Below are 57523 nucleotides of genomic sequence, written 5' to 3' on the forward strand. Positions count from 1 at the left end.
GTAACTCAGACCACCCTATCCATCGACGACACCCAAGCCGTCGTCAATGCCCTGAAAAAGCGTTTTCCGAGCATCATCGGTCCCAAAAAAGACGACATCTGCTACGCCACCCAAAACCGTCAGGATGCGGTGAAAAAGTTAGCCGCCCATTGCGATGTCATTTTAGTGGTCGGCTCCCCCAACAGCTCCAATTCCAACAGGCTCAGAGAAATCGCCGAAAAACTCGGACGCTCGGCCTACCTGATCGATGATGCCGATCAGCTTCAACAGGAGTGGGTAAAGGACGCCACGAAAATCGGCGTTACTGCCGGCGCATCGGCTCCGGAAATCCTCGTAACCAAAGTGATCGCCAAACTTAAGGAATGGGGCGGACAGATGGTGACGGAAAACAAAGGTATCGAAGAAAAAGTGGTGTTTTCCCTGCCGAAAGATCTCCGGCGCACGGCCTGAGAATCGCTGCCCTACCGCCGATATAAGTGCATTAAATCGGCAACGATACGACATTTCCCGCTCGCCTTCTGATCTAGCTCTGTCGTAGATCAGAAGGCAGATCCTTACGCTACGTTCTCAATCACGCCCTCCTGCGCCATTCCAAGGATTGCATCGGCATCGATTCGGTAAAACTTGATACAGGTATCTCTCGCCGTGCTTCTACCGGGTTTACGTAACGCCCTTTGAACTCTCAAGCGATAGATTGAGGCAGGAGTAATGGGCTTGTAAACGAGCACGCCCAAGCGATGCCCTCACACAAATACTGCCTTGCCGTTTTGCGGGAGTCTTCATCATCCGGGCGATCGTCCGCGTATGCCGGCCCAATAAGACCGACATTCATACACCTGAAGCAGCCAACCTATTCCCCGCGAACAATTCTGAAGTGCCTAACGGGGCCAGTTTCGAATTAACCCTTTTGCGAACGAAATCTGCTCGTCATTAGCATGGGTCAACTTGAATTCACTGCAATTCAACATAAGAAGGCTAGACTTACTTCCAGTTAGAGTCCTTCAAACAACGCTAAAACGGGATTAAGCGCCAACCATGTTAATAACCCAGGGAAATCATTTTGAAGAACTGAAAACTACGGGGAAGCTGCCTTCCCCTTTCGGGGTCGCGCTCGAAATTATGCGCCTGACTCAAAAGAAAGACGCCACCGCTCAGGAGCTGGCCAAGCTTGTACAGATGGATCCGGCTTTGACCGGCAGAGTGATCCAGTTCGCAAATTCGGCTCATGTCGGTGCACGCCGGCCGGTTGCGGCCGTCATCGATGCGATCCGGCTCCTGGGCATGAATACCATACGTCAGTTCGCACTTAGCCTTTCGGTGATCCAAGGGAATCTGAGAGGAGCCTGCCGATCATTTAATTACCGGGGTTTCTGGTCCGGTTCCTTAGCGCGAGCCTTGTCTGCCCAGGCCATAGCGACGCGGGATCGCGTTGTCGCCCCGGAGGAAGCGTTCACCTGCGCTCTTTTGTCCGAAATCGGACAACTGGCATTGGCCAGCGTCTACCCGGATGAATACGCGCAGTGTCTGGCCGCTTTCAAGCCCGGAAATGACGACGAGTTGGTCAAGTCCGAGCAAGAACGGTTTTCCATCGACCACCGACAACTTGCGCTCGGTTTATTGAAAGAGTGGGGCTTTCCGGCTGTCATGCTGGAGGCGTTAACGCTTAGATATACAGAAGGGAGGCCGCCCGCATGCGAGAGCACCAGGGCCGAGCGCTTTGCCGCGCAATTGCGGCTGTCAACCTTGCTCGGTCGCTACTGCGACGTGGACATGGGCGCCAGAAACACACTGCTCCCGCAAATCATCTCCATGGCACAGACACTCGGCCTGGACGAGCCCGATCTGGAAGAGCTTTGGGAACAAGTCACTCAACAGTGGCAGACATCCAGCCAATTCTTGAGCATTCCCGTGGGCGACATGCCCCCGCTAAAATCATCTGAGACAGCAGAGGACCAAATCGGCGCCAATCCGAAACCTGCTCGCCTCAAAATTGTATTGTTACACACCGACTTCCAGCATGTGGCCGATCTTGAGAAGTTATTAAACTCCGATGGCCATGAAGTGCTCACGGCGAGTAATGCCGATAAAGGGGTAGAGCTCGCCGTTACGGAAAAGCCGCAGCTTATTATTGCAGCATCCGATAAATGCCCCACCGATAGCATACAGTTTTGCAAAGCGCTTCGCGCTTCCGAGCTCGGACGTCAAATTTACCTGATTGTCCTCACGTCCGCTGCGGAGAAAGAATTCCTCGTACAAGCCTTCGATGCCGGAGCCGACGATTTTATCGTTACACCGGTCCACGACAGGGTGTTAATCGCTCGGGTGCGCGGCGGACAACGCATCATACAACTGCAGGAAGAAATGGCCCGCGAGCGACAGGAAATCAGCCGATATGCCCACGAACTGGCTATTGCCAAGCGAAAAATGGAGGTCATGGCGATGACGGACTCGTTGACCAAGATTCCTAATCGCCGCTACGCATTCGCCCGGCTCAACGAAGAGTGGTCCGTCTGGCGCCGCACCGGCAGACCTCTGACCATAATGCTCCTGGACCTGGATCATTTTAAGCAGATCAACGATACCTTCGGACATCAGGTGGGCGACCAAGTCCTGGTGCACACGGCCAAAATCGCCCGTTCCATGCTGCGTTCCACCGACGTCGTATGTCGACTGGGCGGAGAGGAATTTATTGTCATCGCGCCGAATACCGACATGGCCGTTGCGAAGACGCTAGGGGAACGGCTGCGGAACGACGTTGAACAGCATCAGTTCCAGATGATAAAGCTAACCAAGCCGTTGACCATAAGTATCGGCATCGCGATTTCGACGGACCACACGGTAAACGAAAACGACTTGCTTCACCGTGCCGATCAAGCTCTCTACCGGGCAAAGCACGCCGGACGCAACATGGTTAAGTTCTTTTCGCCGCAACGAGCCGTTTAAGAGGCGCATAATCACAACGCAAGCATTACGTCCCACAAACTAAACGCATGGTCGGTTTATGAAATTTCTTCTTGAACACCCGCCTCACTTTCAACGAAAGGGAGTGAACGGTTGCATCTACACCACTCTCTACGATGATTTCGTGAATAGGTGGCGGCTGAAACAGGGAATATTCTGCGAGTGGGCTCTGCTGGAATAATCCAAAAGCGCTTTGAGCCCCTTATGGTCCACGGGTTTGAAGAGATGATGATCGAATCTTGCTTCGTGCATCCATCGAAGTTCGTTGGCATGCCCGCACTCGGTAACGGCAATGAGCTTGGGGCATTGGTGACCATATTCTTGGCGAAGACACCGGGCCAGCTCGTAGCCATCCATCTCGGGTGGGCGTATGGTTACGAGCACCGCTTCGGGCCGCCGTTCACGGACTGTCGGCAGCACCTGCCGGCCTTCGTGCACGGCACGCGCTTCATATCCCCACAGTTTCAACAGTTCGACGGTGCTTCGAGCCGATTCGATATCGGCATCTGCAACCAGTACGTGATAATTCGAGACCGTATCTTCGGACGCTTGCTGCGGTGGAACCTGTTCGGACGCATCTATATCAAGATCAAGCAGCGGCAGCCGCACCACGAATTCGCTGCCCGTGCCGGTTCCGGCGCTATGGGCTTCCACTTCTCCGCCATGCATCTCCACCAATCGCTTCACCAGGCTCAAACCGATGCCTAAGCCGCCTTGTGCCCGGTCAAGGGAACGCGGCTCCTGGGTGAACAAGTCGAAAATGTGCGGAAGATTCAAAGGCGAAATACCCGTTCCGTTATCCTGCACCCGTATCACTGCTCTGGCGCCGTCCGTTTCGACCGACAACCGGATAAGTCCGCCTTCTTCCGTATATTTCGCCGCATTGTCCAAAAGATTGGAAAATACCTGCGTCAATCGAGCGAAATCGGCTTCCACCCAAACGGGGTTGGACGATAGCCGAAGAAGCAATTCATGCCGGTTAGCCTCGATGAGCGGACGGCTCGCTTCGACAGCTTGGAAAACGGAAGTCGTGAGTTCCAGGGATTCGCGCTTGAGCGTTACCTTGCCACAGGTTAGGCGTGATATGTCGAGGAGATCGTCGACCAAGCGCGTGAGTTGGGTCAACTGGCGATCGATAATGCCCCGTGCCCAATCCACGTGAAACGGCGTCACATCCGCTTGTTTCAAGACTTCGACCGCATTGCGGATGGGGGCAAGCGGGTTGCGCAGTTCGTGGGACAGCATCGCGAGGAACTCATCCTTGCGGCGATCGGCTTCTTTTAAAGCTTCCTCGGTTCGTTTGCGCTCTATGGCGTAGCGGATGGACCGGATAAGCAGGTTGCCCTGGAACTGTCCCTTGATGACATAATCCTGAGCCCCTTCCTGAATCAGGCGGAATCCGACGGCTTCGTTGTCCAGGCCGGTACAAACGATAATAGGAACGGAACTCGCCAGATCGCGGATTTTCAGCAGCGTATCGATGCCCTCGGCATCGGGTAGATTGAGATCCAAAAGGATCACATCGAACCGCTGCCGCCCCAAAATTTCGGTGGCCTCGCTGAGCCGCGCGACCCGATCCAAATCGAAACGCACCACGCCGACCTGGGCCAAGGCTTCTTCGACCAGGAACGCATCGCTCGGGCTGTCCTCCACCAAGAGGACACGATAGTGCTGCTGCATAGGTTGAACTACTGGGAAGGAAGGCTCACCACCGTAAACCAAAAACTCTCGATAGCTTGAACCACTTTGACAAAACTCTCGAAATGAACCGGCTTGGTGATATAGCAATTGGCATGTAGCCCATACGCGCGAAGGATGTCCTCCTCCGCCCTGGAAACCGTCATCACCACCACCGGAATCATCTTCAGGTTCGCATCGCTCTTGATTTCGGCGAGAACCTCGCGACCGTCCTTCTTAGGCAGATTAAGATCCAAAAGAATCAAATCCGGACGTGGCGCATCGGCGTATTTGCCCTCCCGCCGGAGGAACGCGATCGCTTCGACGCCGTCTTCCACGATGAAAAGCTCCGTGAGCAGCTTCGCGGATTCGAGCGCTTCCTGAGTGAGAAGTACATCGGTAGGGCTATCTTCAACCAGCAGGATATTGACAGGTTTCATCGGATCATTCTGGATTCGGTTGGGTGAGTGGGAAAGGTGAAGAAAAAGGTAGTGCCGTAGCCGGGCTCGGATTCCACCCAGATACGTCCGCCGTGCCGCTCCACGACTCTTTTACAAATGGCGAGACCGATTCCGGTGCCGGGATAGTCGTGCCGTGCGTGCAATCGTTGAAAAATCCTGAATATCCGTTCGAAATAATGGGGTTCTATGCCGATACCGTTGTCGCGGACCGTAAAAACCCATTCGCTGTTTTGCTTTGTTACGCCGACATGGATCAACGGTACTTGATCACCGCGGAATTTGACAGCGTTACTGATCAGGTTCTGGAACAACTGGATGAGCTGACCCGGGTCCGCAACGATCGTAGGCAGATCGTCATAGGTTACTTCGGCCCCGCTCTCTCTGATGGCGACCTCGAGATTGGCCAAAACCGTAGTGATGATGCTTCGGCAGTCCGTCGGTTCGAAGGGCCGGTCCCGGGAGCCGATACGCGAATACGCCAAGAGATCGTTGATGAGGTTCTGCATGCGCGTGGCGCCTTCCACCGCATGGGTGATCACCTCGTCGGCGCGCGTATCCAGCTTTCCCTGGTACCGCCGCCGAATGATTTCCACGCAGCCGGCCACCGCCCGCAAAGGCTCCTGAAGATCGTGGGAAGCCACATAGGCGAATTCCTGCAGCTCCGCATTGGAGCGCGCCAACTCCTGCGCCTGCGCGGCGAGCCGTTCCTCCGCCGCCTTGTGTTCGGTCACGTCGAGCATGATGCCGATCATGCGGACGGGACGACCGTACCGGCCGTACAAGATCTGGCCGCGGTCGTTGACCCACCGAATGCTGCCGTCGGCATGCAACACGCGGTATTCCAGATTGAACATATCCTGCGTCCGCTGAGCCATGAACCGCTTGATCACCGAATCCACGGTCTCTTTTACGGCCGCACGGTCATCGGGATGTACCCTATTGAACCAATTCTCAGCGGTGGCTTCGCATTCGCCCGGCTTGAGCCCGAGCAGAAGATAGGACCCATCCGACCAGGTAACTTTATCCCGAGGGATGTCCCAATCCCAGGTCCCCGCCCTCGCCGAGCTCAAAGCCAGATTTAAACGCGCTTCGCTTTGCCGCAGAACCTCTTCGGCCTGTTTGCGCTGGGTAATATCCGCTATGGCGGCCAGTACACAAAGATCCCCGTCAATCCGTATTGGACTCAAGGCGATTTCGATGGGAATTTCTTCGCCATTCTTGCGCAAACCATAAAGGTCCCGCCCCATGCCCATGGGTTTTCTCTCGGGACGATTGTGAAAGCTTTGACGATACGCATCGTGTCCGACCCTGAACCGCTCGGGGATGAAGATGTCGATCGAACGCCCGAGTAGTTCTTCCTGGGAATAGCCGAACAATTGCTCTAGATAGGCATTGACCAGAACGATCTTGCCGGCATGGTCAACCAGCGCCAGCGCATAGGGCGTATTCTCCGTAATCGTACGGAAGATGGATTCGGTTTTGTTGCCTGCTTCATCCATAAGGAGAAACAAAAAGGTGCGAGTTCAAAAAAAATTAACGGTTTTGGAGACAAACCCTGTCTCGATGTCGATAAGGGCCGATTAGTTTTCAACAACAGGGGGCTGCTAGGGAAGCAAATTTTTGTCAAAAGGTCAACAGAATGTTACGAAGCGAAGAAATGGGTTGGAGGCGGAAGCCGCGTGGTGGTTGGGGTGTGTGAACGAGCGTATCGGCGCGCACCGAAGATTGGCTCTCCCGTGCTTTCCGTGCCGTCGGTAGCCCGAAGCTGACCGGACCGCCGGAACCCTGGGGTCGTTACAGAGCGTAAACGGTTTTATTGGAGGCGGCGATTGTGGAAAAGTCTTCCGTCCCCGGAGCAGCGGCGGGTCCCGACCATTTAAGGATCCCCGTGAAATTCGCGTCCCGCCTTAATTGCGGATACATAACCGGCGCGGATGACGAAATCGCCGAAAGGCTCTCCCGCCCACCGTTCGCGTGCATAGTGAGCCATGAGAGGACCAAGCGCGGCTACGATCTCGTCTTCCGAAATTCCTTCCCGGTACAGCGTGTTCAAGCGGCCGCCATCGAATCCCGCGCCCAGATAAAGGTTGTACTTCCCCGGAGACTTGCCCACCAAACCGATTTCGCCGAGATAAGGACGCGCACAGCCGTTGGGACAGCCGGTGACCCGAAGGTTAATGGCATCTTTTTCCAATCCCGCTTTTCTCAAAATCGGTTCCAGTCGCGTCAGGAGCGTCGGCAGCCAGCGTTCGCTCTCGGCCATGGCCAAGCCGCAGGTGGGCAAAGCCACGCACGACAGGGCGTGCCGCCTTAAACCGCTCCACTTGCCGGGATCGGGAATCCGATGCCGGTCGAGCAAGGCTTCGATTTTGGGCTTAGCGGCTTCGTTGATCTTGGCGATGATCAGATTCTGGTTGGCGGTCAACCGGAAGTCGCCCTCGTGGAGGGCGGCGATTTCGCGTAACGCCGTCAGCCACGCCACCTCGGGCGTGTCCCTCAAGCGGCCGCTGAGAATGCCGAGGGTCAGATGCCACTGGCCCCGGCCGTCCGACACCCAGCCGAAGCGGTCGCCGGTGCTTTCAAAGCGGAAAGGCCGTGCGGCTTCGAGACGCCAGCCGAGCCGGGCTTCCAACTCGGTCTTGAACCATTCCGTGCCGCGGTCGTCCAGGGTGTATTTCAGCCGCGCGTGTTTGCGATTCGTCCGGTCGCCGAAATCGCGCTGCACCTTGAGCACGTTTTCGGCGACTTCGAGGAGCCGATCGGGCCGGCAGAAACCGATGACTTCGCCCAGACGCGGATAGGTGGAAGGCTCGCTATGGCTCATACCCATGCCGCCGCCCACGGACACATTGAACCCGAGCAGCGCATCGCGGTCGGCGATAGCGATGAATCCCAGATCCTGGGCATAGACATCGATATCGTTGTGCGGGGGCAGCGCGATGCCAATCTTGAACTTCCGCGGCAGATAGTGCTTGCCGTACAGGGGTTCTTCCTCGGCCGGCGTCCCGGCGACGCGCTCCCCATCCAGCCAGATTTCGTGGTAGGCCCGCATCCTCGGAAGCAGGTGTGCGCCGAGGCGCTTGCTCCAGTCGTAAATTTCTTCGTGTAGCGGGGAAAGATACGGATTGTTGTGGCAGACCACGTTGCGGTTGACGTCCCCGCAGGCGGCGATGGTGTCCAGCAAGGCATGGTTGATGCCGGCGATGGTGGCTTTGAGATGCCGTTTCACGACGCCATGGAATTGGAAGGTCTGGCGAGTCGTGATGCGCAGCGAACCGTGGGCATACCGGCGGGCCAGCTCATCCAACTGCAGCCATTGCCGGGGCGTGCAGACGCCGCCCGGCATCCTGACGCGGATCATAAAGCCGTAGGCCGGCTCCAGCTTCTGTCTCTGGCGCTCGTTGCGGAGGTCCCGGTCATCCTGCTGATAAGTGCCGTGGAACTTGAGCAGCTTGTTGTCTTCCGGGGACACGGCGCCGGTCGCCGGATCGGCCAGGCTTTCCTCTATCGTGCCCCGCAGGTAACGGCTGCGCTCCTTGAGGGCTTCGTCTTCACTGGGTTGCATGCGCTCGACTCCCATAATGACTTCCTCAGTACACGTCCCGCTGGTAACGTTTCGAGGACTGTAGTTTCCGGACGTAGTCCTCGGCCCGTTCACGGCCGAAGCCCCCTTCTTTCGCCACGACGGAGACCAAAGCCTCGTGAACGTCCGATGCCATCCGCTGAGCATCGCCGCAGACATAGAAATAGGCCCCCTCCTCCAGCCAGGCGTAGAGTTCGCGGCTTTGTTCGAGCATCCGGTGCTGCACGTAGATCTTGTTGTCGTCGTCACGCGAAAATGCCACGTCGATCCGGCTCAAGAGACCGTTCTTCCGATGGTCGAGCCACTCCCGCTGATACAGAAAGTCGGTGTGAAAGTTCCGGTCGCCGAAGAACAGCCAGTTCTTGCCTCTAGCCCCCATAATCTCCCGATCCGCCAGAAAGGCACGGAAAGGCGCCACGCCCGTACCCGGTCCGACCATGACGATCGGCGTGTCCGGGTCCTCGGGTAGCCGAAAATTGGGATTGCTGTCGATGTATACCGGCACTCGTCCCTCCTCCGCCACCCGCTCGGCCAGAAAGGTGGAAGCGACTCCCTGGCGCTCGGATCCGTGACTCTCGTAGCGCACCACGCCCACGGTGAGGTGCACCTCGTCTGGATTGGCGTTATGGCTCGACGCGATGGAATAGAGCCGGGGCGGAAGTTTCCGCAGCAAGGCGACGAATTGGCCGGCCGTGATGCCCGGCACCGGATAACTCCGCACCACATCAATGATTTCGCGGCCATACAGGAAATTCCGAAGGAGCGACCGGTTCTCCTCTTTGAGAAACTCGCCCAATTCACGGGAACCGGACAGCTCTGCGTACTTTTCCAAAAAGGGGCGGGTGAGCGTGGTGATCTCGTAATGGTGCAGGAGCGCTTCTTCCAGAGTAGTTTCGACGCCGTCGGAACCGGGAACGGTTGCGCTCGGAGTGAGGCCGATGCTATCGATAAGATCGGCCGCCCGTTCCGGCCAATTTGTGGGAACCACGCCCAGAGAATCGCCCGGCTCGTAGCGCAAACCGGAATCCGCGATCGAGAGTTCGACATGCCGCACGTCCTTGGTGGAACCCCGTCCCGTCAAGCGGACGTTGTCCAGCACGGTCGCCGGGAATGGGCGTTTCTTGGAATAGGCGGATACCTGATCGACTGCAGCCGGTATCGATAGCTCTACCCGCGATTCCCGGGATTGGGCCAGGGCCGCCAAGACGCCTTCCATCCAGCTTTCCGCCGCTTCCTCGTAATCCACATCGCAGTCGGCACGGGGATAAAGGCGGGCAGCGCCCAACTCCTCCAGCCGGCTGTCGAAATCGCGCCCGGTCTTGCAGAAGTATTCGTAGCTCGTATCGCCGAGAGCCAGGACGGAAAACTGCAAACCTTCCAGCTTGGGCGCTTTCTTGCCGTGCAGGAATTCATAAAACGGTCGGGCATTGTCGGGAGGATCACCCTCGCCATGGGTGCTCACGATCACGAGAAGGCAACGGTCGCGTTTGAGTCGGGCGCTCCTGTAACTGCCCATGGCCTCCAGCCGCGCCGCGATGCCGCTTTGCCGTAACTGGGCATGGAGCGCTTTGGCGAGTTTTTCGGCGTTTCCGGTCTGCGAGCCAAAAAGCACCGTGACCCCTGGTTGCGGTTCCACGGATTGGAGCGATGGCGATTGAGTAAGTTTTTGCGCGGCGTCACCAAATCCCGCCAGATAACCGCTCGCCCAAAGTCTCTGCTCGGGCGCGAGCTCTTCCGCCAAGCGTTTCAAGATTTCCCATTGTTGTGGGGTCAAAGGGCCGCTGGGCTTGCTCACTGGATTGTCTCTTGAAGGAATTGCTGCCGGAAAAGCGGTTAGACCGGCCCGGATGCCTTTTGCATCGCGATCATGGCCTGAAAGACAAAGTATTCATCACCGCTTTGCCGTTGAAGTTGAATCACCTCTTGAAAGCCATGTTGCAAAGAACGCAAGGGTTCGCCATCACCTCAAACGGCTCAATAAATAAAAAGCCAGTAATCCTCTCGGACGCACTGGCTTCCCGCTGCTCTGTCAGCATGGCTTAAATACATCGGCAGCCACTATATCAAGAACACTATCTTTAAAATAAAGAACAAATTGTCATTTGGTTAAATCCGCCGGCGATATGGCATATCTCATAGGAACATGAGGTTTCCCGCCAGGAACTGCGCCTGCCCCAGACGCTGACTGAAGACGCGCCAGAAAGGCCAACCGAGTCTCTCACTCTCCACCTAACTGCTCCCTCGTCGCTCCGCAAAGGCGCCCTCGCTCGTGACGTGGTCCCCCGCGCCCGTTATTTTCCGATCATGGCCGGATACGGGCATCGGCCACTGAGGCGGCTCCCGCCGGAAACAAAGCCGAAACAATTGGGCCACAACCGAAACAAATCTCTGTCTTCGAGAAATCCTTCAGAAACGTTCCTCCTCTGAAATAGCGCCACGTTTGCGGAACGCAAGAGCCATTGGAGCACTCGGCTCGCAACGAACCGATCAATCCGCCGGATCCGTGACGCCGGCATCTACCGAGGAGGAACGCTATGAACAAGTTCGCACCGACCTTTGCCCTAAACTGCGTATTTTCCGCAGCGATGGTGGCACCCGAGACGCGCAAGCCCTTGTCGAGGCTCGCCCGCTTCGGGCAAATCCTGCTTGACGCATTCGAATGGCTAGCCCGTTCAGGTGTAGTGTTGCCCATCGGCGCCGCGAGTGCGGTTTCGGTGGTTGCCCTGGCCGCGAGCGAGCAGGTTTCGCTTCCGTTGGCCGCCGCCGCATTCCTGCTGGTTTACGCCAGCTATCTGATCGACCATCTCGCGGACGTTGGCCGTTTCGAGGACGGACAAGCTTCAGAACGCAGCCTAAGCTTGGCGCGCCGAAAGCAGCTCTTTTCCGCGCTCGGGGTCGCCGCCTTCGCCGGTGCGGGAGCGATGACCGCAATTAAGGCTGACCCGGTTGCGACATTGCTGCTCTTTTCATTCCCTCTGGCGGTGGTCCTCTACGGAACGCCATGGTTCGGCGTCCTCACCCGCGGCGCCTTCCGCTATCGGCGGCTCAAGGACATTCCGGGGATCAAGGCGTTCTACACCGCTTTTTTCTGGGGACTGCTGATGGTCTACGCGGACCGCTTCATCGATGGACATCAGCCGTCCCTCACCCTGTTCTTCTCTGGCTACATGTTTTTGTCGATGTTCGTGAACACCGTGTATTGCGACTTCAAGGACCTGGAACGGGACCGCTTGGAAAGCGTGGCCACGCTGCCGTTGATGTTCGGCGTCTCCAATACCTTGCGGCTGCTCAAGCTCGTCAACGTCACGGCTCTCGTTTGGCTGATCACATTTGCGGCGGCCGGTTGGATTCCGGTGTGGACGACCGGGCTAGCATCGGTGCACGGGTACGTATCGGGCGTTCTTCACCACGGCGCAAAACTGATGGGGACGGGTGGTCTTCCCGGCGACGCCGCCATCGACGCCGAGTTTGCGCTGTGGCTGCCCTGCGCTCTGCTCGGACTCGGGGTCATGTCGTCCTTCGGCTGAGCGGCAAGGAGCAAAATCATGAATCCGACGGAACAGCTCGTCTACAACGCCTCCTCTATCGCCTGTTTGGGTCTGTGGAGCGGCGCTTATCTGCTCATCATTCGCCGCGCATTCAAAGACCGCGCCTACGGCATGCCGTTGCTGCCTCTTTGCACCAATCTCTCCTACGAATTCATCTTCGCGTTTCTTCTGCCGGACGATCCGCCGCTGAACTATGCGAACGGTATCTGGTTTTTGATCGACCTCGTGATCGCTTACCAGTACTTGCGTTTCGGTCGAAAGGAGTTTCCGTCCGCGTTGCCGCAAAATTGGTTCCTGCCGGCATTCGGCCTGGCGCTGGTCACCATATTCGCGGGCATCCTGGCCATCACTTTCGAGTTTCAGGACTGGCACGGCAATTACACCGGGTGGGGGGATCAACTGCTGATCTCCGTCTCTTTTCCGTACCTTCTGGTGCGTCGGCAAAGCGTCCAAGGGCAGTCGGTCTATATCGCACTATCGCGAATGATCGGCAGTGTCGCGCTGATTCCCGCTCAGTACCTCCTGACACCGACTTCCACCTTTCTGGCCTATGCCTACATAGCTTTCATCGTTTTCGACACCCTCTACATCGCACTTTATCTGCGTCAATGCCGCTTGGACGGAATCGATCCGTGGCGGCGTCTTTGAGCTCAAGGGCGCTATTCGAGACGCGAAGCCTCAGCTAATCAAGTCCGCAGAAAATCGCCGATGTCCTTCTTGCAAGTACTTCGGCGGCGCCTTCCCGGTCGAAACAATTGAAACAATTCTCCGCGGTTCCGGAAATCCTTCAGAAACAAACCGGCCCCATAGTGTCTCGCAAGCCCGCGGCGCGCGGGCGAGTTATCCAAGTTATCAATCGACACGGGAGGCTAAACCATGAACAAAACAACCTTGATCGCCGCCGCAGTAGCCGCGGCCATTTCCGGACAGGCGCAGGCGCTCGATCTGCGGGACTGGGGCAAGAAATACAGCTCGGCGTCCCAGCGGTTCGTAATACTGTCCGAGTTCAACAATGCGGCGGTGCTGGACAAGGAAACCCAACTGGTCTGGTTCAAGACCTGGCCGAACGCGACGACCGAGTGGAGCTCCGCCCGCGACTCCTGCGCCAATAGCAGCGTCGGGGGACGCAAGGGCTGGCGGCTACCCTATCTGCACGAACTGATGAGCCTGATCGATCCTAACGTCGTTCCGGTGACGAACGGTGACACCAAGCTGCCGCAAGGGCATCCGTTCGTGAATTCGGCCCCGCAAAACGGATTGGGCTACGTAGCCTACTGGACCGCCACCTGGGACAAGATTTCCGTGATCAACGCCACCAGTGCGGCGGCAGCCGACATCTGGCGGCTCGATCTGGAAACCGGCAGCACGAGCAAAGGCTCACCGTACGCCGACTACCGCTTCGTCTGCGTGCGCAGCGGCGCGTCCTTGGCGGAGTATTAAACGCTCGCGGCGTAGGCGTTTCGAGTTTGCGCTCATTCACGGGACAGCGTTTCGGCATCCGCCTTAGAACATTTCGAAGAGGAGACAAACCATGACGCTATCGGCACGAAACCCGGCGGGCGCCTACCGCCCGCCGCGCCTGATCCTTCGGTCGTCCTGCCCGAGCCTGTGTCCCGCCTATGGCGCGGCGCTGGCTCCGGGTCTGGAGATTCGTCTAGCGGAAGGGCTCTTCACCGGATCGATCGATCGCCATCCCCTGCGGGAGGTACTGAGTCGATTGTCACCGCTCGTGCCGCTGCAGATAGAACTGCCCGTCGAAAGTTCGGACAGCCTCGTCTCGGCGGAATTCAGCGGGCTTCCGCTGGCGGAGCTCATCGCCCGACTGCTGGGCGACCGGCCCTACGCCTGGATCGTCGATCCCGAAGGCGAGCATTGCCTCATTCTCCCCGCCGCCCGCCGCAGCAATGGTCCAATGGAGAGAGCTCCCCATCACCCGCAAACCGCAACCTTGAGTCACCTATGAAACACCGGGCAAAAGTATTCTCATCTCACGTCGACAAGCGGCCGGAGACCCTCTTCTCTGCCGATATGTCCCGAGTCTTTCTCCGCGCCAGCGTCGCCTATTCGTCGGCTCAGGCGCGGGGAGGGAACGGTTCCGTCCTTCCTTTTTCGGTATGGGTGAAAAGGCAGGAGGGTCCGTGATGTGCCGGCCCATCCCCGACGATTCCAGGCCAGGCAGAGGGGCCGGCGCCGATCCGCATAGCATCGCCGCCGTCGCCCGGGAAGCGGGGGAAAAGGACCCGCAGCCCGATACCCCGGTTATCCTGATCGCCGACGATATGGCCGACATGACGGAAATGCTGGAAGAAACGCTGGGCAAGGAGTTTCGCATCAAAGTCGCCAACGACGGCCGCTCGGCGCTGGCTTTGGCTGCCGCTTCGCCAAAACCGGACCTGGCCCTTCTGGACGTCTCCATGCCGGGCATCGACGGGCTCGAAGTTTGCCGGCGGCTAAAGGCCGATGAGTCCACGCGGGACATTGCCGTCATTTTCCTCACCAGCATGTGCCGCAGCACCGACGAATTGCGGGGTTTTGAACTCGGCGCCGTCGACTACGTCGCCAAGCCGTTTCAGCCTCCCCTAGTTCTCTCCAGAATACGCAACCAAGTCCGCCTGAAGCGGAAGGTGGATTTCATGGAGACCCTCGCCTGCCGCGATCCCCTGACTAGCTTGGCCAACCGGCGGCGTCTGGAGGAAGCGATGGAAACGGAATGGGCGCGCGGTGCCAGGGACCGGAGACCGATTTCGATGCTGATGATCGATGTGGACGACTTCAAGGCCTACAACGATCACTACGGCCACGGCGCGGGCGACCGCTGCTTGCAGGAGCTGGCTACCGCCATGGCCGGCGTTCTGGTGCGGCCGGGCGACATGCTGGCGCGCTACGGCGGCGAGGAATTCGCCGCGTTATTGCCGGACACCGGCGAGCCGGGGGCTCTGGAAGTCGCCGAGCAGTTGCGCAGCCGGGTCGCTGCCTTGGCCTTGCCCCACGCGGCCTCCCGAACCACACCCATCGTCACCGTCAGCATCGGCTGCGCCACCTCCGTTCCGGGGCGTTTGTCCTGGACGGCGCGGGACCTGCTGGAACTGGCAGACCGGGGGCTATATGCCGCCAAGGGAAAAGGCCGCAATTGCATCGCAAAGGCCTGAACCGACATCGCTCAATCCACGGCGTCGCTGCCGTTTTCGACGAGGGCGACCCTTGGCCGACCGCCGGATCACATAACAAGCCTGTTTTCACCCGCCGATCACGATGCCCGTTCATCGGCTGCATCGGCCTTCGCGAAGACACCGGCGGCGCCCAGCCACCACGAGTCAATGCGCTGTTACAAATGAAACAAAAAGGGCATTTTTGGAAATCAGCCAGAAACACTCTTCCTTCGTAATAAGCCCCAGTCCGCCGATTCAGAGGCGGATGGCTATTCAAGCGTTCAAGAAACTTTTACGGAGGAGACATCCATGAAACTCACATTAAAGACTCTCGTTATTGCTTCCGCCTTGGCGGCCAACCTCGCGGCCTCGGGCAATGCGTTCGCTTTCAGCCCATCCGAGTTGGGAGACCGGCCATGGGAGCTCAATTTCGCCGTGGTCGACGTGCTCGCCGGAGCGCAGTCGGCACGCTTGAACCTGGTGAACGTCACGGACAGGCCGGTTCAGTACCATGTCGTCGCCGTTTTACAAGATCCCGAAACCGGCCTCCCGCGTCGCCTCTTCGAAACCGACGGAACCGGCTTCCTGGAGCCGGGCCAGAGCAAGAAACAGGATTTTCATTTTCGACCGGCCTCAACCTTGGATCGGCGCCAGATGCGTATCATGGTTTACACCGGCAATCCGGATGCTGTGAATGAAATTGGCGCCGCAACTCCGGCGATAGCCGCTTCGATGACCCTGATCGACAGCTCGACCGGCAAGACCAGCGGCATCTTCCTTCCGGCGGTACAACGCACAATAGCCGCTCCCTAACGAACAAACCGGAATGGCCGGCAGCACTCGCTGCCGGCCCCTATCGCTAGCGCATTTTCCGGTTTGGTTTAGCGGTCCAGGGGATAGTAGGTCGGGAAAGCGGCTTCGTCGGCAAGGGATTGCCGACCTACTACCTACCCGATCCACACCGCTAAAACCCCGGTTAAAAATGCTCTAACGAGACGCGGATTCCGGTATTCGTCGCATCCCCGGCAAAAGATTTCCATTGGAGCTCGTATCATGAACTACAGCAAATGTACCGAATCAGTCAGCTTATTCATCCACCGGTTATCAGCACCGGCTCTTCTAAGCGGCCTGGCTCTGATGTCGGCACCGGCGCAGGCATTAATCATCGATAACTTCGAGCAGGGCGGTTTCAGTCTCGTCGCCGACCAAGTCAATGATCCTATAAGCATCGAAACTGGCTTGCCCACGTCCGATGTCCTCGGCGGTGCGCGTTGGGCACAAGTGGTACAGAACGGTGGGATCGGCACGGTCGGCATCACCCTCAATACCGGGAGTCCCGGCGATGACGGCGTGTATATCGACACGGTGGCGACACCCGACGCAAATCCCAGCGTGAGCGGCTATCTGCAGTTGACCTATGGCGGCGGGTTGGCCCTGCATGCCGACCTGACCGCCGACGGCGGAAGCTCGTTCCTGGTCACTGTGGGTGCCGCGACTCAATCCACGACCCTGGGCATCGCCTTGTATTCGCAGATCGGCTCTTCGATGTTCGGCCAGTACATCAGCCGAACGATAGCGGCCCCCGGCACGTACGCTTTCGCCTTTTCCGATTTCAGCGCCGTTCCGAATGCCCTCAAAGACGTCGTGCGCCTGGATTTGTTTATCGGCAATACGACCGTGATGGACGAAGCCTTATATTCCCTCCTCGACTTCAGAACCGATGGCGAAGAAATCGAAACGACGGTTCCCGAGCCCGGAGTTATACCTCTCGTCGGACTCGGCGCCGTGGGGATGGCGCTGAGCCGGCGTCGTCGGCCGCGGGCTTTCCGTCTCTGCTAACGGCAAAAAGCCGCTACACCCGTGGAATGGTTTTATTCCAAATCGCTTTCAATATTAATTTTCGTAGGGTGGGTTAGGCCGGAAGGCCGTAACCCACCGATTCGAGGTCGCTCGGTGGGTTACGCTTTGCTAACCCACCCTACAATAAATGTTCACTTGAATGCCGAATGGAATCAAATCTGCGGCGGCTTCCATCGGCCAGCGAAAATCGAAGCCGTCGCTAGGGATTGATTCATTCGTAGTACAGGCTGATCGATCCGATGACTTCGTTCTCCTGCGCAGCGCCGAAGCGGTTGTATCCGCCCAAAATGCCGGTCACACCCAGCGACACCGGCAGCTTGGGAATCAGATAACTCACCTGCAGAATGACATGGCCGAAGGTATTGCTGACGGGCAATTTGCCGGAATAACACCCGGTGACGCTCATGGCGCTGCCTGGAGGGCAATCGGTCTCCAAGTAGGTATCCCGCGTCCCGTAAAACTTTCCTTCGCGGCGAAAGCTGAACCAGCCGAGGGTGGCGTTAAAGTTCAGATTCCAGGGCAGAACCCGGCGATAGTTGAGGGTCCAATAGGTGTCACCCGCGTTTCCCAGAAGGGAATCGTTCATCAGCGTTTGCGAGAACAGGCTGAAGTCGCCGTAGCCGATGCCGACTCTGCTTTCCAGGGTCTCGGCGTGGCGGCTGTTGGTGTAAAGATACCCGGTCAAGCCCCCTATGACCGTGAAATCCCCCAGCGGCAGTTCATAGCCGCCATAAATATCGTGCTCTATCGATTTCTCGTCGTCGAATACGCTGATGCTCCGGTTCGAGTAGGCCTGGCCCAGGCGCAGATAGGAGTAGTTGATCATGGAACCGAAGTAGCCCAGATACCAGCCGCTGGATAGTTTCAAATCGGCGCCCCATTGCAAAACCGGATCTTCGGATTCCGGCGCATCGGCGAACTCGTTGCCCAAAGGCTCTCCATTGAAGTAAGTCGTGGTAAAGCCGCGAACGACGTAACTGGACACTAGATCGACATGGGCACTCAGGTTGTAGAGCGGGGGCGTGCCGGAGGGAAGTTCGCTTGCGACCGCCGACAGCGCCAGCAGCAGTACCAGAAGCCCGAAACCGGCCCGACGCTTTTCCGGGCACAGGAAAATTGAATGAAAAACCAAGTGTCTTTTGTGTCTGTGGATATCGCACGCCGAAGCGGCCATCGATTCGTCCGAGGAAAAAGGCCGCTCACATCAGTGTGCTCCGGGCGGAGCATGGACACCCGCGTCACGGACCGGGGGAACGACGGGTTCTCATTGAACAGCGTTCCCAGTGTCCTCCAATTGGGCGACTTTCTGCCGTACTTCGGTCGGAACAAACGGTTTTTCGATTACCGGGCACCGGGTAGTTTCCAAGAACATCTGCACGTTCGAGCTCAAGGTATCACCGGTGACGAAGATGACTCTGCGCGCCAATTCCGGCCAGCGGCGTTCGATTTCCCGATACAGCGCCGGACCGTCCATCCCGGGCATGCGCAGATCGCTCAGGATCGCATCGTAGCAGCCTTTTTCGGCCATCAGGCGCAGCGCCTCCTAACCAGTCTCCGCCACATCGATGCGGTGCCGGTCGTTCGCCAGGATGTCCGCCAATAAGGCGCTCACTTCCGGCTCGTCGTCGACGATTAGAATCTGTCTTCGGCCGGCGCACGGCTCTTCCGGTCCAGGGATTTCGCCGTGGACTTCGAGGCTCGTGGCGCGGTGCCCCGGCAGCCGAACGACGAACACCGCCCCGCCCTCGGGTGGGCAAGACACGCTCAAGCTGCCGCCATGGGCTTCGACAATACCGAGACTCACCGCCAAGCCCACCCCGGTGCCGCTGCCGACCGGCTTGGTGGTGAAGTAGGGATCAAAGATCCGCGAGCGGATGGCTTCCGGAACGCCGGGACCGTTGTCCGCCACCTCCACCCAAATGGCTTTCGTGTACGGGTCGTGGCAGGAACTGATACGGATGCGGCGGGGTTCGGGCTGGTCGGACAAGGCCTGCTGCGCGTTGACAATGAGATTGATGAAGACCTGGTGCAACTGGTCGGCATCGGCGGCGATCTCCGGCAGGTCCGACGCCAGAGCCGTGACCACCTCGATGCCGCCGGTGCGGAGGCTATAGCTCAGGATTTCCAGGGAATCCTCGATGATGCGGTTGAGCCGCACCGCAGTGTGCTGCGGCGTGTGCTGACGCGCCATCGCGAGAAACGTCTTGACGATTCGGGCGCAGCGTTCGGCGGCGGCGCGGATTTTCTGGGCGGCCGAGAGGGTGGTTTCGTTTTGGGCGTCTTCCTCCAGCATGATGGCTCGCCCCACCACGATGGACAAAGGATTGTTGAGTTCGTGCGCCACCCCGGCCAGCAAGGAACCCATGGCCGCGAGCTTTTCCCGCTGGTACAAGCTGTCCCGCTGGCGGGCGATTTCGGCTTCCGCCTTGATGGCTTCGGTGATGTCGCGGGCGTTGACGACGATGCCTTCCACCGAGGGGTTTTGCAGCTGGTTGGTGGCCGGTGGCCTCGAACACCCGCCATTCGCCACGGCCATGCCGGAGCCGGTACTCAAGGCGTTCGATGGGCGCGTCCGGGTGCTCGAGCGCGGTCCGATAGGCGTGCGCGACTACTGCCACATCTTCGGGATGCACGATGGCAAAGATGGTCTGGCCGATGTAATGGGCCGGCGGAAAGCCCAGAACCGGCTCCACCGAAGGGCTCACGTAGCGGATCACGCCCTCGGCATCGACCACGCTGATGATGTCCGCGGCATGCTCGATCAGAGCACGGAAACGCTCCTTTTCAACGCGCAGGGCAATGTCCCGCTCCGACACCTTCGCGACCATGTCGTTGAACGCATCGGCCAGTTGACCGATTTCATTGCGCGGATTTTCCAGCCGGTTCACGTCCACGACAGGCGCCTCGCCGGAGCCGACGCTCCGGATGGCGCCCAGCAGCCGGCCCAGGGGATAAGCGATTTGGCGTCGCAGGATAATGGTCAAAATCACGAGCAGGAACGCCAGCGACGCGATTCCGCTCCAGAACACCCACTGTGCCGAGCGGAACGCCTGGGCACGGACTAGCGTACCCGGTAGGGTCGAAGCGAAATACCATCCCGTGCTGGGCAACCGGCTGATCGCATAATACTCGTCGATTGCAGACGCCAACCCGGAACGTGGCAGCGCGCTCGCTTCGGTAGCTAGCTTCAGCAATGCATCCAGCCGCCGGTCGTGTGCGTCACGGATGTTAAACCCCTCAAAGCCTTCCGAGATCTGTGCCATGTACGACGGGTCAATGATCAGCCGGCCATCGCCACGGAACACGGTATGACTGGCGCCGGGAATGTCCGACTGGCGGATGCTGGCTTCCAGGTCGTCGAGAATGTCATCGGTGCCGATATTGGCGATATGCTCATCGCCCAGGTACACGGGCGTCACGCCGGAGACCAGAATCTTGCGATAGGCCGGCTCATAATAGGTGCCTCCCCAAACTGTCTTGCGCTGGCGATTGTGCTGGGCATCAGCCAGAAAAAAATACTCGCGTTGATCCAACGCATAGTCCGCTGGCGTCTGGTACACCCAGCGCACGTGTCCGGAGCGTTCGGGATCGTCGTAGCCCATGTTCGCCGGCTCGCTGGGATGCGTGAAGTAGAAGTTGGCGAATTGACTGGTAAAGATTCCCTTATATTTTTCGGACAGATCGAAAAACAGCATCCAGCGCCGCTTGAACTCCGTATCGGGCTGCACCCGGCGGTGAATCCAGCCGCTGGAATAGCGCTCCACATCGGAGAATTTCTCGCTATTGCGCAGTGCGCCGTCCGGATAGCGGCTCATCAGCTCATCGAAACGGCGTTCGGTATCAGGAGAAGGGGGCGCCGTGTAGCGCTCCAGAAAGTCCTTGCGCACGACCTCATGCAAGCCCTTGAGGAAGGCGAAATGGGATTCGTGGTAGCGGGCTCGTTGCACGGCATAGTCCGTCAGCCGCGCCAGGGCTCCTTGCTCGATCTCCCGGTACATCAGGTAATACGGGACGGCACTCGAAAGGGCGACGATGGCCGTCACCCCGGCGGCAATGCGATAAAGCGTGGATCGTGTGAGCGATGTGGAGATGTGCATGGTCGCGATGGCTACTGTTTCGAGGCAATCGGGTTTGGTGGATTTCGTTAATCCCTCGCCTCACTCGCCGTCGGGCACGAAGCGGTACCCTGCGCCGCGAACGGTTTTGATAAAGCGAGGCCGTTCCGGATCCGGTTCGATTTTCTTGCGCACCCGCGTTACGCAAATATCGACGCTGCGGTCGAAAGGGTCCCATTCACGATTCCGGGTCAGATCCAGAATCTGATCTCGCGACAGCACCCGACTGGGATGAGTGGCGAAAACTTTCAGCAAGTCGAATTCCCCGTTCGTGATGGGCAGTTCCCGGCCGTTCTCGTCCAGCAGACGATGACTGTCGAGATCCAACCGACAGCAGCCGAGCCGTACGACTCGCGCCGGTACGGCTGCCGAAGGCGGGTCCGGCTCTTTGACCGAGGATTTGGTACGGCGCAGCACGCTTTTGATCCGCGCCACGAGCTCACGGGGGTCGCACGGTTTGGCGAGGTAGTCGTCGGCCCCCATTTCCAAGCCGACGACTCGATCCACCAAGGAGTCGGCTGCGGTAAGCATAATGACGGCCAGGGTATGGTTTTCTCGAATATGGCGGGCGAGGCTCAGCCCATCTTCGCCCGGCATGGTGATATCCAACACCGCAAGATCGATGGGTTCCCTCCCGATAAGTTCACGCGCCTTTACGGCCGATTCGGCCTGCCAAACCTGAAATCCGTGCTTGCCGAGATATTCGGCCAACATCTCGCGGATGCACGATTCGTCGTCCACCACCAAAATACTGCCATTCATATTCTCAACTCCGCTTAACCCAAAATCCGACGGAGATCGGCAATCGGCTAAATTGCACCGGAACTGCAATCGCAACACAGGCTAACATCCAGCCTATCTATGCTATCCCACAAAATGTCGCCCATGCGCATGGCCGATCGCCCTAAGAAGCTGTTTTCAAACGCCATGAGCACCTATTCCGGATAGGACAGGGTAACGAGTGTAGGAATGCTTTCTGTAAAAACTTATGCTTCTCTGACTTCCTTTTGTCGCATCGGACAACCCGAGGTTTTCTGGGCCAACCGCCGCCCATTTCATCAATCCCTCACCCAGTCCTCGATCAGCCGGCTCGGGATGTGCGGCGATTCGCTGAGCGGCGGATGGGGCTTCCTGGCCAGAATAAGCCCGCAGACTCGCAGCGTATCCGCGGCCAAGATCCAGGAGACGGCCAGGAACAGCGCGGTCAAACCGGCGTCGAGATAATCGTTGAAAATGAGCTGCGGTGCCTTGGCGGCTTGATCCGCGGGCAAAAGGCCCGCCGCCAGCTTGTCGCTTAAATCCCGGGCGTGAGCCAGAAAGCCGATCCGAAGCTCCGGGCTGAACAGTTTCTCCCATGCGGCCGAGGTGGTGACGATCAGGAGCCACGCCAGCGGCATACCGGTCACCCAAGCGAAACGAAGCTTCCCCGTTTTGACCAGGATGGTCGTGGCCACGCAGAGGGCGATCCCCGCCAGCATCTGGTTGGCGATGCCGAACAAGGGCCACAAGCTGTTGATGCCGCCCAAGGGGTCGATGACGCCGATGTAGAGCAGATAACCCCAACCGGCCACCACTAGCCCGGACGTCAGAATTACGCCCGGATACCAGGAGGTCCGCCCGAGCGAAGGCACCCAATTGCCCAGCACGTCCTGCAACATGAAGCGGGCGACGCGGGTGCCAGCGTCCAAGGTCGTGAGAATGAACAGTGCCTCGAACATGATGGCGAAGTGGTACCACAAGGACAAAAGCCCTTGCCCGAAAGCGCTGGCGAAAAGGCTGGCCATGCCGACCGCCAAGGATGGTGCGCCGCCGGTGCGGGCGAACAGGGTGGATTCTCCCATTTGCTGTGCCAGTGCGTACATTTGTCCAACGGTTACGGGAAAGCCCCAGGCGGTAATCTTCGCGGCCGCCTCCGCCGCCTCCTTCCCTACCACGCCCGCCGGGCTGTTGATAGCGAAATAGACGCCGGGATCGAGCACCGTCGCCGCCACCATGGCCATGATGGCCACGAAGGATTCCATCATCATCGCCCCATAGCCGATGAAACGGGCGTCGGCCTCATTGGCCAGGAGCTTGGGCGTGGTGCCCGACGAGATCAGCGAGTGAAAGCCGGAAATGGCGCCGCAAGCGATGGTGATGAAAACGAACGGGAACAGCTTGCCGCCGAAAATGGGGCCGGTGCCGTCGACGAACCGGGTCAGGGCCGGCATTTTCACTTCGGGATGAAGGATGACAATGGCCACCGCCAAAGCCCCGATCGTTCCCAGTTTCATAAATGTGGACAGGTAGTCGCGCGGAGCCAGAAGCAGCCATACGGGCAACACGGCCGCGGCGAAGCCGTAGGCGATAACCATCAGCGCCAGTTGCGGGCCGTCGTAGTCGAACCAGTCACGGAAGCCCGCCATGCCGTCGACGACACCGCCGCCCCAAACCGAAAACAGCAGCAATCCGACCCCGAGCACCGTCGCCTCGATTACCCGTCCAGGCCGTAGCTTGCTCATGTAGACGCCGATGAGCATGGCGATGGGAATGGTCGCGCCCACCGTGGACGTGGCCCAGGGACTATGCTTCATGGCGTTTACCACCACCAGGCCCAGCACCGCGATAAGGATGATCATGATGCACATGACGCCCAGCAGCGCCGCGTTGCCGCCGATGGGACCGAGCTCGTCGCGCGCCATCTGGCCGAGCGAGCGCCCGTCGCGCCGGATCGAACAGAAAAGAATCACGAAATCCTGCACGCAGCCGCCGATGACGGCCCCGATCAAAATCCACAGAGTGCCGGGCAGATAACCGAACTGCGCCGCGAGGGTCGGGCCGATTAAAGGCCCGGGGCCGGCGATGGCGGCGAAGTGATGTCCGAATACAACCCAACGATTGGTGGGCACGAAATCGCGCCCGTCGTTTAAGCGCTCCGCCGGTGTCGCCCGCGTGCCGTCCAGGCCCAAAACCTTGGCCGCGACGAAAGCGCTGTAGAAGCGATATCCCAAGGCATAGACGCAAACCGCGGCCGTCACGAACCACAGGCTGTTGACGCTTTCCCCCCGGTTCAAGGCGATGCCGCCCAGCGCCGCCGCCCCGATCAGCGCCACCAAGAGCCAAGTTATCGAGCTCTGAATACTCGACCTTCGTTCTGTTATTTTTCTCATTGCTCTCCTATCCGAAATAGCCGAGCCAAATGGCTTAAAAATGTGCCATAGGATAAGGCCAAAGCCGTTAAAGCGTGAATTTCGGGTGTGCCTGTTTGTGAAAGAACCCCGGTATTTCCCGTCCGACTCCGGCACTTTCCGTTAAGAGCGATACAACGCTTCTGCATCTAATGGCCGGATCTTACGGCTATCTGATGAAAGCGGATTAGCTCGAACCCTGCGCGCGCCTTGCGGTCAGCGTGGCCAGGCTGCCGCCATGCCCGGCATTTCCCAAAATTGTCACAATTTCGTGACATATTTCATCGACCCTTCCACTGGCGTCCAGCAGCACTGTTTTACCTAAACGTCTCGTTCATGACTTTCAAGCAAAAAATTTTTCTCTCTGCCATCGTCAGTTTTTTGTGTGTCGCTCTAATTACCGGGCTCGCCTGTTGGGGGCTGCTGGTACAGTCCGACAGCGTCGCTAAGTTGCACTTAAAGATACAGGCACTGAAAAGCAGTGCCGAGGCGGATCGACTGCATCACGGGTTGTTCGGCGTGGTGAGCCGTGCCTTATTGCTGGATCCGAACGCGACATCGGAAGAGCGCGAAGCTATTCCGAAAGCGCTGCGGGAAAATACCGAGCAACTGCGGCAGTACGTCTCGTCGCTGAGCACCTACAATCTTCCCGAAGCGGCCGTACGCGAACTGGATGCGGTCAAGCCTCTGCTCGATCTCTACGAGTTTGACGCCAATCTGCTGGTTTCGAAGGCATTATCCGATGCGGAGACGCACCGTAATCTTCCTCCCGATTTTCTGGGCACGTTCCGGGAAATCGAGACCAAACTCACGGCCTTGTCCGGCATGATCGAAAACGCGGCGAACGAGGCCAGCGCCGAAGCCGACCGGTCGAAGGAAAAAACGCTGACGATGCTGATGGCCTTTGGACTCGCGACTTTGGTCTTGTCGATACTTTCTTGTATCTACCTGTACCGAGGCGTTTATCTGCCCTTGCGGAAGGTCGCCGACCATTTCGCGGCCATTAGCCGAGGCACCAGTGACTTAACCATTCGCCTGAATGATCAAGGCCGAAACGAAGTCGCCTCGATTGCCGCCAGCTTTAACCGCTTTGCGGCCAAGCTCCAGGACACCTTGCACCAACTGCTGGAATGCAGCGAGAAAATCACCGAAGAATCCAAACACTTGCTGGAAGTCAGCGATTCTGCGAGACAAGGTGTCCAGCAACAGCAGGGTGGAATACACCATTTGGTTGCGGCCGTAGAACAGATCACGGTCGCGATTCAGGAGGTCGCGCGCACGGCGCATATCACGGCTGAGGCCGTTCAGGAGACGAACCAAGAAACGCGGGATGCCAAGCAGACCGTAGACCGGGCGACGGCAGCGATCGACGCTTTGGCTAGCAATATGGGTAAAGCTACCGAAGTCGTCGGCACCTTGGAGCAACAGACCGAACGCATCGGCGCCGTTTTGGACGTGATACGCCATATCGCCGATCAAACCAACTTGCTGGCCCTTAACGCCGCCATCGAAGCCGCGCGAGCCGGCGAATCGGGACGCGGCTTTGCCGTCGTCGCCGAAGAAGTCCGAAGCCTGGCAAGCAAAACCCAGCAATCGACCGCCGAGATTCAAGCCACCATCGAACAGCTTCAAGCGGAAGCGAAATCCGCGGTCCAGGCGATGGAGGACGGCCGTAATCAAATGGCAGTAACCGTAATCGAGGCCGGCAAGGCGGGTGAAGCCCTGGCGCGAATCACCGAGATGATCGGCCAGCTCACCGATATGAATACTCAGGTCGCCAGCGCCGCCGAGCAACAAACGGCAGTCGTCGGCGACATCAATCGAAACATCGTCGCCATCGGACGCATCTGCAACTCCACCGCGGAGGGCGCGACCCGGTCCGCTCAAGCGGCCCGCGACTTGTCGCTGACCGCCGGTTCCATGAACCGTGTAACCGGGTTGTTCAAGGTCTGACGCTATCGTTGGGCGGGCAGCCTCGACACTTAGAAACCATCCCGAGCGGCCAACCCTTCCACAGGTTCAGGTCGAACGGCCTACCGGGATAGATTCTTAGACGGATTTGCCGCCCCGCGTCGGATCAACCTGAAATCCGAGGCTATTTTGCGTTTATATCTCAGCGAGACAATCCCATGAGTCCGATGAATCCCTTTCCGGTAGTACACGAATATCTGGGACAGAGATTTCCGGATATGGACGTCTCGGACGTTATTCAGCAAGGGACGGTGGCCTGTCTTCTAAAGTACGTGCCGCCATTGCCTCAGGATGCCGGCTGCTTGGACGTGCTGAGTATGTTCATCAAGGATCAGGGGCTTTATTCGGTCGCCATAGTCAACGAGCACTTCGTTCCCGTGGGAGTCATCGACCGGCAGTCCTTGGTCGAAATCTTTATCCACCCTTTTGCGCGTGATTTGAATCACAAGAAAACGATTCGTGAATTCATGGACCCCAACCCCATCGTCATCGACGTCCACACCGGCATTGACGATCTGGCCGGAATCATCATCGATGCCGGAATGCGCCACATGGTGAACGGGTACATCATCACCCAAAACGGCTTATACGCCGGGATGGGCACGGGCCACGATCTCCTTGACGAGATCACCCGACGAAAGCAGGCTCATCTCTATTATCTCGCTCATTTCGACCAGCTCACGGGACTTCCGAACCGTTTGCTGTTCGAAGACCGCTTGCAGAGGGCGTGTTTGAATGCACAGAGAGGCGGGCGTGTCCTCGCGTTGCTTTTTATTGACCTCGACCGCTTCAAATTCATCAACGATACCTTTGGACACCCGAGCGGCGACTTGCTCCTCCGAGGGGTAGCCGAACAGCTCGTGTCCTGCATTCGCAAGTGCGATACCGTGGCTCGTTTAAGCGGGGACGAGTTCACGATTATTCTCGAAAATATCAAGGGGATATCGGATTCCATCTTGGTCGCCGAAAACTTGGCATCCGCATTGAGCAGACCGTTCTCGATTCTCGGGAACGACCTGCACATCACATCGAGCATCGGCATATCGCTCTATCCCGACCACGACGCGTCGCCGGAGGGATTGATTCGCAAGGCGGATGCGGCCATGTACAAGGCCAAAGAAAGCTATCGTGGCCGCTGTCTCGTATACGATGAAACGATGGACAGTGGCGTGCTCGAGCGATTGACGATTGAAGCAGGGCTGCGTTTAGCGCTTGAGCGCAATGAATTCGCGCTCCACTACCAGCCTCAATGCAACGCAGTCACAGGCGAAATCGTAGGAGTGGAAGTCCTGATCCGTTGGCACCACCCGCAATTGGGACTTGTTTCTCCCGCCAAATTCATCCCGATCGCTGAGGAAACCGGACTCATCGTGCCCATTGGTGAATGGGTGCTTCGGGAAGCCTGTCGGCAACATATCGACTGGAAAAATCAGGGACTTCCCCCAATACGGGTCGCCGTCAATATTTCGGCCGTTCAGTTCCGCCAGAAGGACTTCCACCAGTTGGTACAAAAAATTGTCGAGGAAACCGGGATAAAACCCGAATGCCTCGAACTGGAGCTCACCGAGGGTGTCGTCATGGGCGACGCTCCTTCGACGATCGATTCTCTGGCCCAGCTTAGGCACTTGGGAGTAAGGCTTGCCATCGACGATTTCGGCACGGGATATTCGAGTCTCAGTTACTTAAGAGAATTTTCCTTGGACCGGCTCAAGATCGACCAGTCGTTCATCCGCAATATCGACAAGGTTCCGGCGAACCTTGCCATTGTGCGCGCGATCGTGGCGCTCGGAAAAAACCTGGGGCTGGATATCATTGCGGAGGGCATCGAAAGCAATTCGGAGCTGGCCCTGGTTGCGGCGAACGATTGCGCTGAGGTACAGGGTTACCACATCTCGAGACCCGTACCGGCCGACCATTTCGTCGAATGGTTCCTGAGCCGGAACGATCGTCAAACGAACCTCTAAACCGGCACCGGTTAACTTACAGCCGTCTTCACACGCCGACAATCGCCCGCACTCCCCATACAAGCCGTCTCATTCCCTCTGCGGCCGTCTCGGGTTCCAGGGCTCCGTAGGCAACCCGCAGATAACAGCCCTTTTCCAGTCCGAATGCCGTGCCGGGAATGACGGCCACTTTGTGTTCCCGGATCAGCCGTTCCGCGAGCGTCATCGAATCAAGATCGGTATCGATCTTCAGCAGAATGTAGAAAGCGCCCTGGGCTTCCGGAACGCGGCAGATATCGGCCAGGCTCTGTAATTCGTCCAAAACGATATCGCGAACCCGGCCGATGGTCGCCAGCCTCTCGCGGCAATAGGCGGAACCCGTTTCGAGCGCGCCGGCCGCGGCGTACTGCGAAATTAAGGGCGCGCAGATGAGGTTGGTGTCTTGGGCCTTCAGCACCGCTTCGTACAGATGCTCGGGAATCACCATGTAGCCGATGCGCCAGCTCGCGAAACCGTAGGCTTTGGAGAGCGAGAACAGCGATATGGTGTGCGGCTCCGAACCTTGCCCGGAGACCGGCGAAAAATGCTTCGCGCCGCCGTAGGTGAAATACTCGTAGGCTTCGTCGCTGATATGGTAAATCCCCTGTTCGCGGCAAATGGCGTTGACTGCCCGCAAAGCGTCTTCCGAATAAACCGCCCCGCTGGGATTGTTCGGCGAGATCGTGACGATCGCCCGCGTCCTATCGGTAACGGCGGCTCGGATGAGATCGGGCCGCAGTTGATAGTTCTCGTCCGTGGACACGAACACCGGCGTGCAATTGAGCATCCGGATCGCCATTTCCTGGTTGAAATAATAAGGCAAAGGCAGGATGACTTCGTCGCCCGGATCGGCGATGGCGAACAGGGCATTGAGAAAGCCCATGTTGCCGCCGGCCGTTACCACGATGCGTCGTCCCGTGCCGGAGGCAATCCCGTTCTCCGCCGCCAACTTACGTTCGATCAACTCGAGCAGCCGAGGAATGCCCTGAGCCGGACCGTACTTCTGATTTTCCGGTTTCACGAAGAAATCCCGGATCGCTTCGCTCGCCGTGGGCGGCGGACCGTAAAACACCACACCCTGCCCGAGCGAAATCGTCCCCGGATGGCGGCGGATTAGCTCGGCAACGACGGGAATGATGGGCTGTTGCACCGCGCTCATGCGCCGGCTGACCCTCGGTTGATGCATCGTCATGTCGCACTTTCAAAAACACGAATTGTAAGACGCTTTGCCGCATCGGTTAAAATGCCCCTTCGTTCGGCGCCAGCAATTCTCATTTTGCCCTGAAACCTGAATTTCGTAGGGTGGGTTAGGCGCGCACCGGGACAGGTTTGGTGTTGGTCACTGGGCTCAGAGCGCGCCGTAACCCACCAGGATAGCGTGGACCACCCTTTTCGGTGGGTTGCGCGCCGAGCACCAAGCTCCGTCCGAGTTCTCGGAGGCGCACCTAACCCACCCTACCTAGGACACGCGGGTTTCGGAACAAAATGAGAATTGCCGCGTTTGGCGCAAAATGCACAAACCCGACGCATCGTGATAAAGTTTAGTGAAACGCTAGGTTATCGAATGTTTATCGACACTCTGCTGAAGGCGCGCTGGATCATTCCGGTGGAGCCCGATCGTACCGTACTCGAACACCATGCTCTCGCCATCGATGGCGGAAGGATCGTCGACATCCTGCCGGCCTCTGAAGCCGAGGCCAAATATCAAGCCGCGTCGGTGGAATCGTTCGATCATCATGCCTTGATTCCGGGTTTCGTCAACGCCCACACCCATGCCGCCATGTCCCTATTGCGTGGCGTGGCCGACGATCGGCCGCTGATGGAATGGCTGCTCGACCATATCTGGCCACTGGAGCAAAAATGGGTCGGCGAAACCTTCGTGCGCGACGGCACCGATCTGGCGATGGCCGAGATGATCCGCGGGGGCGTCACCTGCTTCAACGACATGTATTTCTTCCCCGAGGTCACCGCCCGCCAGGCGGCGCGCTGCGGTATGCGCGCCGTAGTCGGCATGATCCTGGTCGATTTCCCGAGCGCTTGGGCGAGCGGTCCCGACGATTATCTGTCCAAGGGGCTGGCGCTGCACGACGAACTTCGTCACAACCCTTTGGTAACCACGGCTTTCGCGCCCCATGCGCCCTACTCCGTTTCGGACGAGCCCTTGCTGAAAGTTCGAACCTTGGCGGCGGAGCTGGACCGTCCGATCCACATGCACCTGCACGAGACCCAGGACGAAATCGAGCAGAGCCGGCAGCGTTACGGCATGCGCCCCATGAAGCGGCTTCAGCAGCTGGACCTCCTGGTTCCATCGTTTGTCGCCGTGCACATGACCCAACTCACGGATGAGGAAATCGACCAGTTCGCCGAATCCGGCGGCAGCGTCGTACATTGCCCCGAATCGAATCTGAAACTGGCGAGCGGCTTTTGTCCCGTCGCCAAGCTTATCAAGGCGGGCGTCAATGTCGCCATCGGCACGGACGGCGCGGCCAGCAACAACGATCTGGACGTGATGGGCGAAATGCGCGCCGCGGCATTGCTAGCCAAAGCGGTCTCGGGCGACGCCAGCGCGGTTCCGGCCCATACCGCGTTGCGCATGGCGACCCTCAACGGCGCAAAAGCCTTGGGACTCGAAACGGAAATCGGCTCGCTGGAAGTCGGAAAGTCCGCCGATATCGCGGCCATCCGCCTCGACGACCTCGAAACCCAACCGCTGTACGACCCGATCTCGAACGTCGTCTACGCGGCCGGACGCCATCAGATCAGCGATGTTTGGGTGGCGGGACGCCAGCTTCTGAAAAACCGCGAGCTGACCACTCTGAGCACCGAAGAGATTTTCCAGAAAGCCGCCGCCTGGCGGGAAAAATTAACCAGCGTACAGGAACGGCCATGACGAGCACCGAAAACGTCCACGAACATGAAATCCGGAAATTCGGCGCTCTGGCCGATCGCTGGTGGGACCCCGACGGCGAATTCAAGACCTTGCACGCGGTCAATCCCCTGCGCATCCAGTTCATCCGGTCGTTCGGAGAGGTCGAAGGCAAGCGCGTCGTCGACGTCGGCTGCGGCGGCGGGATACTCAGCGAGGGACTGGCTCGGGCCGGTGCTGAGGTGATCGGCATCGACCTAGCCGAAGAACTTTTGGACGTCGCGAAATCCCATGCGGACGAATCGGGGATCAGCCTGGATTACCGGCGGATCAGCGCCGAGGCGCTCGCCGAAGCCGAGCCGGGCAGCTTCGATATCGTGACCTGCATGGAAATGCTGGAACACGTGCCGGAACCCGCATCGGTGGTCAGGGCCTGCGCCAGACTGGTCAAGCCGGGCGGGAGGGTATTCTTCTCCACGCTGAATCGAAAACTCAAGGCTTATCTCCTGGCGATCGTCGGCGCGGAATACCTGTTGAACATGATCCCCAAGGGAACCCATGACTATGCGACATTTATCAAGCCCTCCGAACTCGGCCGCTGGGCGCGGGAGTCGGGGCTCGAGCTTTTGGGCATGGAAGGCATCGCGTACCACCCGATCACCGGGCAATTCAACCTGAGCCGCGACTTGGACGTCAATTATCTGGCCGCTTTCTTGAGACCCGAGGAATAAGCGCATGGCCGTAAACCCGACGGTTTCCGCCGTGCTGTTCGATTTGGATGGAACGCTGCTGGACACCGCGCCCGATCTGGTCTTCGCCGCGAATGCCGCGCTCGCCGAGGCCGATATTCCGCCGCGCTCCATGGCCGAACTCAAGCCCTGCATCTCGGGCGGCGCCGCCGTCATGCTGCGCTGTGCCCTCAATGGCGATTACGAGCAGGTACTTTTCGATCGAGTGCTGCAACGGATGCTGGAGCTCTACCAATCCCATGTCGCCGATCGCACCCAATTCTTCGACGGCATAGAATCCGTGCTGGACGCACTGGAACAGCGCGACGTTCCGTGGGGCATCGTCACCAACAAGATGAGCCGGTTCACCGATCCGTTATTGGAAAAGCTGAATCTGGCCGGTCGTGCCGGATGCGTCATCAGCGGCGACACTACGGCCGAAAAAAAGCCTCATCCCCTGCCCCTTCTGGAAGCCAGCCGGCGTTTGGACCTGACTCCGGAAGGTTGCGTCTACATCGGCGATGCTCCCGGAGACGTCGAAGCCGGCCGCCGAGCCGGCATGACGACTCTGACGGCGCTGTACGGCTATATCGCCGCAGGCGATGCGCCGCACGATTGGGGCGCCGACGGGCTGCTTGCATCGCCTCGGGATTTCCTTCCTTGGCTGGATGGGGCGCTGTCATGAGCAAATCGATGCTTAAAGATCATGTCATTCTCGTCACCGGCGCCGGGGGCGGGCTCGGCTCGGCCGTCTCGAAAACCTGCGCCGCCGCAGGCGCAACGGTCATTCTGCTCGGGAAGACCATACCCAAGCTGGAAAAGGTCTACGACGCGATCATGGCCGCCAGCGGGCCGCAACCGGCTATTTACCCGCTCGATCTGGCGGGTGCTACCGAGAACGATTACCGCGATCTCGCCGCCACGGTCGAGCGGGAATTTGGCGCGCTGCACGGCTTGGTGCATTGCGCCGCCGAACTCGGCGCGCTCGGACCTGTGGCCGATATCAGCGGCGGGCTGTGGCAACGATTACTGCACGTCAATTTGACCGCGCCGTTCTTGCTGACTCGGGAACTCCTGGGGCTGATATCGAAATCCGGCGATTCGGGCATCGTTCTCGTCACCGATTCGGTTGCCCGCACCGGGAAAGCGTATTGGGGCGCCTACGGGGTGGCCAAAATCGGCTTGGAAGGCTTCGGGCGGATACTCGCGGACGAGTTGGAAAGCCGCAAAGTTCGCGTTCATCTGTACTCGCCGGGCCCCATGCAGTCCCCGCTGCGCCGGCGCGCTTATCCGGCCGAGAACCCGACAGACTTGCCCCTGCCGGACGTCCATGCGGAGCAAATCGCCCGCCTTCTGAGTCCAAGCGAAACACCCTCACACGCTTATCTAGTTAACAACGCATAACGCCTATGTACGGTTACGGTCGCGAAAGCATAGTCCTTCAACGGGATGTCAACGTCGTGCAGATTCCCGACGGCACGCCCGGCTCACTGCCGAAAGGCCATGTCGTGGATCTATACCAGTCTTTGGGCGGCAACTTCACCGTGGTCACGGAAATGGGCAACATGGTGCGCATTGCGGGCACCGATGCCGATGCCTTAGGGAAAGAACCGCCAATCATGGGCAACCTGGTTAGCGGCACGGATTCCGAATCCGTGGAGAAAAACGTTTGGGAAGTGCTGAGAACCATTTTCGACCCGGAAATACCGGTCAACATCGTCGACTTGGGGCTGGTCTACCACTGCAAGGTGACACCCACCGAAGAGGGCAAAAACGACGTCGACATCATCATGACCCTGACCGCGCCGGGCTGCGGCATGGGCCCTGTCCTGCAGTACGACGCCGAGGCGGCGGTAAAGAATCTCCCCGGCGTGGACAAGGTGAACATTGAGGTGGTGTTCGATCCACCGTGGTCGCGGGACATGATGTCCGAAGTGGCGAAGCTTCAGCTGGGGATGATCTGATTGTCACGGCGAACTCCGTAGAGAGGTTGTAAAAAAACCGTCGCGAGCGGCCCAGATCTGCGTCGAGAAGCGCAGGCGCGGAGTCGGGCCGCGCAGTAGGTTTGTTTACAACCTCAGAGGTCTACCACATCAAATCGTCGGGCACCTTGTACTCCGCATATTCGTCATCGGCATCCCGCGATTGATCGGGCTCGTTGAGCAGGACGATTCGACTTTCGTCCCGCTGCTTAATTTTTTCGGCCACGGCCGGCGGGACGATTTCATACCGCGACTCCAGGCTGACTATCGCGAGCCTGCCGGCCGCCAGACTTTGATGTATCGCTTTGGATACATGGATGGTTTTGACCTTGTTGTCGTGCGCAAACCGGTAGGCAATCTCATCGTCTCCCGGCGCTACGCGGTTCATCTCGATTAACTGCTTGATTTGCGCTGCGAGCGCTTTTCTTTCCGCTTCTTTGGCTTTTTCAAGATTGAGTTGGCGGTCGCGCTCGACTTTTGCCGCCTTAGCCTCCTGAGCCGCGCGATTAGTTTCGTCTTTCGCAGCGGCCTTGCCATGGCGATTCTGCTTTTCCTGTTTTCGCGATTCCTTGCTGGCCTGCTTGACCTGCTTGTCGTTGACCAAACCCGTCTTTAGTAGTTGATCTCTAAGGGAGTTACTCATGCCAATGGCTCCTGTTTCATCTCATGTTCGTTTATTGATCGAAATAATGCCGTGTCTTTCAATGCATCTTCAACTGCGAATAGGTCAATTCTCTTCCCGCATCCCCACCGACGGCCAGGCGATAAGCAAAGCCAACAAGCTGGAGCCGGCCGCCGCCGTGTAAACCCAATGAGGTCCCCACGTCGTCCAGAAATATCCGCCGTAGAGACTGCCCAGCGCACCGCCCAGACCAAAGCTGAGGCCGCTGTAAAGAGCTTGCCCTTTGCCATGGTGAGGGCCTCGAAAATGGCGATGCACCAGATGGATGGCGGCCACGTGGGCGGAACCGAAACTCGCCGCATGAAGCAGTTGGCCCGATAGAATCAGCGCAAGACTGTCGATGCCCCAGGCGATCAAGAGCCAGCGCACCACGCTGAGGGCAAGGCTTGCCAGGAATATTCGCCTGAGACTGTAGCGCGCCAACAAGCGGTGCAAAAACGCGAACAGCACGATTTCCGCCAAAACCCCGAGCGCCCATAACTGACCGGTCTCGCCGCTGCTGAACCCGTGATCTTCGAGATAAACCGAGAAAAAGACGTAATAAGGGCCGTGCGCGACCTGTTGCAGTGTGCACGCCAGAAAGAACGCGATGACGTCGCCCCGCCTCAAGATATTCGACAGGGAACTCGGGACCATGCCGTGGGCTTCCTCCGGATAGCCCGGCACTATCAGACTCACCAGCCACAGCCCGACGAACAGCAAGACGATCAAGTGCGGCAGACAGCTAATGGCGAGCACGCCGTCCAAGGCCTCGCCGACCGCCGCGACCGCTACGATGAAGCCGATCGAGCCCCACACCCGCACCCAACTGTACCGGTGCGTGTCGTGATGCAAGTGATTGAGAGTAATCGTTTCGAAAAGCGGCAGTGTGGCATTCCAGAAGAAACTGAAGACCAGCATGATGAGGGCGAGCCAGCCGAACCCTTCCAGCCCGAAAATCAGGCTGAACGCGCACAGGGTCAGAAATCCGGCGAGTCGGATTAGCGGCAGAGTCCGACCGGTCCGGTCCGCCAGCCAACCCCAGATGTTCGGTGCCACGATCTTGGTCGCTGCGAGAATGGCCATCAACTGGCCGATCTCTGCCGCCGAGAATCCCGTGTCTTGGAGATAGAGCGCCCAGTACGGCAGAAAGGCGCCCAGGGCCGCAAAATAGAAAAAATAAAAGCCGGACAACCGGCCGTAAGGCACTTTACGCGCCGCGCGCATAGCAGACGGGATGAACGTTCGAGCTACGGAACCCTGGGCGGAATCGGCGCCAATTCCGTCCTCACGTCCAAATTCTGGGCCCGATGACGCAAGCAATGATCCATCAGCACCAAGGCCATCATCGCTTCTGCGATAGGCGTGGCTCGAATACCGACACAGGGATCGTGCCGGCCCGTGGTAATCACTTCCACCGGTTCGCCCCTGACGTTCACCGAATGGCCCGGCAAGCGCAGGCTGGAGGTCGGCTTCAGCGCGATGCTGGCGAAGATATCCTGCCCCGAGGAAATGCCGCCCAGCACGCCGCCGGCATGATTGCTCAAGAAACCTTGCGGACTCATCTCGTCGCGGAATTCGGTGCCTTTCGCCTCCACGCAGGTGAAACCATCTCCGATCTCGACCCCTTTGACGGCATTGATGCTCATCAAGGCATAGGCCAACTCGGCGTCCAGGCGGTCGAAAATCGGTTCGCCCCAACCCGGCGGCACGCCGGTCGCGACGACATTGATACGCGCGCCGATGGACTCCCCTTCTTTGCGGAGGGTGTCCATATAGGCTTCCAGTTCCGCGACCCTGTCGGGATCGGGGCAGAAGAACGGGTTGTTGTCCACTTCGTCCCAAATCAGCCGATCGATCTTGATCGGGCCGAGCTGGGCCAGATAAGCGCGGATCGTCACGCCGACCCGCTCTTGCAGATATTTCTTGGCGATGGCGCCGGCAGCCACCCGCATGGCCGTTTCGCGGGCGGAGGAGCGCCCGCCGCCGCGGTAATCGCGGAAGCCGTATTTCATGTGATAGGTGTAATCGGCATGCCCCGGCCGAAAACGGTCGGCGATCGTGGAGTAATCCTTGGAGCGCTGATCCACGTTCTCGATCAGCAACCCGATGGGGGTCCCCGTGGTGCGGCCTTCGAATACGCCGGACAGAATCTTTACCTCGTCCGGCTCGCGGCGCTGCGTGGTGTGCCGGGATTTGCCGGGGCGCCGGCGCTCCAGTTCACCCTGGATGTCGGCCTCGGACAGCTCCAGGCCTGGCGGGCAGCCGTCGACGATGCAGCCGATCGCAGGACCGTGGCTCTCGCCGAACGAGGTGACGGTGAATAATTTTCCGATGGTGTTTCCGGACATGTCAGTGCTTCTTGTGATCTCGGACTAACTTTCCGCGCGAAGAGCCGCGCCGAATTGGTTCACCTGCTCCGCCGTCAGCAGAAACACGCCCTCGCCGCCCCGCTCGAAATCCAGCCAGCAAAAAGGAACTTCCGGGTACGCCGCTTCCAAAGCTTCGGCGCTACTACCCACTTCCACGACGAGGATGCCCTCCGGCTTTAGGTGATGATGGGCGTCCCGGAGAATACGCCGCACGCAATCCAGCCCGTCCTCGCCGGCTTCCAATCCCAACCTCGGCTCGGCGTGATATTCCGGCGCCAACCCGCGCCACTCGTCCAGGTTTACATAGGGCGGATTGCTGACGATCAGATCGTAGCGCCGATCCCCAAGCTCGGAATAAACGTCCGACCTAATGGCGCTCACCCGGTCTTCCATGTGATGCTTTTCGATGTTGATTCGCGCCACGTTCAGCGCATCCGAGGAGATATCGACGGCATCGACTTGGGCATCCGGAAAGGCGTAGGCGCAAGCGATGGCGATGCAAGCGCTGCCCGTGCATAGATCGAGTACGTCGTGCACCCGATCCGCTTCGATCCAGGGATTGAAATGGTTTTCGATCAACTCCGCGATGGGCGAGCGCGGCACCAATACCCGTTCGTCCACGTAGAACGACAAACCCGCAAAAGAGGCATCGTGCGTGAGATAGGCGAGAGGCTTGCGCTCCACAATTCGGCGCTCGATGAGCTCAAGGACGCGCTCCCGCTCGTCCATGGTCAAGGTGGACGCGAAATAGCCGCCGGGAAGGTCATAGGGCATATGCAAGGCATGGAGCACCAGGGCAGCGGCTTCGTCCAGCGCGCTGGCCGTGCCGTGGCCGAAAAACAATTCCGCTTGCACGAAGCGGCTGGCAGCCCAACGGATGTAATCGCGGATGGTGGTTAAAGTTGCGGACGGATGGGATGTAGACATGGCCGAAGATTCCGATAGGGCGGGTATTGTAATCGAAAATCGCCCCGAACCGACGAGGTTTACGGGAAATCCGTTGTTGGAACGGGCGGCCGTATATACCCCAACCCACGCAGAATGCGACCGGGGCGTATAATGACTATCATCTGAGCCGGAGAATCGTCATGCTAAGCCGAAAACACGAGATCCTCAGCGAAGAGGAATATCTACGGATGGAACTGGACAACCCCGCGCGTCACGAGTACGTGGCCGGCGAAGTGTTTGCCATGACCGGAACCACGCTTCGCCATAACATTATTGCCGGTAACTTGTTTGCCGCCCTACGCGCCCACTTGCGGGCAACCCCCTGCCGGGTATTCATGGCCGATGTACGGGTGCGGGTGGAAAAGGCCAACGCGCATTACTATGCGGACATTCTGGTAAGCTGCGGTCCCGGCGTGCAAAAGATAGACCTTCAAACCCGTGCGGTGGACGACCCGTCATTGATCATCGAGGTACTTTCCACTCATACCGAAGCCACGGATCGGCGGGAAAAGCTTCTGGCGTACCGCACTTTGCCTTCCCTAAAGGAGTACGTCTTAGTCAGCCAGAATGAGGCGCGGGTGGAAATCCACCGCCGCCTTCCCGAGTCCGGCTGGGAAAACATCGAATACTCCGGCCCGGAAGTCGTGGAATTCGCCTCTGTGGATCTGAGGCTGGATATGCGTGAAATCTACGAGGGCCGTACCCATTGACGCCCTTACTCTGGACCCGACGCGCATGTAAACAGTCCCGCTGGGGGACGTCCGACCGATTCGCTTGAGACCTCTGCCCCTCAGTCGATTCGAACCGCGGCCTTTTAAGGATAAAGCCCAATGGTTCTGAGTCCCGCCGTTTCTTCCAAACCGAACATCAGGTTCATGTTCTGCACCGCTTGCCCGGCCGCGCCTTTCACCAAGTTGTCGATGACCGACAAAATCACCACCGTATTGCCCTCCAAAGGCCGATGGACGGCGATTTGGCATCGGTTTACGCCGCGCACGTTGCGCGTGTCGGGATGAGAACCGGATGGCAAAATGTCAACGAAGGGCTCGGTGCGATAGCGCTCCTCGAACAGTGCCTGCAAGTCGCTGTGCTCGGCGCTCAACTCGGCATAAACCGTGGCGTGAATGCCTCGAATCATGGGGATCAAATGAGGCACGAAAGTCAGGCCGACAGCCTGCCCGGCCGCCTGCTCCAGTCCCTGCTTGATTTCCGGCCAATGGCGGTGGCCTTTGACGCTATAGGCCTTGAGGCTCTCGCCCGTTTCGCTCATCAGGATGGGAATTTCCGCTTTCCGCCCAGCGCCACTGACGCCCGATTTCACATCGGCGATGATATGGTCCAAGCGAATCGCGCCCGACTCGACCAACGGGAGCAATCCCAATTGAACCGAGGTCGGATAGCAACCGGGACAGGCGATCAGCCTCGCCGATTTAATCATTGCCCTATTCACTTCCGGCAGACCGTAAACGGCTTCTTCCAGGAGGTGCGGAGAAACGTGCGGCTCCCCATACCAATGGGCCCACACGTCGGGGTCTTTGAGGCGAAAATCGGCGGCCAGGTCGATGATTTTGACGCCCCGTGCCAACAATGCTTCGGCCATTCGCATCGCGGTGCCGTTGGGCGTCGCGAAAAACACCGCGTCGCAGCCGGCCAGCGCATCCACTGAGGGCTCGACAAAGATGGTATCGACGAAGCCTCTCAGATTCGGATACAGCTCATCGACTCGCTTTCCGGCATCGGCGCGCGAGGTCACGAGTGTTATGGTGACGTCAGGATGAAGCGCGAGAATCCGCAACAACTCTACACCGGTATAGCCGGTGCCGCCGACGATGCCTACTCGGATCATGTTCGGCTCTCTTGTTCGAAAGGGTTGAGGGTGATAAGTGAAAAAAAGAGGTTAAACCGAGGCATCCAGCGCCGCAAGCTCAACAATCAGCAATGGATGTACAGATAAGCGGGTTGAGTGCCCCGTTTCCATCGGCAACCGGTTCATGTTCAGCTGTGCTTGGCCGACGCCTGAACCCGTGATAGGGCTTGTTTTTTATCAGCCGGTTATGGGACTTAAACCATCTTGAATAGTAACGGGCCTCAAGACTTCGCAATGGGCGACCCAACTTTTTGCCGAGCGTTTTCTTCTTCCGAATACGCCTCGACGCTTACCTTCAATTTTTGCCCCGGTTTGAACGTCACCACACGGCGCGCGGTTATCGGAATTTCTTCACCGGTTTTTGGATTTCTGCCGGGTCGCTGATTCTTGTCGCGCAGGTCGAAATTGCCGAATCCGGATAATTTCACCGAACTCCCTTGCGCCAAGGCGGTCTTGATCTCTTCGAAAAACTGGTCGACCAACTCCTTGGCATCCCGCTTGTTAATGCCGTGGTTTTCGAAAAGCTTCTCAACCATGTCTGCTTTGGTCAGTGCCATCTTTTCAATCTCTCAACCTAGCATTGAATTCTTTGCTCAGACGATCCACCACTCTCCCCACTGTTTCATCGACCCTGGCATCGGTCAGCGTCTCAGCTTCGTCCTGCAGCACGAGCCCGAGAGCAACGCTCTTCCGGCCGGTTTCGACGCCCTGTCCCCGGTATACGTCGAATACCACGACCTGGCGCAGGATAGAACTATCAGTGCCTTTCACGCAATCGATCAAACAATGTACGGTGACGGATTCGTCGATAATGACCGCAATATCCCGGCGTACTTGAGGAAATTTCGAGATGCCCTGGAATACGGGAATATTTCTTCCCAGCAACACGTCTTGATCGAGCTCGAACAGGAAAACGTTTTGTTCGAAACCCAAGTGCTTTTCCAAGCGCGGATGCAGCATCCCGATCCAACCTAGCCGCTCGCCGCCGAGCCGGATTTCCGCCGCCTGCCCCGGATGAAGTGCAGGATGGGTCCCGGCGACAAATTCCAAATCAGCCTCCCGGCCGGTCAATTTAATGATGCCTTCGACGTCGGCCTTGATGTCGTAAAAGTCTACCGAACGGGCGGACTCTCCCCACTGCTCTTCATGCACCGAGCCCATCGCTAGGCCGGCCAGGGATTTCCGCTGTTCGATGCCACTATCCCGCCGTGCGAAACGTAGGCCGGTTTCGAACAGGCGCACCCGGTTCTGCTGGCGAAATGTATTCTTGAGGGCTGCATCCAGCAAACCGCACCAAAGGCCGGTGCGCATCACGGCCAGATCCGAGGAAATCGGATTTTTCAGCACGAGGTAGGGAATTTCGGGCTCGATCAGCGCTTGCCGCGCTTCATCGACAAAGCTATAGGTAATCGCTTCCTGATAGCTACGATCGACCAAAAGATTCTTTGCACGATCCAGATCAAGAACCCCTTCCGACACCGGTCGCATGGCCGTCGCCATGACCGGATGCCGGCGCGGCAGCGATTCGTAGCCGTAGACCCGTCCGAGTTCTTCGATGAGATCGGCTTCGATGGCAATGTCGAAACGAAAACCGGGGGGCGTTACGGTCCATCCCTCCGGATGCTCCACCAGAGTCATTCCGAGCCGCATAAGGATTTCGTCCACCTTTGACCGGTCTATGTTCATGCCGAGCAGCCGGGTAACCCTTTCGTGGCGCAGCAGAATTGGAGTTCGCTGAGGCAAATGTGAAGAGCTGACCGCTTCAGTAATGGGTCCGGCCTCTCCGCCTGCCGTAGCTATAATGAGTTCGCTGGCCCGCTCGATGGCACGAGCCTGCAATTCCGGATCAATCCCTCGCTCAAACCGATGGGACGATTCGGTATTTAATCCGTAGCGCCGCGCCTTACCCATAATCACGCTTGGGGTGAAAAAAGCACATTCGACAAAGATGTCGGCGGTGTCATCACTCACCGCTGAGTCGCTACCGCCCATGACTCCCGCCAGCGCCAAGGCTTTCCGTTGATCGGCGATAACTAAAACATCCGGGTCCAGTGAGACCTCCTCGTCGTTCAACAAGCGCAGCTTCTCTCCCGGCGTGGCATAGCGAACGTGGATGCCTCCTTCCAGCTTGGCTGCGTCGAAGGCATGCAAAGGCTGCCCCATTTCCAATAATACGTAATTGGTAACGTCCACCACTGCGTCCAAGGAACGGATGCCGGCACGTCGCAAGCGTTCGCGCATCCACAGCGGCGTCTGGGCCGTACGCGATATGCCTTTGATCAGCCGCCCCAAATAGCGCGGGCACGCCTCGGGCGCGGAAACGCTTACCGGGAATGTGTCTCGAGCAGATACGGAAACGGTCGGCACGTCCGGCACCGTCCAATCCAACCCGTTGAGCAAAGCCACTTCACGCGCGATACCCTCCATGCTCAGGCAGTCCGCACGGTTCGGCGTCAGATCGACCTCGACGATGCAATCGTTCAGTTTCAGATAATCCCGGACATCGGCGCCCACCGGAGCGTCTGCGGGCAATTCCATCAAGCCGGTTTGAGGATCCTCGATTCCCAGCTCTTTGGCTGAACAGAGCATGCCGAACGAGGCTACGCCTCGGAGTTCCGATTTTCGAATACTGACATCGCCCGGCAGACGGGCGCCCTCGACGGCGAGCGGCACGCGCATCCCAACCCAGACATTGGGCGCTCCGCATACGATCTGAAGCGGCTCTCCGGAACCGCTGGACACACGGCAGACTCGCAGCCGGTCGGCTTGTGGATGCGGCGAAACTTCGAGGACTTCGCCCACGATAACGCCGCTGAACGATCCGCCGGCGGGCTCGGCGCTGTCGACCTCCAAACCCGCCATCGTCAGCTGATGAACCAGTCTTTGCGTATCGATTGATGGATTGACGTATTCTCGTAACCAGGCTTCGCTGAAGCGCATGGGAAGGACCGTATGTTGTTCTTAAAATGCCGCGAATTGCGAGAGAAATCTAAGGTCGTTTTCAAAAAATAGCCTGAGGTCGTTGATGCCGTAGCGCAACATTGCGAGCCGCTCCACGCCCAAGCCGAAGGCGAATCCGGTATAACGTTCCGGATCGATCTTGACGAATTCGAATACTCGCGGATGGATCATTCCGCAGCCCATCACCTCCAACCAACCGGTCTGTTTGCAGACACGGCAGCCCTCGCCCCCGCAAATGACGCACTCGATATCAACTTCGGCGGAAGGCTCGGTAAACGGAAAATACGAGGGGCGGAAACGTACCTGCATGTCCTTTTCGAAGAACAAGGTCAGGAATTCGTAGAGAATGCCCTTGAGGTCGGCAAAGCTGACGTCCCGATCGACGACGAATCCTTCCACCTGGTGGAACATCGGGGTATGCGTCAAATCGGAATCGCAGCGATAGACGCGGCCCGGCGCGATTACCCTTAGCGGTGGATCCTGGGTCTCCATAATCCGCACCTGTACCGGCGACGTATGGGTGCGCAAGAGGGTATGATCGTCGAAGTAGAAGGTGTCATGCATCGCCCGCGCGGGATGGTGAGCGGGTATGTTCAGGGCCTCGAAGTTGTGGTAGTCATCTTCCACCTCCGGACCTTCGACTATGTCGAAACCGACGTTCTTGAAGAGTTGGCTGATGCGCCGCAATGTCAAAGTGACCGGATGGAGCCCCCCGGTACGCTGTCCGCGACCAGGCAAGGTAACGTCTATGGTTTCCCGCTTGAGACGCCCTTCCAGTTCGAGCAACTCAAGAACGCTCTTCCGAGCCTCCAAATCGGCCATAAACCGGTCTTTGGCCCGATTGATCCAGCCTCCCGCCTCCCGCCGTTGATCGGCCGGAAGCGTACCGAGCTCTTTCATGCGCTCGGTAAAGATACCTTTCTTGCCGAGGTAATGTACCCGTACTTGATAAAGTTTTCCGAGCGTGTCGGCTTCGGCCACTTGTTTTTGGGCCTGCACGAGAAGTTCTTCAAGGGATGTACTCACAGCCTTGCTCGCTTGGACAACGGTTTGGAGATGGGAACGGGAAAGACTTCAGACGAGTCTTCCCCGTGGAAACCAGATGTGGGCTAACCCTGGGCGATTCTGGCCAACTCAGCGAACGCTTCTTTGTCGCGAACAGCCAAATCCGCCAGAACTTTACGATCGATTTCGACGGAGGCCTTTTTCAGGCCATCCATAAAGCGGCTATAGGAAAGTCCGAATTCACGTGCCGCAGCATTGATTCTCACGATCCAAAGCGCACGGAATTGACGCTTTCTCTGTCTACGATCGCGATAAGCATATTGGCCGGCTTTGATTACCGCCTGTTTGGCAACGCGATATACTCGGCTACGGGCGCCGTAATAACCTTTGGCTTGTTTGAGAACCTTTTTGTGCCGGGCTCTCGCAGTGACGCCTCGTTTTACTCTAGGCATGGGCTTCTCTCTCGATGGGCAAGATAAAATCAGCTATAAGGCAACAAGCGAGCCGCACCACGCACATCCGACGGGTGCAAAGCGGCGGGACTGCGCAATTGACGCTTTCTCTTGGTGCTCTTCTTGGTCAGGATGTGACGGCGGTGCGAATGATTGCACTTGAAACCGCCGGACGCGGTGCGCTTGAAGCGTTTCGCCGCGCCGCGATTGGTCTTTATCTTAGGCATGTGAATCTCCAATTAACTCAAGATTTTTTCTTTTTGGGCGCAAGCGTCATGCTCAACTGCTTGCCTTCCATTTTCGGAAACTGCTCTACGGCCGCGTGCTCCACCAAATCCGTCTCAATCCGCTTCAGAAGATCCATGCCCAATTCTCGATGGCTCAATTCCCGGCCGCGGAACCGAACAGTGACTTTTGCTTTATCGCCGTCCGATAAAAAGCGAATAAGATTGCGCAGCTTGACTTGGTAATCGCCTTCATCCGTACCTGGACGGAATTTAACTTCCTTGACCTGAATCTGCTTTTGCTTTTTCTTAGCCGCCTGCAGTTTTTTATTCTGCTCGAAACGGAATTTACCGTAGTCCATTACCCGACAGACCGGAGGATCGGCTGCGGGCGAAATCTCGACCAGATCCAGATTCGCCTCATAAGCCATTTGCCTGGCTTCTCTGGCTGACACGACCCCTATCTGACTACCGTCAGGTCCAATTAACCTGACATTGGGCGCCGTAATCTCGTCATTCAGGCGCGGCTCTTTTCTTTCAGCAGTGATATCCTATTCCTCCGAAGGCAATTATTGAAAAGCAGCGCGATCCGCCACCTCGCCGATAAGCTTGCGGATCAAATCCGGCAAGCTGAAACTTCCTAGATCCTGGCCTTTCTGCATGCGAACAGAAACGGTACGGGAATCCAATTCTTTATCGCCGACAATTAACAAATAAGGCACGCGCTGCACGGTGTGCTCGCGGATTTTAAAGCCGATCTTCTCATTTCTCAAGTCGGTCTTTACTCGAAGGCCTTGTTTTACAAGCTCCGCAGCTAATTCGGCCGCATATTCGGCTTGATTTCCGGTAATGTTCAGCACTACGGCCTGCACAGGTGCCAGCCAAAGCGGGAAGTATCCTGCGTAATGCTCGACGAGAATGCCGATGAAACGCTCCATCGAGCCTATTATCGCCCGATGCAGCATGACCGGAGTATGGCGGGCATTGTCTTCGCCCACGTATTCGGCGCCGAGCCGCCCCGGCATCATGAAATCCACCTGGATGGTCCCGCACTGCCATACCCGGCCGATAGCATCCTTCAAGGCGAACTCGATCTTAGGACCGTAAAAAGCCCCCTCACCCGGCTGCAACTGGTACTCGATGTCTTGCGCAGCTAGAGCCGCCGTCAGCGCGTCCTCGGCCTTATCCCAGATTTCGTCGCTACCGAGCCGCTTGGGCGGACGCGTGGAGAGCTTGTACAGGATATCGGCAAAGCCGAAATCCGCGTAGACCTTACGCAAGGTGCCGATAAACGCGACAACTTCACCCTGGATTTGATCCTCGGTACAGAAGACATGGCCGTCATCCTGATTGAAACCGCGCACACGCATAATCCCGTGCAAGGTTCCGGAAGGCTCGTTGCGGTGGCAGGAGCCGAACTCACCGAACCGGATCGGCAATTCACGGTAGCTGTGCAGGTGCTGCTTGAACACCTGAATATGGCCGGGACAGTTCATAGGTTTTACCGCGTACTCCCTATTCTCGGAGGCGGTAAAAAACATGTTCTCATGGAAGTTATCCCAATGGCCCGAAGCTTTCCAAAGGCTTACGTCGAGAATTTGAGGACAGCGGATTTCCTGATAGCCGTTCTCACGAAATACCTGGCGCATGTACTGCTCGACCTGCTGGTAGAGTGCCCAGCCGTTAGGGTGCCAGAACACCATCCCCGGAGCTTCCTCCTGGGTGTGAAACAGGTCCTGAAGCTTGCCGATCTTGCGGTGGTCGCGCTTATCCGCCTCCTCGATGCGATGCAGATACGCGTCCAAATCCTTCTTATCGGCCCAAGCGGTACCGTAGATACGCTGCAGCATGGCATTGCGAGAATCTCCCCGCCAATAGGCGCCGGCCACCTTCATGAGCTTGAAGGCTCTGAGTTTTCCGGTGTCGGGCACATGGGGACCGCGACAAAGATCCGTAAAATTCCCTTGTGAGTAGAGAGAGATTTCCTGGCCGGCGGGAATGGCTTCGATAATTTCGGCCTTATATTGCTCGCCTTGGTTACGGAAAAATTCGATAGCCTCTTCCCGGCGCAACACTTCTCGTTCAACCGGCATGGCCTTGGCTGCCAACTCCGTCATCTTTTTCTCGATTGCCTCTAGATCCTCCGGCGTGAAGGGACGTTCAAAGGCGAAATCGTAGTAAAACCCGTTTTCCACTACAGGACCGATCGTCACCTGGGCGCTCGGGTACAGTTCCTTAACGGCCTGAGCCAGCAGATGCGCGGTTGAATGGCGAATAATATCCAGCCCCTCCGCATCCTTACCCGTGACGATTTCGACCGCGGCATCATCTTCGATAAGACCGGACAAATCGGTCAGCTTTCCGTTGATCCGGCCGGCCAATGCTGCCTTAGCCAACCCCGGACCAATGGATTGAGCCACTTCCATAAGTGTTACGGAGCGATCGAATGTGCGAGCGGAACCATCTGGAAGGCTTATCACGGGCATCGGTCGAAACCTCTTCAACAAAAAAAAGCATCGGCCAGCGATGCTTTTTTGGAATTGGTAGGCGCGATTGGACTCGAACCAACGACCCCCACCATGTCAAGGTGGTGCTCTAACCAACTGAGCTACGCGCCTGAAGTCAAGAGCGGCAATTATAGAGCTATTTTTTTATTTAATCAAAGCCCTTCTCTCTTGCGAATTGAGGAAGAGAGATTTTGAGGATGGCGAGTTAGCGAATTGATTATGATGGTTGTATAAATGTGAATTCGTTGGAAACAGTTGTGTCCAATAAAAAAAGCGTTTCAGCAAGGGTGGTAACATGGCCACGACATCGATCGAAACCCTGATTTCCGCGGTTCTGTCCGGTAGATCGAACTTGCTTCGATTGACGTTACTATGGGCAACAATACTAAGTATTGCTGGGTGCGCAACCAGCCCGTTTTCAAAATCCATTCGGGCGACGACAGAAAAGCAGCCATCGTTTTCGGAAATCAGCGCCCGGCCGGACGCTTACAAAGGCCGAACGGTCATGCTGGGCGGCGTCATCGTCCAAACCAGCAATCTACCGAATGTCACCGAAATCGAAGTCCTGCAAAAATCGCTGGATAGCTCGGATCGCCCCGAAGATGTCGATGTTTCCGCCGGACGATTCCTGATTCGCTGCCAAGGCTTCCTAGATTCGGCGGTTTATGCGAAAGGACGCGAAGTAACGGTCGCCGGAGAGGTCAAAGGCAAGGAAACCAAGCCTCTCGATCAAATCAACTACGCCTATCCGGTGATCGGCTGCAATGAAATTCATCTTTGGGCTACTCGACCGACCTATACCTATTATCCGTCGCCATACTATTACGATCCTTGGTGGCGCGGCTGGCCCGGCTATTACCCTTACTGGTACCCTTATTGGTAAGGTTCGCTGAGTTCATGAGGCTGAACCATAACACTGGCAGCATTGGGATCTCGAAAAAGGACATGCGATCCGGCTCAGCAACGATCTTGTCCCGACTTCTCGGCCTTGCCGCCGTACTTGCAGTCACGTTCCAACTCAGCGGGTGCGGATCGGTACTTTCGCGAAAAGCCATGGATCAGGTTAATCCAAACCTTTCACCCGACATCGTCCTGAAAAATCCCAAAGCATTTATTGGCCAAACCGTTCTCGTAGGCGGAACTATCCTTAGCTCCGAAAATCTACAGGAAGGCACGTTGGTCGAAGTTTTAACCTATCCCACCGATAGACGCGGCAACCCGCAACTCGACGAGCCCGCCTTAGGCAGATTCCTTCTACTGTATCCTGGCTATTTGGACACGCTCATCTATCAACAGGGCCGGAAAGTCGTGGCTGCCGGCCGCATAATCGGCGAGCGCGTGACCGACACCGGCGAAACGAACCGCGCATTTCCGCTGCTTCATCCCTTGGAAATCGAGCTTCTATCGGAATACGATACCGGTCCTAGATTCGGTATCGGCTTAGGATTTCAGTTCGGTTTCTAGCCGATGGCGGCGAGCTCGTTTTTTCTCTCCCTGAGCAGCGCTTGGACCAGGCTTCAATCGGCCCATCCGGAAAATGTACGGATTGAAAATCCACGCTCGCTTATTTGAAAATCGGATTGCGGACATTCCACAAAACGGCCGATAGTTCCAATATTCTTTCTTTACCCAACCCTGTTGAAAAGTCTTTCAAGACCACAATGACCTTTATTAACGCCTGTCTCCTTAGCATTTTCTTCCATCGGATAGCAAAAAATGATTGACGGTTTACTCGACACCCCTTGGTGGGGACTTATTGCCATTACGTTGGGCTTGACCCATGTCACCATTGCCAGCGTTACAATCTTCCTCCATCGTCATCAAGCGCATCGCGCCCTGGAGCTTCACCCGGCGATCAGCCACTTTTTCCGGCTCTGGTTGTGGCTGACGACTGGCATGGTCACCAAAGAATGGGTCGCGATCCATCGCAAACACCACGCCAAGTGCGAAACATCGGAAGACCCCCATAGCCCCAGAGCATTCGGTATTCGGAAGGTACTGTGGGAAGGCGCGGAACTCTACCGAACCGAAGCCGCCAACCCGGAAACCCTGGACAAATACGGCTACGGCACTCCGAACGACTGGCTTGAGCGGAATCTTTACGCACCGCACCCGGGCTTGGGCGTTGCTCTTATGTTCCTTGCTGACGTCGCGCTGTTCGGCGTTTACGGCATCACCGTGTGGGCCGTGCAAATGCTCTGGATACCCTTTTGGGCGGCCGGCGTGGTTAATGGCCTCGGGCATTATTGGGGCTATCGCAATTTCGAAACCCGCGACGCATCCACCAATCTCCTCCCGATCGGCCTGCTGATCGGAGGCGAGGAACTGCACAATAACCATCACGCGTACCCCTCTTCGGCACGGCTGTCCTCCCACTGGTGGGAATTGGACATCGGCTGGGCCTACATTCGCCTGATGGAACTGCTGAAATTGGCCGACGTCCGGCGGGTCGCTCCAAAAATACGCATTCTTCCCGACAAAAAACTGATCGATCTGGCAACGGTACAAGCCGTAATGCGTAATCGAGTTCATGTGTTAGCTCTATACGGCCGCAGCGTGGTGCTTCCGGTGCTGCGCCAAGAATTGAAGACGGCCCTCCCCGCGTCCCGACGCCTGCTCCGCGACGCGAAACCGCTCTTGGTTCGAGAGGATATCCAACTCGACGAGGCCACTACCCGCACCCTTAATCGAGCGCTGAACCTAAGCCACACACTCCACACGGTTTACCGCTTTAAAGAGGAACTAAAACAGCTTTGGGCGAACTCCTCGGTCAGCTACGAAGCGCGCATGCAGTCCCTCAGGGAGTGGTGCAAACGGGCGGAGGAAACGGGCATCCAGGCGCTTCACGATTTTGCCGACTTGTTGCACGGATACACCCTTGCGAGCCGTTTATCCGCCAACTATTTACCTAGATCTTAAACACTGCGGGCGGCATATACAGCAGCGGGGCCCGAAGTAAGCCATGATGGCCGGGTAAGGCGGCGAGCGCGTGACAGCCAGTCCTCGACCGCCCGGCAGTGAACCCCGCGGGTTCCGTCAGTTCACTGCCGCCCGCGACTGCTTGCGTAGCAGTACAACCATCTGACGCCGCAATCCCAATCGTCAACCGCCAACTTCCACGCTTCGGTAAGCCCATACCACCGAAGGCGGCAACATCCGACGCACATCCCCTACACAACCCTCCGTTTTCCTTACCAAAAAATCAGACTTATCTGACTTTCATTCTGTTACGTCCGTACCAAACTTAAAAAAAGTTGGGGGAAGTGCTCGGTGAAGGTATCGATTGTGAATGGCCGCGAGCAGTACGCGAGCGAGCGGCCTCCTTGTTTGGGCATAACCTCAAAAAACCATCGCAATAACCAAGGCTGCAACAGCAGTCGAGGTACTGGGAAAATTTCGGACAGAGCATCCGGCGCTGGTTTTCTTGGCCCTGTTTCTGCCGGACGGAAATGGCTTCGATGTGCTTAGAGCCATCAGCAGGAAGAACTGCGAGCGAACATTCTCCTAGAGCCCGTTATGAACTTTGATTGAGTGTCTGATTCGATAGTTAGTACCGATAACGTTGGTACTGTGCGGCGAGCAGCTAAGTTATTGTTTTTATAAAAGTAGCTGTACGGGTTCATAACACCTCCTAGTCGCGAATCCCCCCACTTCCCAGTATTGAAATAAAAGCCCTCAACCAAGGGCGCGGATTTTTTTTGACCAATCGGAAGAATTCGAGGACGTGACAAGAGCCGCCGCCGACATGTGCTCCGGTCACGGCAATCCGAAAAACGAAAACCAACAGGGGTAAATAAAGAGATGCGTAAGGAAGAGGAGCTAAACACCACTAGCGAATTCTCCGCCTCCGAGTGTTTATCGAACAGAGTCTTATGGTTTTATGCGGGCTGCCTCGGATCAGCCGGTTTGCTGATAACGGCGCAAGCGGGAAACTGGAGCACCGGCAGCCTTATCGGCGGTGGCGCCTTGCTACTCATTGCATTGCTGCCGATTCGTTCGCTTGCAGCACGGTCCAAACGGGGATTAGCAGCGGCAATCGAGATTAGCAGCGCAAATTTATTAGCGGAGCAAGAAAAGAAACGCGAGCGCATCCATGGCTTGGACCAATTGTGTACGGCCGTATTGCCCGTATGGTCCGGACAGATTGAGATGGGACGATCGCAGATGGAAGAGGCCATCGTCACGCTTAGCGGCCGTTTCGCCGATATCGTGCATAACTTGGAGACCGCCGTTGACGCTTCGCAAGAGACGGCCCAGGACATCGGCGGACAAACAGGCAACAGTGGCATGGTTTCGCTCCTGGCGCAGAGCCAAAACGAATTGAACTCGGTAATCGCCTCCCTGAAAACGGCTTTAGACATGAGGCGGATGGCGATGCAGGAAATCCTACAACTGTCCCACTTCACGGAGGAGTTGAAGCAAATGGCGGCGGAGGTCGCCAACGTTGCCGGACAAACCAACTTGTTGGCTCTTAACGCGGCCATCGAAGCCGCCCGGGCGGGAGAAGCCGGAAGGGGATTCGCGGTCGTGGCGGATGAAGTACGGAAATTGTCAACGCTTTCCGGAGAGACGGGAAAACGTATCAGCGAGCGGGTGAACGTCATCAACGAGGCCATCACCTCGGCATTGGAGCTTTCTGAAAAAAGCGCCAATCAGGACGCGAAATTGCTGACCGACTCCGAAACCGCCATAAACCGGGTTCTCGATCAATTCAGCAGCGCGGGCGGCGCTTTGAACCAATCCGCCAAAATCCTTCAGGGAGAAAGCGTAGAAATACGGAACGAGATATCGGACATTCTAGTCTCCCTGCAATTTCAGGATCGGGTTAGCCAAATCCTGGGGCATGTGCGCAACGATTTGGAAAAGCTACATGCGCATATCTCCGAAGCGACCGGGAGAGAAACGATCGAGGCCACGCTGTGGCTCAAGGAATTGGCTCAAACCTATACCACCGAAGAGCAGCGGCGCCATCACCACGGCGCGCCGTCCGCCAAAGCCGCTCAATCCGCCGACATCACCTTCTTTTAATCCAGAGGAATAGCACTATGGCCAAAACCATTCTCATTGTCGACGATTCGGCCTCGCTCCGTCAGGTCGTGGGCATCGCCCTGAAAGGAGCGGGCTACGATGTGATCGAGGCCTGCGACGGCCAAGATGCCTTGAAGAAGCTGAATGGGCAACGAATTCACCTGATCATCAGCGATGTCAATATGCCCAATATGGATGGGATAACCTTCGTTAAGGAGGCGAAGCAACTACCGGCCTACAAATTCACTCCGGTGATCATGCTCACCACCGAATCACAGGAAGCCAAAATGGCCGAAGGCAAAGCGGCAGGCGCCAAGGCGTGGGTTATCAAACCATTTCAGCCTGTGCAAATGCTCGATGCGGTATCCAAGTTGATTATGCCGTGAGGGAGCTTCAGCCGTGACCATAGAATTCACAGAAGAAAGCGGTGCATTGCGTCTCGCCGGCGAACTAACCGTCTATCACGCCGCAGAAGTGAAACGACCGCTGATGGCAATGCTACAGGAAAAAACAGAACTGGAAATTGATTTATCCGGAATCAGCGAAATCGATACCGCGGGACTTCAGCTCCTGATGCTCGCTAAAAAGGAAGCGGACCGCTCCCAAAAAAATCTCCGCCTTGTCTCCCACAGCGCTCCTGTCCTGGAGTTAATGGACCTGTACGACCTGGCAGGCTTTTTCGGCGATCCCCTCGTCATAACCGCCGCCCCCGGTCCGAGAGGAGGCATGTCGTCATGAGCCTGGATCAAGCACTGCCGGTTTTCATCGAGGAGAGCCGCGCTCTTCTCGAAGAGATGGAGGAGGGCCTTCTACGGCTGGAACAGGCGCCGAACGACGCGAATATCTTGAATGCCATTTTTCGCGCCGCCCATACCATCAAGGGTTCGGCGGGACTGTTCGGCCTTGACGCCATCGTATCCTTCACTCATGTCGTGGAGAACGTCCTGGATCGGATGCGTGCCGGCGAAATCCCGGCACAACCCGATTTGACTAACCTGCTACTCCAATCCTGCGACGAGATCTACGTCCTAATCGATGCGGCGGCTGTCGGAACCGAAGCGGATATCGAGCCAACGACAACGGGCGTTGAACTGCTCGTGCGGCTATCCCGTTATCTGGAAACGCCCGGCGAACGGAACGATGCCAAATGTCTGCCGGCCAAAACACCCGCACCGGTAGAGATTTGCGGCGAAGGTGCCGTAACCGGAGATAGCTGGCACATCGCCGTGGATTTCGGCGAAGACATCCTGCGCAACGGCTTCGATCCGGCATCGTTCATTCGTTACCTGCGCAATCTGGGCGATATCGTCCATCTCACGACCAAAACGGAACGACTACCGTTCGCCGAACACATGGATCCGGAGAGTTGTTACCTTGGCTTCGAGATCGATTTCAAAAGCGCGGCGGACAAGAAAACCATCGAAACGGTCTTTGAGTTCGTGCGGGACGATTGCCACATTCGCATCACTCCGCCGCCCGCTTTCGCCGCAGTCGCCATCGAGCGCATCGAAGCCCTGGAGTCCGAGGCGGACAAGGTAGGAGAGATTCTGGTCAAGGCCGATGCGGCCACGCCCCGAGAGATCGAAGAAGCGCTTGCCCTGCAAAACAAGATCGAAGCCCGAGCCCACAGACACCCGCCGGTGGGCGAGATATTGGTGCAGGAGGGCATGCTGCAACAACCGGTCGTCGAGGCAGCGCTCGAAAAACAAAAGAAAATCCGCGACGCCAGAGCCGGCGAAACCCGCCTCATCCGCATTCATTCCGGAAAGCTGGATCAACTCATCAACCAGGTGGGCGAATTGGTCATCGCCGGGGCGGCAGCGTCCTTGCTGGCCCAGAAGACAAACGACAGCGCACTGCAAGAAGCGCTTTCCACCATCCTGCGGCTGGTGGAAGAAGTCCGTGGCGGCGCCCTACAGTTGCGCATGGTGCAGATCGGCGAAACCTTCAACCGTTTCAACCGTGTCGTGCGGGATGTTTCGAAAGAACTGGGCAAAGACATCGAACTCCAGATCAGCGGTGCGGAAACCGAGTTGGACAAGACGGTGGTGGAAAAGATCGGCGATCCCCTGACCCACCTGGTGCGCAACGCCATCGACCACGGTATCGAGCCTACGGATCGGCGTATCGCGAGCGGCAAACCATCAAAAGGCACGGTTCGGCTCAACGCTTACCACGAATCCGGCAGCATCGTCATCGAAGTGAGCGACGACGGCGGCGGATTGAATCGCAACAAAATATTGAGCAGGGCGATAGAACGGGGATTGGTGAACGCCAATCAGAACCTGAGCGAGCAAGAGATCTACAACTTGATCTTCGAGCCCGGTTTCTCTACCGCCGACAAGATCAGCAATCTGTCCGGACGCGGCGTCGGCATGGATGTCGTACGGCGCAACATCGAGGCGCTCCGCGGCTCGGTGGAAATCGCGAGCCTCGAAGGACGAGGCTCGACCATACGCATCCGCCTGCCTTTGACCTTGGCCATCATCGACGGATTTTTGGTGAGCGTCGGCGGCTGCTCCTATGTGATACCTCTGGATATGGTGTCGGAGTGCGTGGAGCTGGATGAACATCAACAGCACCACGGCGGCTACGTCAATCTGCGCGGAGAGGTATTACCCATCCTCAATCTGAGGGAACACTTCAGGATGCACGGCAAAACCGCCCGCCGGCAGAACATCGTCGTGACTCATTTCGGCGGGCAAAAGGCGGGCTTAGTGGTGGACGAACTCGCGGGTGAGTTCCAAACCGTCATCAAGCCTTTAGGCAAACTGTTCGGCAAAGCGCGCGGCGTCAGCGGCTTCACCATTCTGGGTTCCGGCGACGTGGCGCTGATCCTCGACGTCCCTTCGCTGATCCAGCGCGCCGCCAATCTTGAAGCACAGAAAGTAGCTTAAAAAATAAATACTCATTCATTGGGGGAAATTCGTGATTTCGTCGTTGACCAAAAAATCTTGGGGGCCTCCCGCAAGGTCTCGTTACTTGATGCCGCTGCTTTCACTGGGGATTGCAGTGAAACTAGGGCACGCCAATCCCGCGGTCGTTCCCAAAGAGTTCAAACCCTGGGGACAGATCAACGAAAACCTGCGCATCACCGGTGAATTGCGTGGCCGCTACGAAGCGTGGGATTTTTTCAAGCCAAGTCCCGCGGCAAACAATAACAACGATTATGACTTCTGGGCGATCCGCGCCCGTCTCGGCGTGCTGCTCACCACGCCCCATATCGACGGTTACGTACAGGGTGAATACAGCGGACTTTACGATCTTCCCAGCGACGCCGTCGCGGTTCCGGGCGGGCCGTTGGGCCTCGGCGCCGCCTACTTTTCCGAAAATCGCGCCAAGTCTCCCAGCGATGTGCATCTAAAACAGGCTTATCTCAATTTCAAGCTGGGCGCCTTGGGCTTGCCCGGCCTGTCGCTGAAAGTCGGGCGGCTCGAACTCTTGGAAGGGCTGGAGTACAAGGTCGCCGACCCCAAGTTCTACGCACTCAAGGTCACCCGCGCCTCGCAACGCCTCATGGGTACTTTCGACTTCACCCATGCGGCCCGGAATTTCGATGGATTTTCCATGGTTTACGATCAGCCCGCTTTCAACCTGACCGTGAGCGGCGCACATCCGAACCAGGGCGGATTCAACATCCATGCGCAGGACGAGATCAGCCATATCGACCTGTTCTATACCGCACTGACCAGCAAGAAGGATGCGTTGCTGCCCGGCACCGAGGGCCGGCTGTTTTATCTCTATTACGGCGACGACCGCAACACCCAAGTAGTGGACAACCGTCCCGCCAGCCAGCGGCCGCGCCTCAATCGGCCGGGTCAGGATTTGAACATCCACAACGTGGGAACCCACTTGCTCGGAATGCGGAAACTCGGCCCCGGCGAAGTCGACGGCCTTTTGTGGGGTGTCTACCAGTTCGGCGACTGGACCAACCAAAGCCATCAGGCGTGGGCGGTGGACGCCGAAGCCGGCTACCAATGGATCGATCTGCCGCTCAAGCCGTGGCTGCGCGCCGGTTATTTCCGAAGCTCCGGCGACGACAACTCGAACGACGGAAGACACGAAACCTTTTTCCAGGTTCTGCCTACCGTACGCCTCTACGCCAAGTTCCCCTACTTCAATCTGATGAACTTGCAGGATGCCTTCGCCCAATTGATCGTGGCGCCAACCCCGGCCACCAAGGTCGCCGTCGACTTCCATCACCTGTCGCTTTCCGACTCGTCCGACCTGTTTTACGCCGGGGCCGGCGCGACCTCCCGCTCCGGTTCCTTCGGCTTTCTCGGGCGCAACGCGCACGGCAGGAGCGACGCGGGAGAACTGGTGGACGTGAGTTTTACCCAGACGCTCACCAAGGAACTGTCGTGGAATCTTTATTACGGCCATGCCTTCGGCGGCAACGTCACCGAAACGGTATACCGGGCCAAAAAGGACGCGGATTACGGCTTCGTGGAATTCAACCTGGCTTTCTGACGGAGCGACCTATGAGAGAAAACGGACGCCGTGCGAGTTCGCGATTCAACTGAATAACAATCAAATCTGTGAACACTAATAGTTGGGAGATAAAAATGAATACGTTTAAGAACATGAAAATCGGCCTGCGGCTGGGCTCGGGGTTCGGACTTCTCGTATTGATTGTCTTAGTTGTAGAAGCTCTCGGCATCGACCGAATGGGCGAACTCAACGCGAGTCTCAATCGGATCGTAAAGGAAGCCTTCCCCAAGGTAGTGGCATCAGCGGATTTCCGACTGAAAGTCAATATTACCGGACGCGAAATGGCGTATGCGCTGGCGCTAGAGAAGCAGGAGTTGGACGCCCAACTCGCCAAAGTTAAAGAGTCTCGCAAGAACGCCAAGGAAGCCTTCGAGGCTCTGGACAAGTCGCTGACCGGTCAAAAGGAGCGGGAGCTTTTGGCTCTGACCGAGGCGGCAAGGCAAAAATATGTAAAGACCCAAGAGGAACTCATTGGCCTATTGACCGCCGGCAAAAAAGCGGAGGCGAAAAACTATTTCGCCAAAGAGCTCCTTCCTGCCCAAAGCGACGTCACCAAATTGCTCGCCGACCTTCTTGACTATCAAAAACAAAACACGGAAGAAGCCTCCGAAATTGCGGTTGCGACTTACATAGAATCCCGCACGCAGATGTTTGCGCTGGGAGCGATCGCGGTGCTGCTGAGCGTCGGCGTCGGTTTCCTGATCACGCGCAGCATCACCCGCCCCCTGACCGAAGCCGTGGGAGCGGCTAACCAGCTCGCGGAAGGAAATCTGACGATCAGTATCGACGCGGCGTCGAAGGACGAAACGGGACAGTTGCTGGCGGCCATGAGGGCCATGGTGGAGAAGCTGTCGCGGATCATCGCCGACGTGCGGGGCGCGGCGGGCCACTTGTCGAGCGCCTCGGAAGAGGTCTCGGCGACCGCCCAGAGCCTGTCGCAGGCCTCCAGCGAACAAG

50 protein-coding genes, 1 tRNA gene and 2 pseudogenes (1 of these 53 running past the window's edge) are annotated in these 57523 nt (G+C 57.7%); 27 read left to right on the plus strand and 26 right to left on the minus strand.

The genetic code is table 11. The features are described from left to right. Positions 1-450: the final stretch of a 4-hydroxy-3-methylbut-2-enyl diphosphate reductase gene (gene ispH / locus VEB01_RS21905; RefSeq protein ID WP_324879249.1), read on the plus strand. Its footprint begins 489 nt before the window's first position; only the last 450 of its 939 coding nucleotides appear in the window; its start codon lies off the left edge, out of view; it ends in the stop codon at positions 448-450. A gap of 585 nt (positions 451-1035) precedes the next feature. Beyond that, on the plus strand, positions 1036-2943 hold the full coding sequence (locus VEB01_RS21910; RefSeq protein ID WP_324879251.1) for a diguanylate cyclase: 1908 nt from the start codon (positions 1036-1038) through the stop codon (positions 2941-2943). 129 nt (positions 2944-3072) lie between these two features. Here the strand turns inward: VEB01_RS21910 and VEB01_RS21915 are convergent, their stop codons facing one another. The 5 genes from VEB01_RS21915 to VEB01_RS21935 all read right to left on the minus strand — a co-directional run bounded on the left by VEB01_RS21915 (position 3073) and on the right by VEB01_RS21935 (position 10477). Continuing rightward, positions 3073-4641: an ATP-binding response regulator gene (locus VEB01_RS21915; RefSeq protein WP_324879253.1), complete on the minus strand. Its 1569-nt coding sequence runs from the start codon at positions 4639-4641 to the stop codon at positions 3073-3075. A gap of 8 nt (positions 4642-4649) precedes the next feature. After that, complete coding sequence (locus VEB01_RS21920; RefSeq protein ID WP_324879255.1) at positions 4650-5078, minus strand: response regulator; 429 nt, start codon at positions 5076-5078, stop codon at positions 4650-4652. Next, positions 5075-6598 (minus strand): sensor histidine kinase, encoded by a 1524-nt coding sequence (locus VEB01_RS21925; RefSeq protein WP_324879257.1) that lies wholly within the window; start codon positions 6596-6598, stop codon positions 5075-5077. The genes VEB01_RS21920 and VEB01_RS21925 overlap by 4 nt, the downstream gene beginning before the upstream one ends. Before the next feature lie 377 nt (positions 6599-6975). Continuing rightward, positions 6976-8664: an assimilatory sulfite reductase (NADPH) hemoprotein subunit gene (gene cysI / locus VEB01_RS21930; protein WP_324879259.1), complete on the minus strand. Its 1689-nt coding sequence runs from the start codon at positions 8662-8664 to the stop codon at positions 6976-6978. Between the two features lie 25 nt (positions 8665-8689). Then, positions 8690-10477 (minus strand): assimilatory sulfite reductase (NADPH) flavoprotein subunit, encoded by a 1788-nt coding sequence (locus VEB01_RS21935; protein ID WP_324879261.1) that lies wholly within the window; start codon positions 10475-10477, stop codon positions 8690-8692. A gap of 11 nt (positions 10478-10488) precedes the next feature. Between VEB01_RS21935 and VEB01_RS21940 the strand changes: the two genes are divergently transcribed. From VEB01_RS21940 to VEB01_RS21975, 8 genes are all read left to right on the plus strand, one after another. Further along, a complete protein-coding gene (locus VEB01_RS21940) occupies positions 10489-10725 on the plus strand; it encodes a hypothetical protein (protein WP_324879263.1) in 237 nt (78 codons plus the stop codon). 491 nt (positions 10726-11216) lie between these two features. Further along, positions 11217-12209, plus strand: a complete 993-nt coding sequence (locus tag VEB01_RS21945) for a UbiA prenyltransferase family protein (protein WP_324879265.1) — start codon at positions 11217-11219, stop codon at positions 12207-12209. 18 nt (positions 12210-12227) lie between these two features. Next, on the plus strand, positions 12228-12878 hold the full coding sequence (locus tag VEB01_RS21950) for a transmembrane-type terpene cyclase (protein ID WP_324879267.1): 651 nt from the start codon (positions 12228-12230) through the stop codon (positions 12876-12878). 228 nt (positions 12879-13106) lie between these two features. Further along, positions 13107-13670: an Lcl C-terminal domain-containing protein gene (locus VEB01_RS21955; RefSeq protein WP_324879269.1), complete on the plus strand. Its 564-nt coding sequence runs from the start codon at positions 13107-13109 to the stop codon at positions 13668-13670. A 91-nt stretch (positions 13671-13761) separates the two neighbouring features. After that, positions 13762-14193, plus strand: a complete 432-nt coding sequence (locus VEB01_RS21960) for a hypothetical protein (RefSeq protein WP_324879271.1) — start codon at positions 13762-13764, stop codon at positions 14191-14193. 178 nt (positions 14194-14371) lie between these two features. Continuing rightward, the gene (locus VEB01_RS21965) at positions 14372-15379 is read left to right on the plus strand and encodes a diguanylate cyclase (protein WP_324879273.1); all 1008 of its coding nucleotides are present in this window, start codon (positions 14372-14374) and stop codon (positions 15377-15379) included. Between the two features lie 309 nt (positions 15380-15688). After that, positions 15689-16192: a hypothetical protein gene (locus VEB01_RS21970; protein WP_324879275.1), complete on the plus strand. Its 504-nt coding sequence runs from the start codon at positions 15689-15691 to the stop codon at positions 16190-16192. Positions 16193-16432: 240 nt separating this feature from the next. After that, positions 16433-17218: a PEP-CTERM sorting domain-containing protein gene (locus VEB01_RS21975; protein ID WP_324879277.1), complete on the plus strand. Its 786-nt coding sequence runs from the start codon at positions 16433-16435 to the stop codon at positions 17216-17218. A 232-nt stretch (positions 17219-17450) separates the two neighbouring features. On the opposite strand, the gene VEB01_RS21980 is transcribed toward VEB01_RS21975, so the two are convergent. From VEB01_RS21980 to VEB01_RS22005, 7 genes and pseudogenes are all read right to left on the minus strand, one after another. Continuing rightward, entirely contained in the window at positions 17451-18371 is a 921-nt protein-coding gene (locus VEB01_RS21980; protein ID WP_324879278.1) for a TorF family putative porin, read from the minus strand. Positions 18372-18503: 132 nt separating this feature from the next. Then, the gene (locus VEB01_RS21985; protein ID WP_324879280.1) at positions 18504-18767 is read right to left on the minus strand and encodes a response regulator; all 264 of its coding nucleotides are present in this window, start codon (positions 18765-18767) and stop codon (positions 18504-18506) included. 15 nt (positions 18768-18782) lie between these two features. Beyond that, positions 18783-19430, minus strand: coding sequence for a sensor histidine kinase (locus VEB01_RS21990; RefSeq protein WP_324879282.1), 648 nt, complete (start codon positions 19428-19430; stop codon positions 18783-18785). 48 nt (positions 19431-19478) lie between these two features. Further along, positions 19479-19775: pseudogene (locus VEB01_RS23200) on the minus strand (histidine kinase dimerization/phospho-acceptor domain-containing protein); the annotation flags it as partial. Further along, positions 19750-21336: pseudogene (locus tag VEB01_RS21995) on the minus strand (PAS domain S-box protein); the annotation flags it as partial. The pseudogenes VEB01_RS23200 and VEB01_RS21995, both read right to left, overlap by 26 nt. 60 nt (positions 21337-21396) lie before the next feature. After that, a complete protein-coding gene (locus VEB01_RS22000; protein WP_324879285.1) occupies positions 21397-22116 on the minus strand; it encodes a response regulator in 720 nt (239 codons plus the stop codon). 296 nt (positions 22117-22412) lie between these two features. Beyond that, a complete protein-coding gene (locus tag VEB01_RS22005) occupies positions 22413-24503 on the minus strand; it encodes a carbon starvation CstA family protein (RefSeq protein WP_324879287.1) in 2091 nt (696 codons plus the stop codon). 354 nt (positions 24504-24857) lie between these two features. On the opposite strand from VEB01_RS22005, the gene VEB01_RS22010 reads away from it, so the two are divergent. Both VEB01_RS22010 and VEB01_RS22015 read left to right on the plus strand, forming a co-directional pair. Next, positions 24858-26474: a methyl-accepting chemotaxis protein gene (locus tag VEB01_RS22010; protein ID WP_324879289.1), complete on the plus strand. Its 1617-nt coding sequence runs from the start codon at positions 24858-24860 to the stop codon at positions 26472-26474. A gap of 176 nt (positions 26475-26650) precedes the next feature. After that, positions 26651-28456: a putative bifunctional diguanylate cyclase/phosphodiesterase gene (locus VEB01_RS22015; RefSeq protein ID WP_324879291.1), complete on the plus strand. Its 1806-nt coding sequence runs from the start codon at positions 26651-26653 to the stop codon at positions 28454-28456. Between the two features lie 28 nt (positions 28457-28484). On the opposite strand, the gene VEB01_RS22020 is transcribed toward VEB01_RS22015, so the two are convergent. Beyond that, positions 28485-29666: a pyridoxal phosphate-dependent aminotransferase gene (locus tag VEB01_RS22020; RefSeq protein WP_324879293.1), complete on the minus strand. Its 1182-nt coding sequence runs from the start codon at positions 29664-29666 to the stop codon at positions 28485-28487. Positions 29667-30038: 372 nt separating this feature from the next. On the opposite strand from VEB01_RS22020, the gene VEB01_RS22025 reads away from it, so the two are divergent. Genes VEB01_RS22025 through sufT form a run of 5 tightly spaced genes read left to right on the plus strand, consistent with a single transcriptional unit; the run spans position 30039 to position 34032 of the window. Then, positions 30039-31364: a TRZ/ATZ family hydrolase gene (locus VEB01_RS22025; RefSeq protein WP_324879295.1), complete on the plus strand. Its 1326-nt coding sequence runs from the start codon at positions 30039-30041 to the stop codon at positions 31362-31364. Next, entirely contained in the window at positions 31361-32071 is a 711-nt protein-coding gene (gene ubiG, locus VEB01_RS22030) for a bifunctional 2-polyprenyl-6-hydroxyphenol methylase/3-demethylubiquinol 3-O-methyltransferase UbiG (RefSeq protein WP_324879297.1), read from the plus strand. Before VEB01_RS22025 ends, ubiG begins: the two co-directional genes overlap by 4 nt. 4 nt (positions 32072-32075) lie before the next feature. Continuing rightward, on the plus strand, positions 32076-32753 hold the full coding sequence (locus tag VEB01_RS22035; RefSeq protein WP_324879299.1) for an HAD family hydrolase: 678 nt from the start codon (positions 32076-32078) through the stop codon (positions 32751-32753). After that, on the plus strand, positions 32750-33472 hold the full coding sequence (locus tag VEB01_RS22040; protein WP_324879301.1) for an SDR family NAD(P)-dependent oxidoreductase: 723 nt from the start codon (positions 32750-32752) through the stop codon (positions 33470-33472). Before VEB01_RS22035 ends, VEB01_RS22040 begins: the two co-directional genes overlap by 4 nt. A 5-nt stretch (positions 33473-33477) precedes the next feature. After that, positions 33478-34032 (plus strand): putative Fe-S cluster assembly protein SufT, encoded by a 555-nt coding sequence (sufT, locus tag VEB01_RS22045; protein ID WP_324879303.1) that lies wholly within the window; start codon positions 33478-33480, stop codon positions 34030-34032. Between the two features lie 121 nt (positions 34033-34153). Here sufT and VEB01_RS22050 read toward each other — a convergent pair whose 3' ends face one another. From VEB01_RS22050 to prmB, 4 genes are all read right to left on the minus strand, one after another. Beyond that, a complete protein-coding gene (locus VEB01_RS22050; protein WP_324879305.1) occupies positions 34154-34693 on the minus strand; it encodes a DUF2058 domain-containing protein in 540 nt (179 codons plus the stop codon). An 84-nt stretch (positions 34694-34777) separates the two neighbouring features. Further along, positions 34778-35920, minus strand: a complete 1143-nt coding sequence (locus VEB01_RS22055; protein WP_324879307.1) for an MFS transporter — start codon at positions 35918-35920, stop codon at positions 34778-34780. A 41-nt stretch (positions 35921-35961) separates the two neighbouring features. Further along, the gene (gene aroC / locus VEB01_RS22060) at positions 35962-37062 is read right to left on the minus strand and encodes a chorismate synthase (RefSeq protein WP_324879309.1); all 1101 of its coding nucleotides are present in this window, start codon (positions 37060-37062) and stop codon (positions 35962-35964) included. Between the two features lie 24 nt (positions 37063-37086). Further along, the gene (gene prmB / locus VEB01_RS22065) at positions 37087-38010 is read right to left on the minus strand and encodes a 50S ribosomal protein L3 N(5)-glutamine methyltransferase (protein WP_324879311.1); all 924 of its coding nucleotides are present in this window, start codon (positions 38008-38010) and stop codon (positions 37087-37089) included. 161 nt (positions 38011-38171) lie between these two features. Between prmB and VEB01_RS22070 the strand changes: the two genes are divergently transcribed. After that, complete coding sequence (locus tag VEB01_RS22070) at positions 38172-38741, plus strand: Uma2 family endonuclease (RefSeq protein WP_324879313.1); 570 nt, start codon at positions 38172-38174, stop codon at positions 38739-38741. A 104-nt stretch (positions 38742-38845) separates the two neighbouring features. On the opposite strand, the gene argC is transcribed toward VEB01_RS22070, so the two are convergent. From argC to VEB01_RS22115, 9 genes are all read right to left on the minus strand, one after another. Beyond that, a complete protein-coding gene (gene argC / locus VEB01_RS22075) occupies positions 38846-39877 on the minus strand; it encodes an N-acetyl-gamma-glutamyl-phosphate reductase (RefSeq protein WP_324879315.1) in 1032 nt (343 codons plus the stop codon). Positions 39878-40119: 242 nt separating this feature from the next. Then, positions 40120-40455 carry an integration host factor subunit alpha gene (locus VEB01_RS22080; RefSeq protein WP_324879316.1) on the minus strand — a complete coding sequence of 112 codons (336 nt, stop codon included), beginning with the start codon at positions 40453-40455 and terminating at the stop codon, positions 40120-40122. Between the two features lie 4 nt (positions 40456-40459). Beyond that, a complete protein-coding gene (pheT, locus tag VEB01_RS22085; protein WP_324879318.1) occupies positions 40460-42838 on the minus strand; it encodes a phenylalanine--tRNA ligase subunit beta in 2379 nt (792 codons plus the stop codon). Positions 42839-42859: 21 nt separating this feature from the next. Further along, positions 42860-43885 carry a phenylalanine--tRNA ligase subunit alpha gene (gene pheS, locus VEB01_RS22090; protein WP_324879320.1) on the minus strand — a complete coding sequence of 342 codons (1026 nt, stop codon included), beginning with the start codon at positions 43883-43885 and terminating at the stop codon, positions 42860-42862. Positions 43886-43968: 83 nt separating this feature from the next. Continuing rightward, the gene (gene rplT, locus VEB01_RS22095) at positions 43969-44316 is read right to left on the minus strand and encodes a 50S ribosomal protein L20 (protein WP_324879322.1); all 348 of its coding nucleotides are present in this window, start codon (positions 44314-44316) and stop codon (positions 43969-43971) included. A 29-nt stretch (positions 44317-44345) separates the two neighbouring features. Then, positions 44346-44543: a 50S ribosomal protein L35 gene (gene rpmI, locus VEB01_RS22100; protein WP_324879324.1), complete on the minus strand. Its 198-nt coding sequence runs from the start codon at positions 44541-44543 to the stop codon at positions 44346-44348. 17 nt (positions 44544-44560) lie between these two features. Next, positions 44561-45088, minus strand: a complete 528-nt coding sequence (infC, locus tag VEB01_RS22105) for a translation initiation factor IF-3 (protein ID WP_324879345.1) — start codon at positions 45086-45088, stop codon at positions 44561-44563. Between the two features lie 21 nt (positions 45089-45109). Then, entirely contained in the window at positions 45110-47026 is a 1917-nt protein-coding gene (gene thrS, locus VEB01_RS22110) for a threonine--tRNA ligase (RefSeq protein ID WP_324879326.1), read from the minus strand. A 55-nt stretch (positions 47027-47081) separates the two neighbouring features. Further along, positions 47082-47158 (minus strand) — tRNA-Val (locus VEB01_RS22115). Between the two features lie 184 nt (positions 47159-47342). Between VEB01_RS22115 and VEB01_RS22120 the strand changes: the two genes are divergently transcribed. The 9 genes from VEB01_RS22120 to VEB01_RS22160 form a co-directional block, all read left to right on the plus strand. Continuing rightward, on the plus strand, positions 47343-47930 hold the full coding sequence (locus VEB01_RS22120) for a Slp family lipoprotein (protein WP_324879328.1): 588 nt from the start codon (positions 47343-47345) through the stop codon (positions 47928-47930). 62 nt (positions 47931-47992) lie between these two features. After that, the gene (locus VEB01_RS22125) at positions 47993-48511 is read left to right on the plus strand and encodes a Slp family lipoprotein (protein ID WP_324879330.1); all 519 of its coding nucleotides are present in this window, start codon (positions 47993-47995) and stop codon (positions 48509-48511) included. Positions 48512-48763: 252 nt separating this feature from the next. After that, positions 48764-49966, plus strand: coding sequence for a DesA family fatty acid desaturase (locus VEB01_RS22130; protein WP_324879332.1), 1203 nt, complete (start codon positions 48764-48766; stop codon positions 49964-49966). Between the two features lie 882 nt (positions 49967-50848). Then, positions 50849-52075: a methyl-accepting chemotaxis protein gene (locus VEB01_RS22135; protein WP_324879334.1), complete on the plus strand. Its 1227-nt coding sequence runs from the start codon at positions 50849-50851 to the stop codon at positions 52073-52075. Between the two features lie 17 nt (positions 52076-52092). Next, positions 52093-52461 (plus strand): response regulator, encoded by a 369-nt coding sequence (locus VEB01_RS22140; protein ID WP_324879336.1) that lies wholly within the window; start codon positions 52093-52095, stop codon positions 52459-52461. 13 nt (positions 52462-52474) lie between these two features. After that, positions 52475-52813 carry an STAS domain-containing protein gene (locus VEB01_RS22145; protein ID WP_324879337.1) on the plus strand — a complete coding sequence of 113 codons (339 nt, stop codon included), beginning with the start codon at positions 52475-52477 and terminating at the stop codon, positions 52811-52813. After that, entirely contained in the window at positions 52810-54972 is a 2163-nt protein-coding gene (locus VEB01_RS22150; protein WP_324879339.1) for a chemotaxis protein CheA, read from the plus strand. Before VEB01_RS22145 ends, VEB01_RS22150 begins: the two co-directional genes overlap by 4 nt. A gap of 88 nt (positions 54973-55060) precedes the next feature. After that, positions 55061-56545, plus strand: a complete 1485-nt coding sequence (locus VEB01_RS22155) for an alginate export family protein (RefSeq protein ID WP_324879341.1) — start codon at positions 55061-55063, stop codon at positions 56543-56545. Positions 56546-56640: 95 nt separating this feature from the next. After that, positions 56641-57523: methyl-accepting chemotaxis protein (locus tag VEB01_RS22160; protein ID WP_324879342.1), on the plus strand; the 883-nt coding region annotated here is incomplete at its 3' end.

This window comes from Methylocaldum sp. (genome assembly GCF_035627495.1).
Classification (GTDB): Bacteria; Pseudomonadota; Gammaproteobacteria; order Methylococcales; family Methylococcaceae; genus Methylocaldum.

Excerpts from the sequence above, each read along its gene's own strand:
- VEB01_RS21910 (WP_324879251.1), top strand. The coding sequence starts at position 1,036 with ATGTTAATAACCCAGGGAAATCATTTTGAAGAACTGAAAACTACGGGG.
- VEB01_RS21915 (WP_324879253.1), bottom strand. The coding sequence starts at position 4,641 with ATGCAGCAGCACTATCGTGTCCTCTTGGTGGAGGACAGCCCGAGCGAT.
- VEB01_RS21920 (WP_324879255.1), bottom strand. The coding sequence starts at position 5,078 with ATGAAACCTGTCAATATCCTGCTGGTTGAAGATAGCCCTACCGATGTA.
- VEB01_RS21925 (WP_324879257.1), bottom strand. The coding sequence starts at position 6,598 with ATGGATGAAGCAGGCAACAAAACCGAATCCATCTTCCGTACGATTACG.
- cysI (WP_324879259.1), bottom strand. The coding sequence starts at position 8,664 with ATGCAACCCAGTGAAGACGAAGCCCTCAAGGAGCGCAGCCGTTACCTG.
- VEB01_RS21945 (WP_324879265.1), top strand. The coding sequence starts at position 11,217 with ATGAACAAGTTCGCACCGACCTTTGCCCTAAACTGCGTATTTTCCGCA.
- VEB01_RS21950 (WP_324879267.1), top strand. The coding sequence starts at position 12,228 with ATGAATCCGACGGAACAGCTCGTCTACAACGCCTCCTCTATCGCCTGT.
- VEB01_RS21955 (WP_324879269.1), top strand. The coding sequence starts at position 13,107 with ATGAACAAAACAACCTTGATCGCCGCCGCAGTAGCCGCGGCCATTTCC.
- VEB01_RS21960 (WP_324879271.1), top strand. The coding sequence starts at position 13,762 with ATGACGCTATCGGCACGAAACCCGGCGGGCGCCTACCGCCCGCCGCGC.
- VEB01_RS21965 (WP_324879273.1), top strand. The coding sequence starts at position 14,372 with ATGTGCCGGCCCATCCCCGACGATTCCAGGCCAGGCAGAGGGGCCGGC.
- VEB01_RS21970 (WP_324879275.1), top strand. The coding sequence starts at position 15,689 with ATGAAACTCACATTAAAGACTCTCGTTATTGCTTCCGCCTTGGCGGCC.
- VEB01_RS21975 (WP_324879277.1), top strand. The coding sequence starts at position 16,433 with ATGAACTACAGCAAATGTACCGAATCAGTCAGCTTATTCATCCACCGG.
- VEB01_RS21985 (WP_324879280.1), bottom strand. The coding sequence starts at position 18,767 with ATGGCCGAAAAAGGCTGCTACGATGCGATCCTGAGCGATCTGCGCATG.
- VEB01_RS21990 (WP_324879282.1), bottom strand. The coding sequence starts at position 19,430 with ATGGCGCGTCAGCACACGCCGCAGCACACTGCGGTGCGGCTCAACCGC.
- VEB01_RS22000 (WP_324879285.1), bottom strand. The coding sequence starts at position 22,116 with ATGAATGGCAGTATTTTGGTGGTGGACGACGAATCGTGCATCCGCGAG.
- VEB01_RS22005 (WP_324879287.1), bottom strand. The coding sequence starts at position 24,503 with ATGAGAAAAATAACAGAACGAAGGTCGAGTATTCAGAGCTCGATAACT.
- VEB01_RS22010 (WP_324879289.1), top strand. The coding sequence starts at position 24,858 with ATGACTTTCAAGCAAAAAATTTTTCTCTCTGCCATCGTCAGTTTTTTG.
- VEB01_RS22015 (WP_324879291.1), top strand. The coding sequence starts at position 26,651 with ATGAGTCCGATGAATCCCTTTCCGGTAGTACACGAATATCTGGGACAG.
- VEB01_RS22020 (WP_324879293.1), bottom strand. The coding sequence starts at position 29,666 with ATGACGATGCATCAACCGAGGGTCAGCCGGCGCATGAGCGCGGTGCAA.
- VEB01_RS22025 (WP_324879295.1), top strand. The coding sequence starts at position 30,039 with ATGTTTATCGACACTCTGCTGAAGGCGCGCTGGATCATTCCGGTGGAG.
- ubiG (WP_324879297.1), top strand. The coding sequence starts at position 31,361 with ATGACGAGCACCGAAAACGTCCACGAACATGAAATCCGGAAATTCGGC.
- VEB01_RS22035 (WP_324879299.1), top strand. The coding sequence starts at position 32,076 with ATGGCCGTAAACCCGACGGTTTCCGCCGTGCTGTTCGATTTGGATGGA.
- VEB01_RS22040 (WP_324879301.1), top strand. The coding sequence starts at position 32,750 with ATGAGCAAATCGATGCTTAAAGATCATGTCATTCTCGTCACCGGCGCC.
- sufT (WP_324879303.1), top strand. The coding sequence starts at position 33,478 with ATGTACGGTTACGGTCGCGAAAGCATAGTCCTTCAACGGGATGTCAAC.
- VEB01_RS22050 (WP_324879305.1), bottom strand. The coding sequence starts at position 34,693 with ATGAGTAACTCCCTTAGAGATCAACTACTAAAGACGGGTTTGGTCAAC.
- aroC (WP_324879309.1), bottom strand. The coding sequence starts at position 37,062 with ATGTCCGGAAACACCATCGGAAAATTATTCACCGTCACCTCGTTCGGC.
- prmB (WP_324879311.1), bottom strand. The coding sequence starts at position 38,010 with ATGTCTACATCCCATCCGTCCGCAACTTTAACCACCATCCGCGATTAC.
- VEB01_RS22070 (WP_324879313.1), top strand. The coding sequence starts at position 38,172 with ATGCTAAGCCGAAAACACGAGATCCTCAGCGAAGAGGAATATCTACGG.
- argC (WP_324879315.1), bottom strand. The coding sequence starts at position 39,877 with ATGATCCGAGTAGGCATCGTCGGCGGCACCGGCTATACCGGTGTAGAG.
- VEB01_RS22080 (WP_324879316.1), bottom strand. The coding sequence starts at position 40,455 with ATGGCACTGACCAAAGCAGACATGGTTGAGAAGCTTTTCGAAAACCAC.
- pheT (WP_324879318.1), bottom strand. The coding sequence starts at position 42,838 with ATGCGCTTCAGCGAAGCCTGGTTACGAGAATACGTCAATCCATCAATC.
- rplT (WP_324879322.1), bottom strand. The coding sequence starts at position 44,316 with ATGCCTAGAGTAAAACGAGGCGTCACTGCGAGAGCCCGGCACAAAAAG.
- rpmI (WP_324879324.1), bottom strand. The coding sequence starts at position 44,543 with ATGCCTAAGATAAAGACCAATCGCGGCGCGGCGAAACGCTTCAAGCGC.
- thrS (WP_324879326.1), bottom strand. The coding sequence starts at position 47,026 with ATGCCCGTGATAAGCCTTCCAGATGGTTCCGCTCGCACATTCGATCGC.
- VEB01_RS22120 (WP_324879328.1), top strand. The coding sequence starts at position 47,343 with ATGGCCACGACATCGATCGAAACCCTGATTTCCGCGGTTCTGTCCGGT.
- VEB01_RS22125 (WP_324879330.1), top strand. The coding sequence starts at position 47,993 with ATGCGATCCGGCTCAGCAACGATCTTGTCCCGACTTCTCGGCCTTGCC.
- VEB01_RS22130 (WP_324879332.1), top strand. The coding sequence starts at position 48,764 with ATGATTGACGGTTTACTCGACACCCCTTGGTGGGGACTTATTGCCATT.
- VEB01_RS22135 (WP_324879334.1), top strand. The coding sequence starts at position 50,849 with ATGCGTAAGGAAGAGGAGCTAAACACCACTAGCGAATTCTCCGCCTCC.
- VEB01_RS22140 (WP_324879336.1), top strand. The coding sequence starts at position 52,093 with ATGGCCAAAACCATTCTCATTGTCGACGATTCGGCCTCGCTCCGTCAG.
- VEB01_RS22150 (WP_324879339.1), top strand. The coding sequence starts at position 52,810 with ATGAGCCTGGATCAAGCACTGCCGGTTTTCATCGAGGAGAGCCGCGCT.
- VEB01_RS22155 (WP_324879341.1), top strand. The coding sequence starts at position 55,061 with ATGCCGCTGCTTTCACTGGGGATTGCAGTGAAACTAGGGCACGCCAAT.